The organism is Trichococcus palustris (genome assembly GCF_900114465.1).
Lineage (GTDB): Bacteria > Bacillota > Bacilli > Lactobacillales > Aerococcaceae > Trichococcus > Trichococcus palustris.
Window position 1 is genome coordinate 57,672 of the sequence record NZ_FOTD01000001.1, and the last position, 57,671, is coordinate 115,342.

Below are 57,671 nucleotides of genomic sequence, written 5' to 3' on the forward strand. Positions count from 1 at the left end.
CAATGTTGAATAAAGAATCGACCATCTTTGAAGCTGTCTATGAAGGCGAAGCGCCCATCGTGAAGACGGTCCGCGAATATGAAGAAGCTGTGGAACTGTTGGCAGTGGATAGCATGAATCCCATAACACAGAATAGATATAGCCAAGCGGAGGCGAACATGAACGCTCAGGATGCTTGGCAGACAGAAGTGCAGATCAAGTCTATCCTTAACAAACTCGGCTTGGATGACATTACAAAAAAAGTGGGCGAACTATCAGGGGGGCAAAGAAAACGCGTGGGACTGGCACAAGTGCTTATCCAAGCACCGGATTTGCTGTTGCTGGATGAACCGACCAACCACTTGGACATGGACTCGATCACTTGGCTGGAAAAATATATAGCCTCATACAAAGGCTCGGTATTATTGGTGACGCATGACCGTTACTTCCTGGAAAACGCAGTGACGAAAATAATCGAATTGAAAAATGGCGGGCTGGAAGTCTACACCGGCAATTACGAAGATTATTTGATGCAAAAGAGTGAACGCGAAGCCATCCAGCAAAAAATGGATGACAAGCAAGTGAAGCTTTATAAGAGCGAACTGGCATGGATGCGCAAAGGCGCCAAAGCTAGAACGACGAAACAGCAGGCGCGGATAAATCGCTTTGAAGATCTCGAAAAAGCTACCCAGCAAAGCAGTTCCGATACGAAGCTGGAAATCCAATTGGATGGTTCACGCTTAGGGAAACGCGTTTTCAATCTGGAACATATTTCCTTGGTTGTGGGTGAAAAGAAAATACTCGATGACTTCTCCTACATTTTCCAATCGACGGACAGGATCGGAATCGTCGGGAAAAACGGAGCCGGCAAAACAACTTTCCTGAATATGCTGGCAGGCGAAAAAGAAATTGCGAGCGGTGACTTGGTCATCGGCGAAACGGTCAAAATTGCCTACTACAAACAATTGTCGGAAGTGTTGCCTGATGATAAACGGGTAATCAATTACTTGCAGGAAATCGCCGAAGAGGTGAAAAGAAGCGACGGCATCATCGTGAGCGTCAAAGAGATGTTGGAAACATTCCTTTTCCCGCGCGAAACACATGGCAGTCTGATCAGTTCGCTGTCCGGCGGTGAAAAACGCCGCCTCTATTTATTGAAGCTCTTGATGACGAAACCGAACGTCCTCTTGATGGATGAACCGACAAACGACTTGGATATCGATACCTTGACGGTGTTGGAAGATTATTTGAACACATTTGGGGGAGCCGTCATCACCGTTTCCCATGACCGTTATTTCTTGGATAAGGTGGCGAATAAGTTGCTGATCTTGAACGATGACGGGAAGCCGGATGTATTCTTCGGTGACATGAGTGAGTATCTGCTTGTTTCGGACCAGAAGGAAAGCAACTCGGCAAAACAGAACAGCAAAGCCGTGGCGGCCAAAGAACCGGAAATACAAGCCGAAGCCGTCAAAGAAAAGGTCAAATTGACCTACATGGAACAGAAAGAATGGTCAGAGATTGAGGATATCATTGCCGGCCTGGAAGAAAAGAGTCAAACTTTGCAGAAAGACATGGCCGAAAATGGATCGGATTTTGAAAAGCTGTCTAAACTGCAGCTGGAATTGGATGCAACGGAAGAAACCATTGCTGAAAAATGGGAACGTTGGGAATACCTCAGCCAATTCGCGACAGATTAACTTTTAGGAGAATAAGGATGAAACAATATTTAGATTTAGCAAGGACCGTATTAGAGACAGGAAACACCAAACACGATCGAACCGGGACAGGAACGAAAAGCATTTTCGGGCATCAGATGCGTTTCGACCTATCTGAAGGATTCCCGATTCTGACGACCAAGAAAGTAGCGTTCGGCTTGGTCAAAAGCGAACTGTTGTGGTTCCTGAAGGGCGATACGAACATCAAGTATCTGCTGAAAAACAATAATCATATTTGGGACGAATGGGCGTTTGAACGGTATGTGAAATCCGAGGACTATCTGGGACCGGATATGGCTGATTTTGGCCGCCGTGTCCTGAATGAAGAAGGCTTCAAGGAAATATACGACGTTGAAATGAAGAAGTTCAGGGATGCCGTCTTGACCGATGAGAGCTTCGCTGCTAAACACGGGGAATTGGGCAACATCTATGGGTCGCAATGGCGCCATTGGCGGACGACAAAAGGGGACTTCATCGATCAAATTTCGGATGTCATCGAAATGATCAAGAAAAATCCCGATTCGAGAAGGCTGATTGTTTCGGCTTGGAATCCCGAAGATGTCCCATCCATGGCCTTGCCGCCTTGCCACACCTTGTTCCAGTTTTATGTGAGCGAAGGGAAATTAAGCTGCCAACTGTATCAACGCAGCGCGGATATCTTTTTGGGCGTCCCCTTCAACATCGCCAGCTATGCCTTGCTGACGCATCTGATTGCGAACGAAACCGGGCTGGAAGTCGGCGAATTCGTCCATACACTGGGCGATGCCCACTTGTACCTGAACCATATAGACCAGATCGAGCTGCAGCTTTCACGGGAAACCTATGATCTGCCGAAATTGGTACTGAAACATCCGGAAAAATCCATCTTCGAGATGGATAAAGAGGATATCGTTTTGGAAGGCTACAAGAGTCATGCGGGAATTAAAGCGCCGATTGCAGTATAAATGAATCTAAGAAAATGAAAAAGGAGGATGCCGCACCGACAAAGCCTCTATGCGTTTATCGGAATGATTGCAGGTCCATGCATCGCGATTATGCGGCAAAACAACAGTATGATAGCATTATTATGGGCAGAAGATGAAAATGGCATCATCGGCAGAGACAACACTTTGCCGTGGCATCTTCCCAGCGACCTGAAGTATTTCAAAGCAGAAACATTGAACCACAAGATTGTGATGGGCCGAAAAACATTTGAGGGGATGGGGAAAAGACTCCTTCCCAAGCGGGAGACAGTCATCCTTACCCACCAAAAAGACTACGCCATCGAAGGCGCGACCGTCCTGAACAATGTGCAGGATGTCTTGGCGTTGGATAAAGAAGATGAGATGCTCTTCGTCATCGGCGGAAGCGAAATTTTCAGCCTGTTCATCCCTTATGCCGATTATTTATACCAGACCAAAATCCATGCCGATTTTGAAGGGGACACCTATTTCCCGACAATCGACTGGACCGATTGGGAACTCGTTGAATCGAAAATGGGCCCCGTCGATGAACACAACCTTTATGAACATGAATTCAAGATATTCAAACGCGCAAAATAGGAAAAGGCGTGCCAAAACGGCGTTTCCCTTTGAACATGTTTTTGGATAACAATACCGCAAGAGTCATGACAAAACAAAGAAGGGAACGAATTCGCTGCCGAATCCGTTCCCTTCTTTGTTATTCAATTAAACATAAAGCAGAATGGCGAAATACATGAAGCTTGCACCGGCCAATACAAATAGGTGCCAAATCACATGCATAAACCCGTATTTTTTATTGGAATAGAAGATGGTGCCCAAACTGTAAGCCAAACCGCCCAAAGCAATCAGGCTAATGCCGTTAAATCCGACTGTTGCGTACATAGGCTGAACGATGAACAACGCCATCCATCCCATTCCCAGATAAAGAAGGGTAGAGATGCGGTTGAATTTACCGACGAAAAATATTTTCAGGATGATGCCGACTAAGGCAATCGCCCACACTGTGATGAATAAAACTCTGCTTCGTCCGTTCTGCACAGCAATCAAGCAGAAGGGCGTATAGGTTCCGGCTATCAAAAGATAGATCGCCGCATGATCGATGTAGCGGAAAATCCTTTGGAACCGGGTCATGCTGAAGCTGTGGTATAATGTTGAGGATAAAAACAGCAGAATCATCGATGCGCCGTAGATGGTATAGGCTACCATAGCGACGATAGAATCGGATTGATATCCCTTCATGATCAATAGCATCAGACCTGCTATGCTCAGCAGCGTCCCGATGCCGTGTGTTACAGCGTTCCAAACCTCGTTAACAATCACTTTGTGTCTGTCTCTTTGCGGAAATGTTGTCAAACGTATTCCCCCTTTTTCCATGTGTGCATGTGTAATCAGCCAAAAAAACAAAATCTCTTAGGTATCCTTCTGAATGCATTATAGCATATTAAATGATAAAATTTAGGAAATACTGAACCTTCTTTTTTTCACGGTTTCCTTTTTTGTTTTTTGTTCAGTGCTGAGAAAGGATGATTGTGCATGGTGGAAAATAATACACGGAAAAACAGAGGGAGGCATTACAATGTTTGGAAGGTAGCCTTCTTCGTACTGGTTGGGCTGATCGTCTTAGCGGGAGGGTGGTTGATCTGGGAAATTTCTGCGCCTACTGCGGACGGCAACACGAAAGAGAGCGCCGTTAGCCAGCCGGCGGAAGGGATAACGCTTTACGTGTCTTTGGATAATAAGGAGATTTCGTCCATCGTCAACGAATATCTGAGCAATTCCAAGGACTATTCTGGGTACACGCTTGAAATAACCGACAGGGTTGCCTTACAGGGGAAGACGGGGATTTTGGGGCTATCGGTTCCGTTTGCCCTGGTCGGAGATCCGTTCGTCACTACAGAAGGCAATCTGCAGCTGAAGGTTGACAGCATATCGCTGGGTGGGCTACCGTTGCCGAAGAAGGAATCCTTGCGCATTTTGGCTGGGGCAATAGCTTTTCCCGATGCATTCAGTATTCAACCGGAAGAGGGGACGGTCGTCATTTTGCTCAATAAAATCCCGTTGCCGCGGGAAATGTCCGTTCGCCTGATAAATATTGATGAACAAACGAAAGAATATTCACTGGAAGTCACAATACCAGTAGAAAATTTGATAGAATAAGTAGAGGTGATGGATATGAGACAATCATTTTATCTTTTTATATTGACGTACAAGGACCCATATAAGAAAGATGCGCAAACGAAGTTCGCCAATCGAGTGGCGGAAGACTTAAGTTTTCCTAAGCAATCCACCGATTACCATGAATTGGCGGACTATTTGGAATTGAGCGGAGAATATGTTTCCTATATGGCTGTCTTTGATGAATTGTTTGAAGTATACAAAGATAGAAACACAATTTAATGTGAAGAGGGGTAATGAGAAATGAGCACACACATCGCAGCAAAACCCGGACAAATAGCAGAAACGGTCTTATTGCCGGGAGATCCATTGAGAGCAAAATATATTGCGCAAACCTATCTTGAGGATGTCGAGCAATATAATGAGGTCCGGAATATGTTCGGCTACACCGGTACGTATAAAGGGAAAAGGGTTTCTGTTCAAGGGACCGGGATGGGTCTGCCATCGATCATGATCTACGCGAACGAATTGATCACGGAATACAATGTGCAGAACCTGATTCGTGTCGGCTCTGCAGGAGCCATCCAAAAAGATATCCATGTCCGTGACATCGTGATTGCGCAGGGAGCGACGACCGATTCCAGCGTAGTGAGAAACACGTTCAACGGCCAAGTGAACTTTGCCCCGATAGCTGATTTCGGCTTGTTGTACAATGCTTACAACGTTGCCAAAGAACGGAAGCTGTCCGTGCATGTAGGGAACGTACTCTCTTCCGACCGTTTCTACAATGAAGAATTGGATAAACAAAAGCTTGCCGACTACGGTGTATTGGCCGTCGAAATGGAAGCAGCCGGGTTGTATCTGCTTGCGGCAAAATATAACCGGAAGGCATTGGCGTTGCTGACCATCAGCGATCATATCCTGACCGGCGAAGAAACAACAGCCGAAGAAAGAGAAACAACATTCGACGATATGATGTTGGTCGCTTTAGAATCTATCCTATAATAATCGAGGTGTAATCCTGAATGGAAAATAATCAACCTGACAACAAGCATAAAACCGCAAAGAAGCGGGGTGTAAAATTTTCAGTCTATATCTTGTCCTTACTCATCGTTGCGGGAGCAGCGGCTGGAGGGACGTACGCTTGGATCGGGAGGAGCGTTGCCTTACCGCCCACTGAAGAAATCATTCAAGGGACCAATACTTCAACGCTGGATTCGGCTGCCTCGGAACAGATCGGCGCAGTCTATCAAACCTTGTTGAATAACTATGTCGAAGGCGTCGACAAAAAAGTGCTGATCGCAGGAGCTTTAAAAGGTATGGTCGAATCTGTCGGCGACCCTTACAGCCAATACCTGAACACGGAAGCAAGCCAAAATTTGGATGAAAAAATCTCCGCCTCTTTCGAAGGCATCGGAGCAGAGATCATGTCGCTGGATGAAAAAATCGTCATCGTATCACCAATCAAAGGATCGCCTGCCGAAAAAGCGGGACTGTTGCCGAATGATGTGATCGTCAGTGCGGATGGACAAGCCCTCCAAGGGATGACGGCCCAGGAAGCGGTAAATGTGATCCGGGGAGAAAAAGGAACCGAAGTAGCCTTGGAGATATTGAGAGGCGATCAAACCATAAAGGTCACTATCGTAAGGGATACGATACCGATCGAAACAGTGACCTATGAAATGGATAAAGCGCATCCGGAGATAGGCGTCGTCCACGTATCAAGTTTTTCAACACCGACATACGATGATATTGTCAGCGCGGTAAAAGATTTGCGTACACAAGGCGCAACCTCATTCGTCTTTGATTTCCGACAAAATCCAGGCGGTTTGCTGGATCAGGCATTGAAGATCAGCAACATGTTCCTTAAAGACGGGGATGTCATCATGCAGACCCAGGAAAAGGATGCGGAACCGAATAAAATCCTAGCAAGCAGTAAAGATTTCGGCGACTTTAAGATTACCGAACCGACCATCGTTCTCGTGGATGAGGGAAGCGCCAGCGCATCTGAAATCGTGGCGGGTGCTCTGCAGGAATCCGCTAAAATACCACTGGTCGGAACGACCACTTTCGGTAAAGGGACCGTCCAAACCGTGTATCCATTGAGTGAAAACAGCGAGTTAAAATTAACTGTCGCAAAATGGTTGACGCCGCAAGGGAATTGGATCCATAAGAAAGGGATCAAAGTAGACTACGAAGTAGCTCTGCCGGATTATGCCACTTTGACCATCATCGATTCTACCGCCACCTACCAACAGGGCGACGTTTCGGAAAATGTGAAAAATGTCGAGAAAATGTTGACTGCTGTAGGTTATCCTGTCAATGCTGATGGGTATTACGATGAAACGACTACCAGCCAAGTATCCGCCTTCCAACAAGACAACAACCTTGAGGTAAGCGGGACAGTGACGGGCGACACTGCCGTGGCACTCGTAGAAAAATTGCGCACAATCATAGCCGAAAATGATACACAATATGAAAAAGCGATAGAATTACTGACCGGAAAGTAATAAGAAAGGAGGCTTGGGTCCCGTCAGGGTTCCAGGCCTGTTTTTCTGTGCAAAACCCGTTCAAGCGGGCAGAATCTGTTCGGCTTGTAATGGGATCTAGCTCTCTTGAGTTACTTTAGATTTTTTTTATTTGTCTTTTGTGCTAAACTATGGGTATTATTTCCTTCTGTACATTACGATTGAAAAGGCAGGTACCGATGAGAATCAATAAGAAAATGCAAGACAGCATCTGGGATTGGGTTAAAGCGATCATGCTCACTCTTTTGCTGGCAGTGATTATCCGTTTTTTTATTTTTATTCCGTTAAGAGTCGACGGCAGCTCAATGAGCCCGACGCTGCAGCAGAATAATTACATTATCTATGAGAAGCTGACGCCGATCCGTCGCTTTGACATCATCATTTTCAATAATGATGCAGGAGAAACACTGATTAAACGGGTCATTGGTTTGCCCGGCGACAGATTGGAATATAAAGACGATCAATTGATCCTGAATGGTAAGCCTGTGGAGGAACCCTATCTGAAACAAGGGAACAATGAGCAACTGGAGACCTTTACTTCCGATTTCAACTTGCTGGACTTGACCGGGATGGATAGCGTGCCAGAAAACAGTTACTTCGTGATGGGCGACAACAGAAACCGCAGCAACGACAGCCGTATGTTCGGGTTTGTTTCCCAAGAGGATATTGTAGGGAAAGCAAGTATGGTATACTATCCGTTAGACGAACTCCGGTTTATAGGCGAATAACGAAGTGCTATTTTACAAATGAAAGGGTGTCATTATGTCAATTGACAAAACTGATTTGAATAACCACGATGCGGATTATTTCTCGCGCAATGAACGTTTTGGCGTGAAGTCCAATAAAAAAACAAAAAAAGGGTCCGGCAAGAATCCCGGATCTCCAGATGGATTTTGGAAAGAATTTGCGAATATCGCTATTTCGGTTGCGGTAGCATTCGTGCTATTCATCGTCATCAGAACGTACCTTTTTTACCCTTTTCAAGTAGTCGGAGAATCCATGGTTCCGACCTTGGAAACCGGTGACCGGCTTATCCTCAATAGACTGGCGAAAGTCGACCGCTTTGATATCGTTGTCTTTCCCGCTCCGGATGGATCCGGGGAAGAATATGTAAAGAGAATCATTGGGTTGCCAGGCGATGAAATCACCTATTTCCAGGACACGCTTTATATAAACGGTAAAAAAGTCGACGAACACTATTTGGAACCGTTGAAGGCGGCGGCGAATGGAAAAGTATTGACGCCGGACTTCACCTTATTCAGCTTAGATTCCACAAAGGTTTCTACCGTTCCGAAAGATACTTATTTTGTTTTAGGCGATAACCGATCGGTCTCTAAAGACAGCCGTGTCTTCGGCTTTATCCCAGCCGCGCAGGTCGAGGGGACTGCCGATTTAAGGATATGGCCTATTGCTAAAATCGGGCTGATGGATGGCAACAAATAAAAAAACAACGGAAACACAAGTGTTTTTGCACTTGTGTTTTATCATGAATATGGACCAATCATATTAAAAGAAGAGAGAGTGGTATTATGCTGATACAATGGTTTCCAGGCCACATGGCAAAAGCAAGACGTGAAGCGATAGAAAAATTGAAATTGGTGGACTTGGTGATCGAGTTGTTGGATGCCCGTTTACCTGAATCGAGCCGCAATCCATTGATCGATCAAATCATCGGCAACAAACCAAGATTGATCGTACTGAACAAAGCGGATTTAGCCGACAAAGACAAAACGGAAGAATGGTTGGAGTACTATAATCAAGATGAAAAAGAACAGCGCGCCATCGCGATTTCAACATTGAATCCCAAAGATATGCAAACGTTGAAGAAAGAAGTGAAGGCAATCATGGCGCCTAAAATGAAAAAACTGACGGATAAAGGCGTGAAGCCGCGTGCCATCCGCTTGATGATTTTAGGGATACCGAACGTAGGCAAATCAACCCTGATCAACAAACTTTTGACTAAAAATCGGGCTGTAACCGGAAATCGGCCGGGTGTCACAAAAGGCCAACAATGGCTTAAAATCGGCAATGACTTTGAATTATTGGATACTCCCGGCATTTTATGGCCGAAATTCGAAGATCAGGTGATCGGCAAAAAACTTGCTCTGACAGGGGCCATCAAAGACACGCTTTTCCATAAAGATGAAGTCGCCCTGTTTGCATTGGCTTATTTCCTTAAGTACTACCCCGGGAAGTTGCAAGAATATTATAAAATTGATGAAAAAACATTTGCGGAAAACACTCCGGAATTCCTGATGGGGCTGACTACCAAATTCGGTTTTGGTGAAGACTACGGAAGAGCAAGCGAAAAAATCATGTTCGATATTCGGAACGGCAAACTCGGCCCGTATACATTGGATTCGGTGGAGAAGAGCGAGGATGACGCTGAGAAAACGGAGTCTGCGCAATGAGCAAGCTTCCGACCATCGCAGAAATGAAGGAACTGCTGAAGCATATCCAAACGTTGGACGATCCGCGTTGGCCGGACATTCAGGCGGATGCAAGGAAAGGTGTCCAAAGCGCCATTCAATCCTGGCATAAAAACTACCAAAAAGAGCTTGCATTGAGAGAACATCAAGAAAAAATGCTCGTTTTCGAGAATGCCTTGCGGGCGAAAGGGAGACGGTTCATCGCCGGCATCGATGAAGTGGGCAGGGGCCCGCTTGCGGGCCCGGTTGTGGCTGCAGCAGTCATTCTGCCGGATGAAATGCCCTATTTGCCGATCAACGATTCGAAACAATTGTCCGCCAAAAAAAGAGAACATCTTTTTCAGGAAATCATGGCCATCGCTGATGTGGGCATCGGCGTCATTTCGCAGGAAGTGGTCGACCAAGTGAACATCTATGAAGCCACCAAGTTGGCGATGATGCAAGCCATTGCCAATTTATCGATAGAACCGGACAGCCTCTTGATTGATGCCATGAAGCTGCCGCTGCCGGTAGAGCAGCAAGCAATCATAAAAGGGGATGCCCTCTCCTATTCAATCGCTGCGGCAAGCATCATTGCCAAAGTGTACCGGGACAGACTGATGACGGAGTATGCAAATGAATATCCCGGATATGGCTTTGAGAATAATGCGGGCTACGGTACAAAAGAGCATCTTCTGGGCTTGGAAAAATACGGCGTCACTGCGATCCACAGAAAGACATTCGAACCAATAAAAAGCATGGTGCGGAATGAAAAAGATAAGAAATGCTGAACGGGTTCGTTCAGCCCTGAAAGAAATTTAGGAAATCTGGCCCTGAATGAGCATCGCAGAGCGCAATGGGTCAGATTTATCTAATTTCCGAAGGGCTAACCCGTGAAGCTGGACAACTCGTTAGCACATGGAACATTTTACTAACCTGTGAAACACCTACGGTGATGCATTTCTGCACTCGAAAAAATTTATTGTTTCCTACAAGATTAAAAAAAGCAAAAATATATAAACGCAAATCGCTCCTTTCGGACTATCTATAACAATAGATGAATCGAAGGGAGTTTTTTTATGCATGACGAAATGATCGAAACACAAATCAGGGATAAAATAGTCTACTATGCCATGCTGGGTGTCTGTCCGCCCATGTTGTTAGGCCATATGTATACGTCGTGGAGACAAAATATAAATATGCCGCTTGCAGCAATCATTTGGAGCTATCCCCCGACAGCATCCTTCAAAAATAAGAATGTCTTATTGGATAAAATAAAGGATGCTGCGATGAAAAATCCATGGGACCAAACGTTTCAGCGTTATGATGAAAAGGGTATCCAAGCCCTTATGGTGATGGATGAGGAATACCCGATCGGCTGGCTGAATAGTTATATGCCGCCGATTGTGCTTTTTTATAAGGGGGATATCAAGCTGCTCGCTAAAAACAGCATCAGTGTCGTAGGCAGCCGATATCCGTCCCTTTATGGCGAAGAAGCCATCAGACGCCTCCTGCCGCCGATTGTAGCAGAAGACGTCGTGACGGTCAGCGGTTTGGCGAAAGGCATCGATCGGGCGGTGCACATGCAGACGATCGCCAATAGAGGGAAGACAATCGGCATCATCGGAACCGGACTGGACATTTATTACCCGAACGAAAATGTCCTGTTGCAGCAGGAGATGATGCGGGAGCATTTGGTCATGACGGAGTATCCGCTGGGGTCACGGCCGGAGAAATACCACTTCCCGATGAGGAATCGCTTGATTGCCAGCCTTTCCCAAGCGACTTTGGTCATAGAAGCAAAAGAAAAGAGCGGCAGCTTGATTACCGCAAATGTGGCCCTTCAAGAGAACAGGGAAGTTTTTGCCGTTCCCGGCAACATCACTAACCCTTTGAGCGTCGGCACAAATCAATTGATCAAGGCCGGGGCCGGCTGTGTTTTGGAGGCGGCGGATATCCTTTCAGACATGCGGCATCTTTGGAAATAGCGCGATAGGTAATCAGGTTCCATTTGACAAACCCATAGTTTATGGCATAAGATGATTAACGAATTTGAAACATAGTATATACATACAAAAACATTTCGTTGAGAGGGGCATTTCTTTGGCTTATAAATATCTGGTCATTGTGGAATCACCTACAAAAGCCAAAACTATTGAAAAGTATCTCGGAAGAAACTACAAAGTGGTAGCAAGCAAAGGCCACTTGCGAGATTTACCGAAAAGTCGAATGGGTGTCGATTTTGAAAATGATTACCATCCGGACTATATTTCAATCCGAGGCAAAGGTGACCTAATAAAAGAACTAAAAAAATATGCGCGCAAAGCAGAAAAAATATTCTTGGCATCCGACCCGGATAGAGAAGGGGAAGCCATTGCCTGGCATCTTGCCCATCTGTTGGGATTGAACCCTGAAGATGATATTCGCGTGGTATATAACGAAGTAACCAAAGAAGCGGTAAAAGAGGCCATCAAAAAACCACGTCCAATCAATATGGATTTGGTATCTTCCCAACAAGCGCGCAGAATCCTGGATCGTTTAGTGGGGTATTCCATATCGCCAATACTATGGAAGAAAGTGAAAAAGGGGCTCAGTGCTGGCCGGGTGCAATCCGTCGCATTGAAGCTGATCATCAACCGCGAAGAGGACATTGCCAATTTTGAACCAGTGGAATCTTGGACGATTGATGGAACTTTTTTAAAGGATAAGCATACTTTCAATGCCGCATTCTATGGCTTGGATGGCAAAAAAATGAAATTGAAAAACAAAGAAGAAGCTGATGCTGTCTTTGAAAAAATAAAATCGAATGCTTTCCAGATTACCGATGTTACGAAGAAACAACAAAAAAGAAATCCAGCCCAACCCTTCACGACATCTTCGCTGCAACAAGAGGCCGCAAACAAATTGAATTTCAGAACACGGAAAACGATGATGATTGCGCAAGAGCTTTATGAAGGTATCCCCCTAGGAAAAGAAGGGTCTGTCGGCCTGATCACATACATGAGAACGGACTCCACGCGAGTGTCAGCGGGTTCGATCGAAGAGGCTCATACCTATATCACGGAAACGTTTGGCGCCGACTACGCTATCGAAAAGCAAAGAAAAGTGAAGAATGCCGAGTCGGCCCAAGATGCGCATGAAGCGATCCGTCCATCCAGTGTCCTGCGCGTTCCCAGTGAAATCGAAAGCTTCTTGACGAAAGACCAATATAAATTATATCAATTGATTTGGTCGCGATTTTTGGCGAGCCAAATGACTCCGGCAATTTTCGATACGATGAAAGTAGATTTGGTCCATGAAGATGTTTGGTTCCGCGCGACGGGATCGAAAGAAAACTTCCCGGGTTACCGAAAAGTGTATATTGAAGGCAATACGAAGGAAAAGGATAACCTGTTGCCGGAAATGATCATCGGCGACACCGTCTATTCAAAAGATATCGAACCGAATCAACACTTCTCGCAACCGCCTGCCCGCTATTCCGAGGCAACCTTGATCAAAGCTTTGGAAGAGAACGGGGTCGGAAGGCCGTCCACCTATGCGCCGACCATCGACACGATCCAAAAACGGTATTATGTCAAAGTCACCGCAAAACGCTTCGAACCGACCGAATTAGGAACGATCGTCAATAGCTTGATTTCCGTTTATTTCCCTGACATCGTAAATATTTCCTTTACTGCAGGGATGGAAAAAGACTTGGACAGCATCGAGGAAGGCACAATGGAATGGGTGAAGGTCATCGACCATTTCTATCGACCGTTTGCAGAAGAATTAGCAAAAGCTGAAGTCGAAATCGAAAAGATTGAGATCAAGGATGAACCAGCAGGGTTCGATTGCGACCTGTGCGGCCATCCGATGGTCATCAAAATAGGCAGATTCGGCAAATTTTATGCTTGCAGCAATTTCCCGGAATGCCGTAATACAAAAGCGATCGTGAAAAAAATCAATGTTACCTGCCCGCTTTGCCACAAAGGCGAGGTCATCGAAAGAAAATCCAAGAAAAATCGTATTTTTTACGGTTGCGACCGGTATCCGGAATGCGAATTTGTTTCTTGGGATAAACCGATCGGACGCGATTGTCCGAAGTGTCAACATTATCTTGTTGAGAAGAAAGTAAAAGGCGGTATGCAAGTGAAATGCAGCCAGTGTGATTATGAAGAAGACTTACAGAAATAATGTAATGGAGCGTGAGCATTATATGAGTACGAACAGTGTAAATGTCATTGGGGCTGGCCTTGCCGGAAGCGAGGCTGCTTTTCAAATAGCGGAGCAAGGTGTCCAGGTAAACCTCTACGAAATGAGACCTAAAAAAATGACCCCGGCTCATCACACGAGTGGATTTGCCGAGTTGGTCTGCACCAATTCATTGCGTGCAAATCAAGTTACAAATGCTGCGGGATTGCTGAAAGAAGAGATGCGTCACTTGCATTCCTTGATCATGCAAGCGGCAGATGCCACTTCTATCCCTGCCGGGGGAGCCTTAGCGGTTGATCGCGATACGTTTTCAGCCTACGTGACGAAAGCGTTGGAGGAGCATCCAAACATTACCATCCACCTGGATGAGCTGAATGAACTGCCTGAAGGGATCACGGTCGTCGCGACCGGCCCCTTGACGTCAGAGCCGTTAAGCAAAGCCATCCAAGCCTTCATCGAGTCGGAAGGGCTCTACTTCTACGATGCAGCTGCGCCTGTCATCGAAAGAGAAAGCATCGACATGAACAAGGTGTATCTGAAATCGCGTTACGATAAGGGCGAAGCCGCCTACCTGAACTGTCCGATGTCAAAAGAGGAATTTTCAGCCTTCTATCAAGAATTGATCCATGCGGAAGTTGCGCCGGTCAATGAATTTGAAAAAGAAAAATATTTTGATGGCTGCATGCCGTTTGAAGTGATGGCTTCACGCGGCGAAAAAACCTTGCTGTTCGGACCGATGAAACCGGTCGGACTGGAAGACCCCAGAACTGGAGAAATCCCTTATGCCGTTGTCCAATTACGCCAAGACAATGCAGCCGGTTCTTTGTATAATATCGTCGGTTTCCAGACACACCTGAAGTGGGGAGAACAAAAACGCATTCTGCAGATGATACCTGGACTTGAACACGCTGAAATTGTCCGATACGGCGTCATGCACCGGAATACCTTTTTGAATTCACCAAGCGTCTTGAGGGCAACCTACCAAAGCTTGAAGCGGGATAACCTCTTCTTCGCGGGACAAATGACCGGCGTCGAAGGGTATGTCGAAAGTGCCGCCAGCGGACTGCTGGCTGGATTGAATGCCGCAAGGATGGCGAAAGGGTCTGGATGCGTCGTGTTTCCAAAAAACACGATGATCGGTGCGATGTCGCATTACATCACGAATACCGACAGCAAACACTTCCAACCGATGAATGCAAACTTTGGCATCATCGAGCCGCTGGAAAAACGAATAAAAGATAAAGTACTAAAAAATCAAACACTGGCGGATCGAGCCCTGAAATCTTTGGAGGAATTTGTCCAAACAATTTAAGAAAGGCCCGCTGACATTGAAATCTCCCCAACATTGTGATAAATTTAATCATAAGATGTTGGAGGGATTTTTTTGCGCAATCAGGAATTAATTGACCGCTTTATGAACTACTTAGCTATCGAAAGGCGCTATTCGGTGGAAACCGTAAAGGCTTACTTGTTGGATTTGCAGAAATTTGAACAATTTTTGGCGGAAAGCGGGAACGCGTCCTTGCTTGCGGTAACCATTTACGACATTCGCCTCTATTTAAGTTTTTTGGATGAACAGAAGTTAAGCCGCAACACGATTTCGCGCGCGCTGTCCAGCTTACGGGGATTTTATAATTTTCTTATCCGGAATGACATCATGACAGAGAATCCGCTAGCCTACATTTCGTTCAAAAAGAAGAATTTAAGGCTTCCGCAATATCTATATGAAGAAGAATTGGAAAAGCTATTGGCTGCAGCCAGAGGGAATAAACCGCTGGATTACCGCAATGCAGCATTGATAGAACTGCTGTACGCTACCGGCATCCGGGTAAGCGAGTGCAAGAACATCCGCTTGGATGACATCGCTTTCGATTTGGGCGTCGTGCTGGTGCTCGGCAAGGGGAACAAGGAAAGGTATGTCCCGTTCGGCCATTATGCAGCCGACGCCATCCAAGAATATCTGGAAAAAGGCCGGAAGGTTCTGATGACGGAAAATCAGCGCGAACATGATAAGCTGTTCGTCAACCGGCTCGGAGATCCGATCACGTCTGGTGGTGTGGAATATGTGTTGAAGCAGGTGATGAAGAAGACGGGTTTGACCGGCGATCTCCATCCGCATATGCTCCGCCATACCTTTGCGACTGATATGCTTAATAACGGGGCGGATATGCGCACGGTCCAAGAGCTTTTGGGGCATGCCAGTCTCTCCTCTACGCAGATCTATACGCACGTGACGAAAGATGCTCTGCAAAGGAACTATAACCTGTATCATCCCCGCGCTAAGCGGGGATCTCATGAATTGGAGGAATGAAGGATGACAACAATCTGCGCAGTACAGTACAACGGGAAATCGGCGATGGCCGGTGACGGACAAGTAACGATGGGCGAATCCGTTATCATGAAAGGCACAGCAAAAAAAATCCGGCGCATCTACAACGATGAAGTCATCGTCGGATTTGCGGGTGGTGTTGCCGACGCCTTCACGCTGGAAGATAAATTTGAAGAAAAACTGAATCAATACAAAGGTAACCTGCTGCGCGCCTCCATAGAAGTCGCCAAAGAGTGGCGTGGAGACCGTGCCTTGCAAAAATTGGAAGCCCTCCTGATCGTGATGAACAGAGACCAGATGCTGCTCGTTTCGGGGAGCGGCGAAGTCATTGAACCAGATGACGGCATTCTCACCATCGGTTCCGGCGGTAATTTCGCTTTGGCGGCGGCCCGCGCCTTGAAACGAAAAGGGACAGGGCTATCGGCTAAGGAAATAGCCTATGAGAGTCTGAAGATTGCTTCCGAGATTTGCGTATTTACCAATGATAATATTATCGTTGAAGAATTTTAGGGGGTGAATGAGAAATGGACGGAAAATATAACCAAACACCTAGAGAGATTGTAAAGGAATTGGATAAATATATCATCGGCCAAGACGCGGCTAAAAAAGCCATCGCCGTAGCATTGCGGAACAGATACCGCAGGCTGAAGCTGGATGCCGTTATGCAGCAGGAAGTGACGCCTAAGAACATCCTCATGATCGGTCCTACCGGTGTGGGTAAAACGGAATTGGCAAGAAGATTGGCGTTGCTGGTGGAAGCCCCTTTTGTAAAGGTTGAAGCGACAAAATTTACGGAAGTAGGCTATGTAGGGCGTGACGTTGAATCAATGGTCCGGGATTTGGTGGAGAACGCCATCCAGATCGTTGAAAAGCAAAAACGCAGTGAGGTCTACAGCAAAGCCTACGAACAGGCTTTGCAACGATTGGCGAAAGCATTAAAGCCGGGTATCAAGAAAGCTAAACCGCAAAGCAAAGAGGCGGACAGTTGGCAAACCATGTTCAAAAATATGGGGATGCCGCTTCCCGGCGAAATGGAAGAGGAAGTTTCCGAGGAGGTGACGACCGAGATCGCCAAGGAACGCATCGAAATCATCGAGCAATTGCGCAAAGGCTTGCTCGACAATCGCGAAGTGACCATCCAAGTTGAGGAAAAACAAGGCAGTCCGTTGGGTGCAGGTGGGAACAACGAGCAAATGATGATGTTGCAGTCAGCTTTTGAATCCTTTACCCCTAAAAAGAAAATCAAACGGACGCTGAAAGTGGCCGACGCTATCGGCATTCTCGTGCAGGAAGAGACGGATAAGTTGGTCAACAAAGATGATATTTCTCTGGAAGCATTGAAGATAGCGGAGATGAACGGCATTATTTTCATTGATGAAATCGATAAAATCACTTCAAAATCACAACATACTGGGGAAGTATCGCGCGAAGGCGTCCAGCGGGATATCTTGCCTATCGTGGAAGGTTCGCAAGTTTCGACAAAATATGGATCGATTCAAACGGATCACATTCTGTTCATTGCTTCGGGTGCGTTCCACGTTTCCAAGCCGAGCGACTTGATTCCTGAGTTGCAGGGCCGATTCCCGATCAGGGTGGAATTGAATGATTTAACGGAGGATGACTTCGTCAAGATCCTTACGGAACCGAATAACGCCTTGTTGAAACAATACATCGCATTGCTGGGGACGGAGGATGTCCACATCACCTTCACGCAGGAGGCCATCCGGAGAATGGCGAAAATCGCAACCCAGGTGAACGAAGAGACGGACAATATCGGAGCAAGAAGATTGCATACCATCATGGAAAAATTATTGGAAGATTTGCTTTTTGAAGCATCCGAGATACCCGGAAATCAAATCACCATCACCGAAAATTATGTGGATGAAAAATTGGCGCACATCGTCGAAAATAAGGATTTACGAAGATATATCCTATAAAGAATCAGCAGAAATTGGCCTGTGCATGATGAATGACCATTTCTGACAGATGGGTACAAGCTGCAACTATTTTCTAATAGGGAGACATGTGGGGGAAACTATGGATGAATTATTAGAAAAGTTAAGAAGAATCAATAAGATGCTCCAAAAAGAAGGCGGCTTCGTTACCGCGGCTCATAAAAAAGGCTCATTGCCTTTTACCGAAATGGCCACCGTGTTAGGGGACATTTTGGGGGCCAATACGTATCTGATCGATTTATATGGGAATCTGTTGGGCTACAGTGAAGCGACCGATATAAACAACTATCGCATCAAGCAGATGCTGACAGACACAAAATTTCCTGAACAATACGCCCAAAATTTATCCGCGCTGTACCAGACGACCGCTAATATCGGCATCGAATCGGATATGACGGCTTTTCCGATCGAGAGCCGGGATCTGTTCATTACCGGGATGACGACCATCATCCCGATTTTTGCGGCCGGGAAGCGGTTGGGAAGCTTGATTTTAGCAAGGATGGCTCCGGTGTTCGACAGCGGCGATTTGATCCTTGCGGAGCATGGCGCGACCGTTATCGGGATGGAGATGCTCCATTCCATCAATTTGGTGACGGAAGAGGCGACGCGCGTCACAACCATGATCCAGATTGCAGTCAAGTCATTGTCGTTCAGTGAGTTGGAGGCCGTAAAAGCGATTTTTCGGCATTTCTCATCGCTGGAGGAACGGATCACCGCGTCCAAGATAGCGGAAGAAAACAACATCACCCGCTCGGTCATTGTCAATGGCTTGCGTAAGTTGGAATCTGCAGGGATCATCGAAACCAGATCGCTGGGGATGAAGGGGACATTCATCAAGGTTGCCTCTACGCAATTATTGGATGCATTGCAGAAAGCCTTGTTTTCTAAATAAAAGAGAAAACAGCGGGAACGAGAAGTATAATAATGGGGGACTCAGTAATGGAATTTGTAATAGAAAATCAACACCTTACCGTAAAAGTGAAAGACGTGGGGGCAGAAATAATCAGTGTCACCGCTAAGGAGACAGGGATCGAATACATCTGGCAAGGTGATGAGAAGGTTTGGAACAGGCATGCACCCATCTTATTCCCGATAGTCGGCCGATTAAAGGAAGATACCTACCACTATAAAGGTACTCCTTATCATTTAACGCAGCATGGATTCGCAAGGGACAGCAAGTTTCATGTCCATGAACGCCTATCCGACAGCATCACGTTTATTTTGCAGCCGAACGAGCGTTTCCTGTCTGTTTATCCGTTCCTATTCGGGCTTCAGATAACGTACCGACTCTTCAAAAATGAACTGGTGGTCACCTACAAAGTGAAGAATATGGATGAAAAAACCATGTTCTTCTCCATCGGTGGGCATCCGGGGTTCAACGTCCCATTGGCTGGGGAAACGGTGTTTACGGATTATGCCATCACCATCGAGCCTGCCATCGAGCGGGAACGCATTTTCCTGCGGGGGCCATTTGTCGCGGCAGAAGACAGCAGACGGGTGAACCAAAATCATATTCCGCTGGAACATGGGCTGTTTGCCGATGATGCCATCATCTTCAAAGCCGGACAACCAATGACCCTGACGCTCACTTCAACGAAGGATAGCCATGGCGTGAAAATGACGGTCAAGGACTTCGATTATGTAGGCATCTGGACCAAGAATCAAAGCGATGCAACGTATATCTGCATTGAACCGTGGTGTGGGCTTGCCGACTTTACAAATTCAGATGGGGACATCGAACATAAACAAGCCATCCATTCGCTGAATGCAGGGGAAAAATTCACGGCAGAACATAAAATCGAATTCTTTTAAATCCCGGCAGATCCGCTCAGGGCTGCTGATCCAGGACCAAAAAAGGGCGCCCCTAAATCATGCTTGATGATTTAGGGGTGCCCTTTTTCTTTGCGTTGTTTATTTGCTTTCCTTGGCTCTATACCCGAAAGGAACCTTGCTTTCGGTTCCGTTTTTGATCCGTTCGATATTCGAACGATGACGGTAGGTGATGAATATCGTCAAGAAAACGGTCACGGTGGTCAGAGCCCAATCGTGGAAGGAAAAGGAAACGACAATGGCCGTCAGACAGGCTAAGATGCTGGAGAGACTGACCATCCGGGAAAAATAAAGATAGACCAAAAAGAAGACGATAGCGATCATGAAAAAAGGCGGATTGTACGCCAGTATGATACCCGCGCTGGTGGCAACGGCCTTTCCTCCTTTAAAACCGGCAAAAATAGGATACGTATGTCCGATTGCCGCAATGACACCGATGAGCAAAGGGTGTATACTCAAGCCAAACCACAGGGGCAATAGCGTTGCGATGGAGCCTTTTAAAATATCCATGATCAATACGACTGTGCCGGCTTTTTTGCCTAATACGCGGTAGGTATTCGTTGTTCCCGAATTGCCGCTGCCGAGTTTACGGATATCTGTGTGGTAAAAATATTTGCCTATCCAAATACCTGAAGGGATGGAACCCAACAAGTATGCAAGGATGATGACGATTGCTGTCATTCTTTCTTCACTCCTATTGTTGAAACTAAATATCAGATTTTCAATTCCCTATCATTCTAACATTTTATGTGTTTTTTTCCTATAGGGGGTGTGATACTAGTTGCATTTAGCGTAAAACCGTTTTATTCTTTTCAAATTCGATATTTTAAAGTATGATAGAATAGATGTTCGTATAAGGACAGATATGAAGGAGTTTTTTCATGGCACAAGATAAAGTATTTAATTATGATGACGACTCCATTCAAGTCCTCGAAGGACTTGAAGCAGTCAGAAAAAGACCAGGAATGTATATCGGGTCGACCGATGCACGCGGCTTGCATCATTTAGTATATGAAATTGTCGACAATGCGGTAGATGAGGCGTTGTCAGGCTATGCCGATAAAATAGACGTCACCATCCATAAGGATCAAAGTGTCAGCGTGAAAGACAACGGACGCGGCATGCCAACCGGTTTGCATGCATCCGGAGTTCCGACCATCCAAGTCATTTTCACTGTACTGCACGCCGGCGGAAAGTTTGGACAAGGCGGCTATAAGACTTCAGGAGGTCTTCACGGGGTAGGCGCGAGTGTTGTGAACGCTCTGTCGGAATGGCTGGAAGTTTCCGTAATCAGGGAACATGAAGTCTATAAGATGTCTTTCAAAAACGGCGGCAAGCCGGCAAACAAGCTGACCAAAGAAAAAAATGTGCAGAAGGACAATGGATCGCTGATCCATTTTTTGCCCGACAAAGAAATATTCGGCACAGCGCAATTATCCTATGAAGTATTGGCAGAGCGGTTCCGTGAATCAGCGTTTCTGCTGAAAGGCTTGAAAATCACGCTCACGGACGAACGCTCCGACAAAAGCGAGACCTTTTGCTACGAAGAAGGCATCAAGGAATTTGTCGCTTACCTGAACGAGGAAAAGGATACGTTGCATGAAATCGTCTATTTCAGCGGCGAATCGGATGGCATTGAGGTCGAGTTCTCTTTCCAATACAATGACGGCTATTCAGAGACCATCTTGTCATTCGTAAACAATGTCCGGACCAAGGACGGCGGCACGCATGAAGTCGGTGCGAAAACGGCTATAACGAAAGCATTCAACGAATATGCCCGGAAAATCGGCATGCTGAAGGAAAAAGATAAGAACCTGGAAGGCAGTGACGTCCGCGAAGGGTTGTCGGCCGTATTGTCTTTACGTGTCCCTGAAAATCTCTTGCAGTTTGAAGGACAAACAAAGGAAAAATTGGGGACCCCGCAAGCAAGAGCAGCCGTCGACAGTCTGATCAGCGAGCAATTAAGCTATTATCTGATTGAGAACGGCGAAACGGCACAAATGCTTGCCCGGAAATCTTTGAAAGCAAGAGAGGCAAGAAACGCTGCCCGTAAGGCAAGGGAAGATACACGGAACGGTAAGAAACGCCAAAAGAACGAATCCCTGCTTTCCGGCAAACTGACACCTGCGCAGAGCAAGAATCCAAAGAAAAATGAATTGTTCCTGGTCGAAGGAGATTCCGCCGGCGGATCCGCAAAACAGGGAAGGGACCGCAAATTCCAGGCGATCCTTCCGTTGCGAGGGAAAGTCGTCAATACGGAACGCGCCAGTATCCAGGATATTATGAAGAACGAAGAAATCAACACCATTATCCATACCGTAGGGGCCGGGGTCGGCGCCGATTTTGACGTCAAGGACAGCAACTACGATAAAATCATCATCATGACCGATGCGGACACGGATGGTGCGCATATCCAGATTCTGCTGTTGACCTTCTTCTATCGCTATATGAAGCCGCTGTTGGACGCCGGAAAGATTTATTTGGCGCAGCCGCCACTTTATAAGGTTTCAAAAGGGATCGGGAAATCCGAAAAGATCGAGTATGCCTGGACCGAAAAAGAGCTAGCCGCAAAAATCGCTATCATCGGCAAAGGCTACATCCTGCAACGCTACAAAGGGTTGGGTGAAATGAATGCGGACCAGCTTTGGGAAACCACAATGGATCCGGATACGAGAACGCTGATCCGTGTCCTCATCGATGACAAAGCGCAAGCGGAACGCAGGGTGACCACTCTGATGGGCGATAAAGTAGAACCGCGCCGCAAATGGATAGAGGAGCATGTCGAATTTTCCATGGAAGACAAAAAGAGCATCCTGGAGGAAGGGTTATCCGAAAATGCAACGGAAGATGGCCAAGCACATATGCAGGAGCAAGTAAAGAAAGAGGCTATCGAGAAGCAAGACTCCTCGGAACATGAGATTGAGCAGATAGCATTAGATTTTGAAAGTGGTGAAGAGTAAGATGACGGATAATCAAGAAATCAAAGAAATAATGCTTGAAGATGTGATGGGAGACCGTTTTGGCCGTTATTCCAAATACATCATCCAGGATCGTGCTTTGCCGGATATCCGCGATGGGCTAAAACCCGTTCAAAGACGGATATTGTATGCGATGTTTGTGGCGGGCAATACTTCCGAAAAGGGCTTCCGTAAATCGGCCAAGACAGTCGGTAATGTTATCGGTAACTATCACCCGCATGGAGACTCCAGCGTGTACGAAGCGATGGTGCGGTTGAGCCAAGATTGGAAAATGCGTGAAGAGCTGATAGAGATGCACGGGAATAACGGGAGCATGGACGGCGACTCGGCTGCCGCCATGCGTTATACTGAAGCGCGACTATCCAAAATATCGGCGGAGTTGCTGCGTGATATCGACAAGGAAACGGTCGATTTCGTCCTGAACTTCGATGACACCGATGAAGAGCCTACCGTTCTGCCGGCAAAATATCCCAATCTGCTCGTTAACGGCGCAACCGGGATTTCTGCAGGTTATGCGACGGATATCCCGCCGCATAATTTGGGGGAAGTCATCGATGCGACGTTGCACTTGATATCCCATCCGGATGCTACCCTGGCCGATTTGATGAAGTACGTGAAAGGACCCGATTTCCCGACCGGAGCGATGATTCAAGGCTTGGAAGGCCTGAAGGATGCTTACACAACGGGCAAAGGAAAAGTGATTGTCCGCTCCAAAACCAGGATCGAAGAAATCCGCGGCGGAAAGCAACAGATCATCATCTCGGAAATCCCTTATGAAATAAATAAAGCGACACTAGTCAAAAAGATGGATGACATCCGCATCAACCGAAAAATCGAGGGGATATCGGAAGTCCGTGATGAATCTGACCGGACCGGCCTGCAGATCGTCGTTGAATTGAAGAAGGAAGCAAATGCGGAAGGTATCCTGAATTACCTTTTGAAAAACACCGACCTGCAAGTGAACTATAATTTCAATATGGTCGCAATCGACGAACGCCGTCCGAAACAAGTAGGGCTGCACCAAATCCTGAAAGCCTACGTCAAATATCAAAAAGAGGTCATCACACGACGGACGAAATACAACCTGAAAAAAGCGGAAGCAAGACTGCACATTGTGGATGCGTTGATAAAAGTCATCTCCATTCTGGATGAAGTCATTCAAATTATCCGCAACAGTAAAGATAAAAAAGATTCAAAACAGAATTTGATCAAAAGCTATGCCTTCACAGAAATACAAGCGGAAGCAATCGTTTCCTTGCAATTGTACCGTTTGAGCAATACGGACATCACCGCTCTGCAAAATGAGAAAATGGATTTGAACGAGCAAGTGGCCATGTATCAAAGCATACTGAAAGATGATAAGACGTTGTATTCAGTCATGAAAAACGAATTGACGGCCGTCAAAAAACAATATGCAAACCCACGCCGTTCCAGCGTACAGGCTGAAATCGACGAAATTAAGATCGATACCGAAGTACTGGTGCCGGACGAAGAAGTCATCGTTGTCGTGACGAAAGAAGGCTATTACAAACGCACGAGCGTCCGTTCGTTCTCTGCCTCGGCAATCGAAGAGGTGGCGTTGCGCGAAGGGGATAAACCACTATTCATCGGGAAAGCTTCCACACTGGACGCGGTTGTCCTGTTCACTAACAAAGGGGATTATCTGCATTTCCCGATACATGAATTGCCTGAATTGAAATGGAAGGACATCGGGCATCACCTATCCCAAAATATTCCTTTCGCCGCGGATGAACGAATCATCAGTGTCACTATAATGAAGCATCATACCGAAGCGACCGGAACGGTGTTGTTTGTATCGCAGGATGGGTTGATCAAGCAAACCAATCTCAATGAGTTTACGACATTCAGAGGGTACCGGAACAAAAAGAGCGTCGCAATGAAAATGAAAAACGAAACGGACGCAATCGTCTCCCTGCATTACCTTGATGAAAAAACGAACTATGAAATCTTGTTGGCTACCCATTTCGGATTCGCATTGCGCTATCCCGTCAGCGAAGTCCCTACAATCGGTACGCGGGCAAGCGGCGTAAAATCGATCAACTTGAAAACGGGCGATTTCGTCGTCGGTGGAGCGGTCTTCACGGAACAAAATGAAGACTATCCTATCCTTATCATCACCCAAAGAGGGAACATCAAGAGATTCAAGTCCGGAGAAGTCCCACCATTAGGAAGGGCCAAACGAGGACTTATGCTCTTGAAGGAATTAAAGGCAAAACCGCATCGCATCATCTACATGGATAGTTCGCTGGAACAGCCGAACACATACATCATCCATACCACCAATGGCGCTGACATACAGGCTGAGAGCAAAGAAGTGCCGTTCAGCCCTAGATATGCCAACGGCAGCTTCGCCATCAATGAGAAGACAGACGGCGAAGTTACGAGCGTCGAAAAAGCGTATAATTTTTCACAAATTAGAATACTCTAATATTCTGTTATAAACAATTTCAAAAAGCGGAGGCTGTGTAATAACACAGTTTCCGCTTTTTGAATGTAACAGTTTCGGTCGAATAGTAAAACATTCACTAACTATTAGATAGTTATATAAACAGTCCAACCAGCAAAAAAGCTATATGTATTACGTTTTCATAGAACCTCCCAAAAAAACATTTAAAAAATACCAAAAATAGTTTGATAGTTGTTGCACTTTTGTAGGGACGTGTTATAATATTCATGTAGAAACCTGTTACACATATCACAATGTGCAAGCACTTTGAGGAGGAACAAATATAATGGAACAATGGCAAGGGTTTAAAGGCAAAACTTGGAAAGAAGAAGTCGATGTAAGAGATTTCATTTTAAAGAACTACTCTGAATATAAAGGCGACGAAAGTTTCTTAGAAGGCCCAACTGAAACAACTACTCAATTATGGGATCAAGTAATGGATTTGACGAAACAAGAAAGAGAAGCTGGCGGCGTTTTGGATATGGATACAAAAGTTGTATCTACTATCACATCACATGAAGCAGGCTACTTGAACAAAGATAAAGAGCAAATCGTTGGTTTCCAAACTGAAAAACCATTGAAACGCAGCTTGATGCCATTCGGTGGTATCCGCATGAGCGAACAAGCATGTGAAGAAGCTGGTTACAAAGTTGACCCAGAAATTTCATTTGCATTCCGTGAATACAGAAAAACACATAACCAAGGCGTATTCGATGCCTACACACCAGAAATGCGCGCAGCAAGAACTACCGGCGTCATCACTGGTTTGCCAGATGCATACGGACGTGGACGCATCATCGGTGACTACCGTCGTGTAGCATTATATGGTGTTGATTATTTGATGAAAGAAAAATTAAAAGAATTCGCTAACATCGGCGACGGCACAATGACAGATGACGTTATCCGTTTAAGAGAAGAGTACAGCGAACAATATAGAGCTTTGAAACAATTGAAAGATTTAGGCGCTATCTATGGCTTCGATATTTCAAAACCTGCTACAAACGCTAAAGAAGCTTTCCAATGGTTATACTTCGGATACTTAGCGGCTGTTAAACAACAAAATGGTGCAGCAATGTCATTAGGACGTACATCTACATTCTTAGACATCTACATCCAACGCGATTTGGAAAACGGAACATTGACAGAAGCAGAAGCACAAGAAATCGTTGACCACTTCGTTATGAAGTTACGTATGGTTAAATTTGCACGTACGCCAGAATACCAAGAATTATACTCAGGAGATCCACAATGGGTTACTGAATCAATCGCAGGTATGGCTTTAGACGGCCGTTCAATGGTAACAAAGAGCAGCTTCCGTTTCTTGAATACATTGACTAACTTGGGCGCAGCTCCAGAACCAAACTTGACAGTTCTATGGTCAACTAGATTACCTGAAGGATTCAAAAAATACTGTGCTAAAGTTTCTATCGAAACAAGCGCTATCCAATACGAAAATGATGACATCATGATCGCTGAATGGGGCGATGACTACGGTATCGCTTGCTGTGTATCCGCAATGAGAATCGGGAAACAAATGCAATTCTTCGGAGCTCGTGCTAACTTAGCTAAAACATTGCTTTACGCAATCAACGGCGGGGTTGATGAGAAGAAGAAAAAACAAGTCGGACCTAAATTGCAACCAATCACTTCAGAATATCTTGATTACGATGAAGTAGCGGAAAAATTCGATGTTATGATGGACTGGATTGTGGCGTTGTATGTGAACACGTTGAACGTTATCCACTACATGCATGACAAATATTCATACGAATCTTTGGAAATGGCATTACATGATACAAATGTTATCCGTACATTGGCAACGGGTGTTGCTGGCTTCTCAGTGACAATCGACTCACTTTCAGCTATCAAATACGCTAAAGTTAAACCAATCCGCGACGAAGACGGCATCGCAGTTGACTTCGAAATCGAAGGCGACTTCCCTAAATATGGTAACAACGATGACCGCGCTGACCAAATCGGTATCGACTTGTTGAAACAATACATGACTAAAGTTAAGAAACACCATACTTACCGTAATTCTATCCCTACAACTTCAATCCTTACAATCACTTCTAACGTGGTTTATGGTAAGAAAACAGGTAGCACTCCTGACGGACGTAAAGCCGGCGAACCATTCGCACCAGGTGCTAACCCAATGCACGGCAGAGATACACACGGCGCATTAGCAAGCTTATCTTCAGTTGCTAAAATTCCTTACAAATATTCATTAGATGGTATTTCTAATACATTCTCAATCATCCCTAAAGCTTTAGGCCGTGAAGAAGATGTACAAAAAGAAAATCTTTCAACGATGCTGGACGGCTATGTAGCTAAAGGCGGACATCACTTGAACGTTAACGTGTTCAACCGTGAAACATTGCTTGACGCTATGGATCACCCAGAAAACTACCCACAATTAACAATCCGTGTTTCTGGATATGCTGTTAACTTCATCAAGTTGACTCGTGAACAACAAATGGACGTTATCAACCGTACGATGCACGACATGATGTAATCACTCTTTAAAAAAAACTTTATCATATAAAATTAAACGGATGAATCATCGGATTCATCCGTTTTCTATCAAAGGAAATGAACATTTCGTTTCTTTTGATAGGAAATATTCCTTAGACAATATACAATGAATATAAGAAATAACAGATAAAGGAGTTTTTGAAATGACTGAACCTTTAAAAGGATTTGTGCATTCGACGGAAAGCTTCGGATCGGTTGATGGTCCAGGAATCCGCTTTATTATATTTATGCAAGGTTGCCGGATGCGTTGCCAGTTCTGCCATAATCCGGATACATGGAATATCGGCGGCGGCAATGAGATGACGACGGATGAACTGTTGGAACTCGCTTTACAATATAAGCCATTCTGGGGCGCGAAAGGTGGCATCACCGTCAGCGGCGGGGAACCCTTGTTGCAAATCGATTTTTTGATCGAATTGTTCACGAAAGCAAAAGCGCTCGGTGTCCATACGACATTGGATACATGCGGCTTGCCGTTCACTTATGATGAACCGTTTTTCGGCCAATTCGAAAAATTGATGGCGGTCACCGATTTGTTGTTGTTGGACATCAAACACATCGACAGCCAAAAACATAAAGAACTGACTATGTGGCCGAACGAAAGCATCATCGCATTGGCTAAGTATCTTTCGGACATCAACAAGCCGGTTTGGATCCGCCATGTCCTGATACCAGAACGTACCGACTACGATGAATTTTTGATCCGTTTGGACGCGTTCCTTAAGACGTTGAAAAACATCGTCAAAGTGGAAATACTCCCATACCATAAAATGGGCGTATATAAATGGAAAACGCTTGGCATTCCTTACCAATTGGAAGGCATCGACCCACCGACTGCTGAACGGGTGGAAAATGCCAAGAAATTGTTGCATACAGAAGATTACAAAGGGTATTTGACCCTATAATAGATGAGTTTTTCTGAAAGAAAAGAGAATTGTCATTGCTCTTTTCTTTCTTTTTTATTATGATTATTGAAGATACTGGAAGAGAGAGGGAATAAAATGAGTAAATTATTAGTCTTCGGGCACCAAAATCCTGATACAGATGCGATTACATCTGCTATCGCCTATGCCTATCTTTTGAATCAAACCGGAATGGAAGCAGAAGCGGTTGCGTTAGGTCTTCCTAATGAAGAAACGGCTTATGCACTTGAAAAATTTAATGTGAATGCTCCCCGTGTTATTGAAACTGCAGCGAACGAAACCGATACTGTCGTATTGGTCGATCACAACGAAGCGCAACAAAGCGTATCGGATATCAAAGACGTTGAAGTGTACGCAGTAGTCGATCATCATCGCATCGCTAATTTTGAAACGGCAAATCCGCTTTACTACAGAGCGGAACCAGTCGGCTGCACAAACACCATCCTTTATAAGATGTTCAAAGAAAAAAATATCGCCATTCCCGCTGACTTGGCTGGCTTGATGGCATCTGCCATCATTTCGGATAGCCTGTTGTTCAAATCCCCGACTTGCACGGAGGAAGACAAGGAGGCCGCCACTGCTTTAGCTGCAATCGCAGGCATTTCCTTGGAAGAATATGGCTTGACCATGCTGAAGGCAGGTACCAACTTGGGAACGAAAACGGTAGCTGAGCTATTGACGCTGGATGCCAAATCATTCCCGATGGGCGACAAAAACGTGCGCATCGCACAAGTCAATACGGTTGACGTACAAGATGTCCTATCGAGACAAGCAGAGCTTTCTGCAGCAATGGAAGCAGCCAATCAAACGGAAAACTATGATTTGTTCTTGATGGTCATCACAAACATCATCGAAAGCGATTCTGCATTGTTAGCTATCGGCTCACCATTGGATGCGGTTGAAGAAGCATTCGGTGTTAAACTTGTAAACAATACGGCAAACTTACCGGGCGTCGTTTCCCGTAAAAAGCAAGTTGTCCCTCCATTGACAGACGTTTTCACAAAATAATTTATATGACAAATAGGCGGATGGCGTAAAAGCTATCCGCTTTTTTTCGTGCTATACTGATAGTAAATCAGACCGTTCAGAGAGATGGCGTTCATTTGGGGCCATCGTTAAAAAGGAGGAGCCGAAATGAAGATAGGTGTCATTTCTGATCTGCATATTGATTCAAACCGAAAAAAATTAGCCCCCGGCCAGACCTACGACCGTCTGTTGGCTGAACTGCTCTATAACCAGGAAATTGATTTGTTGCTGTTGGCGGGGGATGTTTCTTCCGACTATCATGATACGTTCAAGTTTTTGGATAACATGAAGAACCATGCCGTCTCCAAAATCCTTTTTGTGCCAGGCAACCATGACTTTTGGTCGATCCGCAATCATGAAGAAGACACCGACAGAATTTATCGCTTGTTTAAAGAACGGGATGAGAACCCTGTCGGCCGTCCGTTATTGCTCAATGAGGATTGGGCAGTGGTCGGGAATCCGGGTTGGTACGATTACGGATTCGGCAGCAGCAAATACACAAAAGATGAATTTTCCAAAAAAAAGCTGAAGGTCGGCGGTTGGAATGACCGCGAATACGTCCATTGGCAAAAGGATGATGTATCCGTAGCGGAAGACATGTACCAGGAAATCAAACAAGATCTGCACCATGCCGCAGGCAGAAAAATCATCTTCATGACGCATGTCGTGACGCACCCGCAGTTTGTCATCCCCCTGCCGCATAAAGTATATGATTACTATAACGCCTTCCTCGGTAATACCAGTTACATGCAACTCTACAAAGACTATCCCATCAAGCACAGCGTCATGGGTCATGTCCATTTCCGGAAACTATACAGAGAAAAGGGCATTTCCTATTATTGTGCCTGCCTAGGGAGCAGCCGGCATTGGTATACAGATGATCCGTATGTCGAATTGGCCTATACGTTGGAAGAATTTCTGATCGAAGGGTAGGTGCTTCTTTCGGAATTCTCTTTGGTGAATGTCTCGAAATGAATATATCTGAATAATATATATTTGACATTGAGGGGAAAGCGGAATATAATCATCTTATGAATCACTTACAAAATGTTCGTTATGGTTGAGATACATTTTCTTTTCTTTTTGGGTAAATAGGTTATGTTGATAGGTATATTTTGAGTAACAGACTTTTGACTCAGACGCAAAAGGAATACATGCAGAGACAGTGATTGGTGGTGTAATGCAAATTGGCTTCATATCACCATTAAAGCCGTCCTTAAAAGTATACGGAATGCCATACATTTCCGCTTGCGATCATTCCGACAGGGGAAAATATCATTTGTTTAAAAAAGTAAAATCAATTTTGAAAAGGTGAGGGTAATTATGGATAAAACAAACAATTGGGAACTAGGGAAAGTTGTATTGAAAGTGAATGATTTGGAGAAGATGACAGCCTTCTATCAAGAAGCCATCGGATTAGATATATTGGAAAAACAAGCGCATGCTACCGTTTTGGGCGTGAAAACGGATAATGTACCTTTGGTTGAACTGATTGAAATACCCAAAGCAAGCAGCCGCACAGTGACTGCCGGACTCTATCACTTGGCAATCCTGTTGCCGACAAGAGGCGATTTAGGGGCGATGCTGTATCATTTGGTGACAAAAAAATATGATCTGGTCGGCGCCAGCGACCACGGTTACAGCGAAGCGCTCTATCTGAATGACCCAGAAGGAAACGGCATCGAAATCTATCGCGACAAACCGATGGCAGAATGGGATATCCGTCCTGACGGCAGAATTGAAGGCATTACTGCCGCAATGGATACGGAAGCTGTGGTTCAATCGATGGAAAAATTATTTGCTGGCATCCCTTCAGGAACAAAAATGGGCCATGTCCATTTAACCGTCCATGATCTGGAGGACACGGAAGAATTTTACGTGAATGTGCTGGGCATCGCATTGAAGTCCAATTACTTCGGACAGGCTAAGTTCTTCGCTTCCGGTAATTACCATCACCATATCGGTTCCAATGTTTGGTCCGGCAGAAACCTTCCTGCGCCATTGGAAACACAGACCGGAATGGCCTATTACACTTGGCTGTTGCCGAGCAAGTCCGAATTGGATGCCTTGAAAGACAGATTGGAAAAAAACAATGTAACGTATGAAACAGCTGCTGACACGCTCATCTTCAAAGATAACAGCGGCATTACCATACATGCAACCGTCGGGAAATAACGGTTTGAGGAGACAAGGAAACTTGTCTCTTTTTTTGGCCTTTTTGGTACCTCTAAACCGGCCCGTGTTGGTATACTATGAATGAGAGGAGGTGGCGAGCAATGTTGGAAGATTTCCAAAACTGGGTTCAGATAAATGAACTGCAGGAACTTTTTTCCGATTCACGTGATGGTGAAACAATCGATAAAGAGATGTTTCGATTTGTGAGATCGGATTATTTTGATGATACCTTTGCCTATGACGGGGAGTTGGGGGCAATCTACAGTCCAAAAGGGACGCTGTTGCGTATATGGGCACCAACCGCTCAGAATGTTGAAGTGCTTATTTTTTCGGATACCCTGACTGCTGTCGCATCTCAAACGTTTAAAATGACAGCGAAGCCCAAGGGTGTATTCGAGCTGTTTTTGCCTGGGGATCAACATGGAACCATTTATAACTATAAAGTCACGTTCTTCAATAACCATGAGTCAGTCACTGTCGATCCTTATGCACGCGCAGTCACTGTAAACGGGACAAAAACGGTCATCGCTGATCTATCCAGGACAAATCCGGCTGAATGGGGAGAGCGTATGCCCCCATTCGGCATTCCGGAAGAAGCCATCATCTATGAACTGCATATTCGTGATTTCTCCATCTCGCCTTCAAGCGGAATAAAGAATAAGGGAAAGTTTCTGGGCCTGACCGAAAAAAACACAAAAACAGCCGAAGGATATACCACAGGGCTGGATTATTTGATTGATTTAGGCATCACGCACGTTCAAATTTTGCCGATGTTTGATTATGCATCCGTAGACGAAACGGATTTGGAGAAGCCGCAATATAATTGGGGGTATGATCCATTGAACTATAATGTTCCGGAAGGTTCCTATTCCACGGATCCGTTTCATCCGTTCACGAGAATTGCCGAAATGAAGCAGATGATCAAGGCGCTGCATGATAGTGGCATCCGCATCATCATGGATGTCGTCTACAACCATGTCTACGATCCGCAAGAACAAGCGTTGGAACGGACGGTGCCCGGGTATTATTACCGTTATAATCAGGATGGCACGTTGGCGAACGGTACGGGAGTAGGTAACGATACGGCTTCCGAAAGGCATATGATGCGGAGATACATCATCGACAGCATCACGTATTGGACCAAAGAATACCACATCGATGGTTTTCGCTTCGACTTGATGGGCATCCATGACATCGCCACGATGAATGCCATAAGGGACGCTTTAGATGACATCGATCCCTCGATTATCCTGATAGGGGAGGGCTGGGAGATGCAGACGCCTTTAGCGGAGAATCTAATGGCCATACAATTGAATGCCGAAAACATGCCAAGAATCGCCCATTTCAACGACTCCATCCGTGTCGTCCTCAAAGGTAGCGACTTCGGGGACGAAAAAGATAAAGGATTCATCAGCGGCAAAAATTACCAGGAAGATCTGTTGTTGCGAAATATAAAAGGCGCCATGCATTTGCCGAGTCATGGGACCTACATCGAACCCGAACAGGTCATCCAGTATGTGGAGGCGCATGATAATCTGACTCTGTATGATAAATTATTGCGTTCCAATCCGGACGACGCTGAAGAAATACGCATCAAGCGTCATACCTTGGCTACCAGCATCATCCTTTTGGCTCAAGGCGTTCCTTTCATACACGGAGGGCAGGAGTTTCTGAGGACCAAGGAGGGCGACGCAAACAGCTTCCAGTCTTCCGATGAAATCAATCAATTTGAATGGGACAGAGTAGTGACGCATCAGCAGTCCGTTAAGTATATCCAAGGGTTGATTGCCTTAAGGAAAAGGGAATACCTATTCCGCTTGCACACACCCACCGAAATAGAAGAGCACTTTACAACGCTCAGCCAAAACTTTAATATCGTTGCGTTTTCGCTGAAGGACAGATCAAAGGAATTTATCGTCATCATCAACGGAAACGAGAATGACACTACTTTCCGTTTTGAAAAGCAAAGTTATTCAGTCTTGGTAGACGATAACAGGGTATATCTTGAAGGAAAAGACATTCCCATGGAAATGGAGTCTTATTTTGTTGGAGCGCATACTGTAGCCGTATTGTTGCGAAAAATAAAATCAAAACCAACTGTTTGATGAAGTAATGTGATAAAAAAGTTCATTATTTCCTCATGAAAATGCAATATCGAATTATTCTGAGGTTGATATAAACTTATTGAGATATAAAATTATGTTTTATTACCAAACAAATGTTTATTTTTGTTAAAGGCTTAAAATCAATATTCGGTAACGCTTACGGTAAATTTTTTTTGTACTGCGCGGAATATACCTTTTGTCAATAAATGCATAAATATGCTATATTGACTTTTTATACTTATAAATATGAATAAATTTAGCGAATTTTAATCAATTTCTTAAAAACCCAAACTTGATTTTAATTTCACACACAATTATAATTAACCTTACTATAGAAATTATAGCAAATTGTAAGGATGGGGGAAATATTAATGGGCAATAAGAAATTATCAGCTTTAGTATTATTATCTTTAAGTTCTGCTTTGGTATTGGCTGCTTGCGGCGGAAACAATACCGCTGATTCATCCGATTCTTCAGCAACGGGGACAGCAGGCAGCGGTCAAGTTCTTAACTTGGTCGAGAGCGCGGAAATCCCTACAATGGATTCTGTACAGGCTACAGATACTGTTGCATTCACTGCGTTAAGCAACGTAAATGAAGGGTTATATCGTCAAGGGTTAAATGGTACTGTCGAATTAGGCATGGCAGCAGAAGATCCAACCGTAAGTGCAGATGGCCTGACTTACACCTTCAAGATCCGCGATAATGCAAAGTGGTCTAACGGAGAACCTGTTACAGCCGCTGACTTCGTCTATTCATGGCGTAAACTTGTCGACCCAGCTTCTGCGGCTTCATACTCTTACATGATGGACGGTGTCGTTGCCAACGCTACTGAAATCATGGCAGGCGATAAGAAACCGGAAGAATTGGGAATTAAAGCAGTCGATGAAAAAACGTTGGAAATTACATTGGCAAGTCCAGTACCTTATTTCAAGGATTTATTGACATTAGCCATGTTCTTCCCGCAAAACCAAGCTTTTGTTGAAAAACAGGGCGATAAATACGCTTTGAGCAGCGGCGCATTGCTATACAACGGACCATTTGTTTTGGCTAAATGGGATGCAGCAAGCCTTTCATGGACGTACGAAAGAAACAAAGACTACTGGGATGCAGATAAAGTCAATTTAGATGCTATCAACGTCGAAGTTATCAAAGAAACGTCTACCGCCTTGAATTTATATGATACAGGCGCAATCGATCGCATGATTTTAACGGGTGAATATGTTACCCAAAAAACTGGCGATCCTGACTTGCACACAATGCCTACATCATCAGTATTCTACTTGAAATTCAACCAACAAAGAGATAACCCGGCATTAAAGAATGCGAACATCCGCAAAGCTTTGGCAATGGCCTTCGACAAACAAGCTTATGCTGACGTTGTTCTACAAAACGGGTCGATTCCTGCTAACGGTTTAGTTCCGAAAGGATTGGCTTTAGATCCTTCTACAGGCGAAGATTACCGTGCAGAAAATGGCGATTTATTGAGTTTTAACGCTGCAGAAGCTAAAACCTATTGGGAAAAAGGATTGGCTGAATTAGGTCAAGACTCTGTCACACTAGAACTTTTGAGTGATGATACAGAAAACGCAAAACGCTCTTCTGAATTCCTGCAAAGCCAATTGCAAACAAACTTGCCTGGTTTGACTGTTACTTTACGTAACGTACCATTCAAAGTTCGTTTAGAAGCTGATACAAAAGGTACATACGATATCGAATTAGCTGGCTGGGGCGCTGACTATGCTGACCCAATCAACTTCCTGGAACTATTCCAAACAACAAACGGCAACAACAAATCAGGTTATTCTAATGCACAATACGATGCATTGATTGATGCAGCACGCACAAATGTTTCCGACCTTGATGCAAGATGGGCTAACTTATTGCAAGCTGAGAAAATCTTGATGGAAGATGCAGGAATCGCACCTCTTTATCAACGTTCTTACGCAGTATTGCAAAAACCATATGTTACAGATTTAGCTGAACACTTAGTTGGAGCTGAATACTCATACAAATGGGCTTCTAATGCCGGCGCTCAAAACGCGCAATAATTAAGAAAATAAAAAAATCCATCTGGCAAATGAAATATGTGCCAGATGGATGTTTTATTTAAAGTATGTAGTCCCAGAGACAAAGGATGCTGATGATCAACAGTATTACACCAATTGTCAGAACGTTACGATAACTTTTCCCGACCGAAGCTGATAAGGCATTAGGGTTCAATGATGCCTCGTGTTCACTACCTTTTTTTGTTTTTCTGAAGGCTTTTCGCATACTATAATGAAAAAAATCAAACGATCCAGAGGCAAAAATCAGTCCGAAAAGACCGATTATCAATAATATTCCTGCCAACGTGAACGTAATATTCGATGCCTCAACCCATCCAATGGATCCGGATTTTATCGATTGAACGAACAATGCAATGATGAAAATGACTATTGAAATGAGCACATTTTTTTTTGTGAAGTTCATATAGCTACGGCTCCTTTTGAATTTCTTACATTTAAATGTACAAAAAAAAGAAAGAAAACTCAATTAAAATATTCATTAGTTTTGCGTTCATTTTCTTTTTTGTATATTTAAATATGATATACTATCAAGTGCTATTTACAAAACTATTTTTAATGGAGGATGACAAACGATGAAAAGTTATGCAAAGTACATCGGTAAACGTATCATATATATGTTGGTTACCTTGTTTTTGATTGCATCGATAACTTTTTTTCTGATGAAGGCTTTACCTGGTACACCTTATAGTAACCAAGACAAGTTATCAGCAGATCAGATTCTTATCATGAACGAAAAATATGGGTTGAACAAACCTATTTTGGTGCAATACGGCGTTTATATTTTCGGATTATTACGTGGTGATATGGGAGTATCCTTCCAATTCAACAATACGCCGGTAACAGAGTTATTGAGCAGCAGAATTGGGCCATCCATGCAGCTTGGACTTCAGGCTGTTATCATCGGAACAATCTTGGGGATTGTCTTAGGTGTTATTGCCGCTATGAGACAAGGAACTTGGGTTGATACGGTTGCGACATTGACTGCTATTATAGGACGATCCATTCCAAACTTCGTTTTTGCTGTATTATTACAATTGATTTTTGGTGTTTGGTTGAAAGTTCTTCCAATCGCTTTGTGGAACGACGGGATTCGTTCATCCATCTTGCCGACCATAGCCTTATGTATTTCGCCATTGGCCGACTCGGCCCGGTTCATGCGTACCGAAATGGTCGATGTACTGAGCAGTGATTACATTGAATTAGCGAGAGCGAAAGGTCTGAGCCGTTGGGAAGTAGCGTTTAAACACGGTATCCGCAATGCTTTGATTCCTTTGGTTACGATTATCGGACCGATGACGGTCGGATTGATGACCGGTTCAATGGTAGTGGAAAATATTTATGCAATCCCAGGTATCGGGGAACAATTCGTAAAATCTATTTTGACTAACGATTTCCCGACTATCATGGGTGTAACGATGATGTATTCTACCATGTTAGTTGTCGTTATTTTATTAGTGGATATCTTGTACGGAATCATTGATCCTCGTATCAGAGTTACCTCAGAAGGAGGAAAAGCTTAATGAGCGAAGTGGAATTACAAAATAACCAGAATATGCCTGAAATCGCAAAAGATTTATTCGCCCCTGCAACCGAAGCGTCGATGCAAGATAACGAAAAAATATCTGCACCTTCGTTAAGCTTCATGGCCGATTCATGGCGTCGTCTTAAAAAGAATAAAGTAGCGATGGTCAGCTTGGTCATCTTGTTGATCATCAGCATATCCAGTTTCATGGCGCCGCTCATCGCGCCGCATAATCCGAATGAACAGACTGTCCAATATGCCAATTTGCCGCCCAAGCTTCCGGGCGTGGGGATCAACGGCTTTAATGGTACAGTCAATCAAAACGGTACGCGCATCGATAAATATGATGTTGCCGGCGTCCCTGCAGATGTCTATTACTATTTAGGAACGGATAGCTTAGGCCGCGATCTCATGTCACGTGTTCTATATGGTACACGTGTATCCTTATTCATCGCCTTTATGGCAGCTTTGTTCAATCTGACTATCGGAGTTGTTTATGGCCTGATTTCAGGTTGGCTAGGCGGAAAAGTGGATAACATCATGCAACGGATTTTAGAAATCCTATCGGGTGTGCCTAACCTGGTTGTCGTTATCTTGATGCTTTTGGTTCTGAAACCGGGCATTACCTCTATCATCGTTGCATTGGCGTTGACGGAATGGTTATCCATGGCCCGCGTTGTCCGTGCCCAGACATTGAAACTGAAGAACCAAGAATATGTTTTGGCTGCCCGCACCTTGGGGCAATCGCCGATGAATATCGCATTCAGACATATTTTACCTAACTTAGCCGGTGTCATCATCATTCAGGTTATGTTCTCCATCCCATCCGCAATCTTCTTCGAAGCGTTCTTGAGCTTCATCGGGATTGGGATACCGGCTCCAAATGCTTCACTTGGTACATTGATCAATGACGGATACAAAACATTCCGTTTCTTACCGCATTTGATGTGGTATCCAGCAGGCATCATGAGCGTCATCATGATCAGCTTCAACCTATTGGCTGATGGCCTGCGCGATGCATTCGATCCGAAAATGAGAGATTAGGAGGTAACCAGATGGAAAAGATTTTAGAAGTAAAAGATTTACAAATCAGTTTTGATACGTATGCCGGTAAAGTCAAGGCAATCCGTGGCGTCAGCTTTGATCTGAAGCCCGGCGAAACATTAGCCATCGTTGGTGAATCCGGATCCGGAAAATCGGTCACAAGCCGAAGCATTATGCGTCTGCTTGCCAACAATGCAAACATTGAACACGGTGAGATTTTGTTCAAAGGTCAAGATATCGTCCATAAGACGGAAAAAGAAATGCAAAAAATCCGCGGCTCCGAAATCGCAATGATTTTCCAAGACCCGATGACATCATTGAACCCGACTCAAAAAATCGGGAAACAAATCGCCGAACCAATCCTGAAACACCAAAATGTCAGCAAAGAGGAAGCGTATAGTAAGGCCGAAGAGTTATTGAAATTGGTTGGGATTCCGGAACCTGCAAAAAGAATGAAGCAATATCCGCATCAATTCTCTGGTGGTCAACGTCAACGTATCGTCATCGCTATTGCATTGGGATGTAACCCGGATATTCTGATCGCAGATGAACCAACAACGGCTCTTGACGTAACCATCCAAGCGCAAATTTTGGAATTGATGAAGGATTTGCAACAAAAAATCAAAACATCCATCATTTTCATCACGCATGACCTTGGGGTTGTCGCCAATGTTGCAGACCGTGTTGCGGTTATGTACGCGGGCAAGATTGTTGAAGTCGGTACTGTAGATGAAATTTTCTACAACCCACAACACCCCTATACTTGGGGCTTATTGAGTTCCATGCCGACGTTGGACACAGCCGGCACGCTGTATGCTATTCCCGGAACGCCTCCAGATTTATTGGAACCGCCAAAGGGGGATGCATTTGCACCCCGCAGCGAATATGCGATGAAAGTCGACACCATGTATGATCCGCCTTTCTTTAAGGTATCTGAAACACATCAAGCCGCTACTTGGCTGTTGCACCCTGATGCACCTAAAGTAACGCCTCCAATCGGCATCCAAAATCGCCAAGCGAATTTTGCAAGCATCCATTTGGAACCTTCAGAGGAATTGGCAGAGATGGGCACGATGGATAAAGAGAAAGTCGCAAAACCTAAAACAGATGAGCCAGAAATAGATCCGAAACTCACAGAGAAGGGAGGTTTGATGTAATGCAAGATTTATCGAACAGAAAGAAAATGTTGGAAGTGAAAAATCTAAAACAATATTTCAATGTCGGAACCAAAAATGAAGTCCGCGCCGTCGATGATGTGTCTTTCGATATTTATGAAGGCGAAACGTTAGGTTTGGTAGGCGAATCAGGTTGTGGCAAAACGACAACGGGCCGCGCCATCATCCGATTGTATGATCCTACTTCAGGGGAAATTTTCTTTGATGGTACCGAAATCCATACGTTGCATGATCGGAAAGAACAATTGGCATTCCGAAAAGATATGCAAATGATCTTCCAAGATCCTTACGCATCATTGAATCCCCGCATGAAGGTCCGCGACATCATCGCGGAAGGATTAAAAATCCATAACCTTGTCTCCAATGAAAAAGAAGTTGACGAACGCGTAGCGGAACTATTGGATTTGGTAGGGTTGAACAAAGATCATTCCTCCCGTTATCCGCATGAATTTTCCGGTGGCCAACGTCAACGTATCGGAATCGCACGCGCATTGGCTGTTAAACCTAAATTGATCATCGCCGATGAACCTATTTCCGCCTTGGACGTTTCCATTCAAGCGCAAGTAGTAAACTTATTGATGGAATTACAACAAAAACAAAAATTGACTTTCTTGTTCATTGCCCATGACTTATCCATGGTAAAATACATCAGCAACCGCATCGGCGTTATGTATTTTGGTAAATTGGTAGAATTGGCTCCTGCCGAGGATGTTTACAACAAACCGTTGCATCCTTACACAGAAAGCCTGTTGTCCGCCATCCCGTTACCGGATCCAGAGTATGAGCGCAACCGTACAAGATTTACCTACGTACCGCGCGAAGAAAATGGCGAAGAAGAAAAAATGAGAGAAATCGTTCCTGGACACTTCGTGTACTGCAGAGAGTCAGATATCCCTAAACTTCAAGCTAAATTCGCAAAATACTAATATACCCAAAGAATCCAGAAATCATTTTCTGGATTCTTTTTTTTTCGATTTGCCCGGCAGGGGTGATAACTTGGTGATGAAAGTCCACTACAGATCATTGCTGAAGTCACGAGTGAATCAGCGCAAATTTTTGCGCCAAAATAGGATGTTCGTTATAATGAATAAAAGAAGGTGCCAACAAGGCTAATTGCTGCCTTCAATTTTACTTCTGAATATGTAAACGTTATCACAGTGGCCGTCTTTGAGGGTGAAAACTTGATTGGATTAGGTGGCTGAAGGTTGTCTCCATTTTTTTAACCGCAATCGTTGGGTGAGTAAAAAGAGAGGAGGAATGCAGTAATGCATATTCCCGACAATTATTTAAGTCCGTCGACCAGTATCATGATGGGAGCAACTATGATTCCTATATGGACGATAGCAATTAAAAAGGTCAAAGCGGAAGTTCCAAAAACAAAGTTGCCTTTACTCGGGGTTGGGGCGGCTTTTACATTTTTGTTGATGATGTTCAACGTACCGTTGCCTGGAGGAACAACCGGACATGCGGTTGGAGGGACCTTAATAGCACTCCTGCTGGGACCATATGCCGCGTGCCTCTCGATTACGATCGCACTTCTGATTCAAGCCTTACTATTTGGCGATGGAGGGATTTTGGCTTTTGGTGCCAATTGTTTTAATATGGCCTTCCTGTTGCCTTTTGCTGGCTATTTTATTTTTCAATTTATAAAATCTAAAGCGAAAACAGAAAAAGGCGAATATTTTGGTATTGCCGCGGGCTCCTATTTAGGGCTAAATCTTGCAGCTCTATGTGTAGCCGTCGAATTCGGCATTCAGCCGCTGCTTTTCACGGATGCTAGGGGCCAACCGCTGTATAGCCCGTATCCGCTGTCGGTCGCCATACCGGCCATCACCATTCCGCATCTGCTGGTGGTGGGTATCGTAGAAGCCCTGGTTTCGGTGGAAATTTACAAATTTATCAAAAGAGTCTCCCCAGACATGATCCATAAAGAGACAATAAAACAAAGCAGAGCCATCTATGCTTTGATTGTAGCGCTTATTTGTTTGACACCGCTCGGACTTTTAGCAACAGGTACCGCTTGGGGAGAATGGGATAAAGAGGAAATCCAAAATACGGTAGCCAATGGGAAAGCGCTGGGGTACATACCTGCCGGTTTGAAAAATGGCTTCAGCTTTGAAGCCATTATGCCGGATTATAAAATCGCTGGTTTATCCGATGCAACCGGATATCTTTTATCAGCGGTGGCTGGTGTCGCCATTTCAATCATTGCATTTAAAATCATCGGCAGTTTAAAAAAGAGAAGGTCGGCAAAAGATGAAAGAGATACCTGAGTGGTTGTTAACAGAAGAAACGTACGTGCTGCAATCAGACAAGAATACGTTCATCGATAAAAGCATCCAGTCAATACTGAAGGTCATTTCAAGAATAAAAGATCAAACTTCAAGCCGAGCGCTGAAATATCCGGTAAGTGCAACCTTGAAAGTGTTCAGTACGTTGTTGTTGGTAGTTTTGCTTTCTGTCTCAAGAAGCCCTTTATTCGTAATGGCTGTAATCGTATGCTTGCTCGTCATTTTAAGTCTGATGGAAGTCAGGATGATTGTAGGAATCCTAAAGGTAAGCTGTGCGGCAACTTTGTTTTCTGCGTTTGTTCTCTTGCCGGCAGCTATTTGGGGGGATTTCTTCAATAGTCTGTTATTGGTCAGTAAAGTATTTGCGAATATCTTAGCAGTGAATATCCTGTCCCATTCGACAAATTGGAACGCCATTGTCAGTGTTTTAAAAAGCTTCTTTGTTCCGGATATGTTTATTTTCGTCTTGGATATCACGCTGAAATACCTGGTGCTGTTGGGTGATTTTGCTTTGAATATGCTGCAAGCATTAAATTTAAGGTCAGTCGGCAGAGACAACAGCAAGTATACTTCCCTTTCCGGTATTGTCGGAACGACCTTCATCAAATCGAAGGAAATGGCTGAAGACATGCAAAGTGCGATGGAATGCCGCGGCTTCACCGGTGAATATTATGGGGGTCATAAATTAAAAATGGGCATCGGTGATTTGTTGGGTACCATGCTCGACGCAGGTATAATCTTTCTATTTTTTGTCATTTGAGGGGATCTATCATGATTGAATTAAACAGTGTGTCCTATGCTTATGCGGGCAGCCCGGCATTAGAAAATATAAATCTGCAGATAAAAAAAGGTGAGGCAATCGCCTTATTGGGACCAAACGGTTGTGGCAAGTCGACTTTGTTGAAGCTGATAAACGGGCTTGTATCACCTGATAGCGGCGTATATACATTCAACAATCAAGAAATAACCGCAAAAAAAATGCAAGACCCCGCTTTTGCCAAGAGGTTTCACCAAAAAATCGGTTTCGTTTTCCAGAATTCGGATACGCAACTATTCTGTCCTGATGTTTATGATGAGGTTGCTTTTGGCCCTCGGCAGATGGGGATGACCGAAGAAGCAATCGAGAGACGGGTGAATGATTGCCTCACTTTGTTGGACATCCACGCGCTTCGGCAGAAATCGCCTTACCATTTAAGCGGTGGGGAGCAAAAAAAAGTAGCGATTGCATGCGTTCTGGCTTTGAATCCGGACGTGCTGGTTCTTGATGAACCCATGAATGGTCTGGATCCAAGAACGCAACGATGGTTGGTAAATTTTCTGATTCAATTAAATAAGGCCGGGAAAACGTTGATTACCTCAACCCATAATTTAGATTTGGTGCAAGAAATTTCCCGAAGAGCGGTTTTGTTTGGGGAAGAACATAGTATTGTAGCCGATTTAGCGACAGAAAAATTGCTTGCAGAAATCGAACTTTTGAAAAGAGTGAATCTGGTAGATGAACAGTACCAAAGATAAGAAAGCAGAAGTGAACGTTGGTTGCGTTGCGATAGACGATTATGACTGGTTAAGAGGTGTTGAGATGAAAAAAACGAAGAAACCCACATTAGCTTTCGGTTGTTCGGTTTTAGGGGGATTGCTCCTTTATTATGCCATGATGTGGCTACAACCTACATTGCCTAGCATCTTATTTGATTATCACTATTGGTTGGATCACATGATGACATCCCCGTTAATGAAGTTCTATTGGATGATCGGCGACATGACCGAGCCATTTTTCTTTAAATCGTTGTTAGGCGGTATCGGTTTGCTGATTGGTTCGATTCTTGCCTATCAATTGGATAAAAGAAAATCCAGATATCGTTTGACGCCGATTACATACGGTTACGGCAAATTGTGGCCATGGCTTTTTGCTGCATCATTTTTAAGCTTGCTGATCGTTACGCTCCTTTTCGGAAATATCAGGAGCGAAGAGCCTGGCTGGGTAGCCACTTTTATCCCGTATGTAAGTATTGCCGGTGCTGTGATCCTGAAGTACGGCGGCAATATGAAATCCGTATTGACAGGCAGTATTCTGGGGGCATTGTTCTCAACGCCAATTACGATGTTCATCCGATATATTTGTTTAGCCAACGGGTTGCCGGGAGTAATCGGCAGTGTCTCCGGGATGTGGATTGGAGGAATCATCGTTTTGCAAACGTGTTACTATCTTCCTTGGATGACATTAGTCGAAACGGCGCCGAATAGTTCGGTTATTCCGGGTGAGATGACGATCGCTCAATTGAAAAAGGCTTCTCCAAACCGATTCTTTATCAGACGTTTATTGGCGGATTATTCTGAGCCGATGTTTGTCGGGAATGAGTATGCCGGCTTCTTTCTGATTATCGGCAGTCTACTTTCCTGGTTATTAAATCCGTATCATGTTTCCTATGGCACGGGTTTATTTCCGGGTATTCTGTTGGCCGGCTGGCTTTCAGGCGCTGTAGCCATTTACCTTTATTGGGACAAATGGATGGAGCAAGATTTTTTCCCGAGCTTTGTCGGAATCGTTTCGGTGGCGCCGCAAACCGTTTTGAAGTTCGGTTCCTCCATCTGGATCATTGTATTTACAGCAGTGCTGGCGGCGATTATTTGTCCGCCGATTGCTGAATATGTGAACAGCAAATTGCCGAAGCATTGGCACAGTATGATTGGCTTCACTTTTTCAATGGCGCTGGGGACAGTTGTCATTACGCTGATTTTGCGGTACTTGCAAATGAGCTTTCCATTTTTATTTTAAGGAGTGTGAATCGAATTGATTATTGAAAACGTAATAGGAAACATGAAAAACAGGGACGCCGATTCTTTTAAAAAGGACTACGTTGAGATCCACTGGTATGAATCACGGAAAAAAATCAATCGTTTGCTGTCAAAAAATGGTGCAGAGATAGGCATTAAATTAGACGACCATACGGCAGACCATGGGCTGCAAGAAGGCGATATTCTGTTTTTGAACGAAAATACGAAAGAACTCATTTATGTATCGATCTTACCTGAAAAATGCATCGTGGTCGAAGGTGCCAATACAAAAATGATGGCAAAACTTGCTTATGAAATCGGCAATCGTCATGCTCCCCTGTTTTACGGGTCACATGAGTTCCAACTGGTTGTCCCATTTGATGAACCCATGCAGGAATTGCTGAAAAAATATAGTTCATCGATTGAAGTAGCGGAAATTAAGCTGCTGGAGTCAAATGCCATTTCTTCAGTGAGCAACAAAGGAGATCACCATCATTAGAAAGGGTGTCCAAATGAAAAATGATCAGCACTATCTGTTGCACCAAATAAATGACTCCCAGTTTCCGGTGGGGAGTTACGCGCATTCGTTCGGTCTGGAAACGTATATTCAGGCCGAACTCATCCAGGATGATGAAGCTGTTTTTCAGTACATCAAAAGCAATTTGATGAATAGCGTTCTTTATAATGAAGTGCTCGCCATCTCTCAAGCCTATGATGCAGCGGAGCAAGAAAAAATTGAGGATTGTCTGCGTTTGGAGAAAAAAATAAGAGCGTTGCGCCCCCAAAAAGAGATCCGTGAGGCATATGAAAAAATAGGCTCGCGCTTTGTCAAAACGATAGATAAGATGCAAATCACCGCCGATTTATCCGGATTCCATTCGTATGTGGATGAATGCGGCATGCAGGGTTTGGCATCGACTTATAGTGTCGCATACGGTGTGCTGTGCGCAAACCTGCAGATTGAAAAAGAAGAGGCTTTGCAGGGATTCCTGTTTTCCAATACGCTGAACAGCGTCATCAATTGTGTGAAGGCTGTACCGATTAGTCAACTTTCTGGCCAAAAGATAATGGTCCAATGTTATCCTGTTTTCGATGAAATGATTGAGAAGTGCTTGTCTTTGAGTGAAGACGATCTAGGGAAAGCATCGCCCGGGTTTGAAATCAGATCGATGCAACATGAAAACCTGTATTCAAGGTTATATATGTCTTAGGAGGAAAAAATGATGCCATATGTAAAAATCGGAGTTGCCGGACCGGTAGGGTGCGGAAAGACGCGTTTAATCCAAAATGTAGTCGGCATTTTAAAGCAAGATTATAGCATCTGCGTCGTAACGAATGATATCTACACAAACGAGGATGCACAATATCTGATTGCGAGCGGTATTTTGGACCCGGAAAGAATCCGCGGAGTTGAAACCGGAGGATGTCCGCATACAGCCATCAGGGAAGACGTTTCCATGAATATGGAAGCCGTGGAAGAATTGGCGGCTACCTTTCCGGATACAGAGATCGTCTTCATTGAGAGTGGCGGAGATAACCTTGCGGCTACCTTCAGTCCGGATTTAGCCGATGCTACTATTTTTTGCATCGATGTAGCCGAGGGAGGAGATATTCCCAGAAAAGGTGGTCCCGGTATTACACGTTCAGACCTGCTGGTAGTGAACAAATGCGATTTAGCGCCCTATGTAGACGTTGATTTGGAACAATTAGATGTAGATTGTGCGCGCATGCGCAAAGACAAGCCTTACTACATTACAAACATGAAAGGTAACGAAGGTCCTCTGTTGATAGCTGACTGGATCCGCAAGAATATCTTATTAGAAGGTCTGTGATGAGGGATGAAAAGTAAATTTGCCCAACAATCAAAACTATATTTACGGGTAGAAGAAAAGAATAACCGGACCTGCTTAGTCGACAATTTTTCAACGCCACCGTTGAAAGTGATGCGTCCTTTCTACCGCTCCGATCAAGGAATGGAGCTAATGATCATGAGCGCTTCAGCCGGCATTTTAGCCGGCGATGACCAACTGATCGATATCGGGATTGGTGCGAATACGAACGTTGAGATTTCATCGCAATCATTTGAAAAAATATTTACGATGAAACCTGATGAACTAGCCGTCAGAAACACGACTATTCAGGTTGGACCAAATGCATCGCTCATCTATAATCCGCTTACGACCATTCCATTCCGTGGTTCTTCCTACCGGGCGAAAACCAGCATCCAATTAGAAGACGAGACATCCCGATTTATCATGATGGATATCATCAATTCCGGCAGGGTGGACAGTGGGGAATCCTTCCAGTTCCGTAAATTCCAATCTGTCACCGAAATCATTTCGCAAGGGGAATATCTATACTTGGACAACTGCCATTTCGAACCTGAGCAAAGTCAGATGGCTGATTTTGGGATGTTTGAAGGATTCACGCATTTGCTTACCGTCCTGATTTTCCATCATCAACTAGCAGAAGAAAAAAAGGCTGAAATAAGAAAGATAATCGATAGTCACCCTTCCGTTCAAGGCGGCATTTCTACCACTTGGTCGGGAAATTATGTGGTGAGGGTTTTAGGCGGAAATTCCCAGGAATTGGAAAAGATAGCAAAGAAAGTGACTGAACAATGCCAATAAACAAGAAAAGGAGCCGGTTTTATGCATTTAGTGGATAAAGATATTGAAAGATTGATGATATTTACTGCAGGTGAGGTTGCACGGAAAAGAAAAGAGCGAGGGTTGAAGCTGAATTATCCCGAGGCAATAGCACTGATCAGTTCAGAAATGTACGAACTTGCCAGAGATGGAAAAACTGTTGCAGAAATCATGTATTTGGGGACCAAAATCTTATCCAGCGAAGATGTGATGGATGGTGTGCCAGTGATGATCCATGACATCCAAATCGAAGCAACATTCCCAGATGGCACAAAATTAGTTACCGTTCATAATCCAATTATTTAGGGGGTAAAAATTGATGATTCCGGGAGAGTATATTTTAAAAAAGGAAAATATTGAGTTGAATGCAGGTAAAGCAGTCATCCGGTTACCGGTTAAGAATGTCGGTGACCGTGCCGTTCAGGTGGGTTCTCATTATCACTTTTTTGAAGTGAACCGTCATTTGAAATTTGACCGTGAAGCTGCCTATGGATTCTGTCTGGACATTGCTTCAGGAACTGCCGTCCGTTTTGAACCTGGAGAAGAAAAAGAGGTTCAATTAGTAGAACTGGGTGGGGTTAAGAGAGTCATCGGTTTAAATGGATTGACCAACGGCCAAACGAATGAGTTGAACAAAAAGCAAGCAATTGAAAACGCCAAATTAAAAGGTTTCATCGACTAGGAGGGACATTATGAGCATCAAAATTTCAAGAGAAAAATATGCCTCGATGTATGGGCCAACAGTAGGGGATAAGATTCGTTTGGCTGATACAAATATCTTGATCGAAGTGGAAAAAGATCATACGGTGTACGGAGAAGAAACAAAATTCGGCGGCGGTAAAACCGTTCGCGATGGCATGGCCCAAGCTTCTGAAATCACTTCCAAAGCCGGTGCTCCGGATCTCGTTTTAACGAATGCCTTAGTGTTGGACTTTACCGGAATATATAAAGCTGACATCGGCGTCAAGGATGGTAAAATTTGCGGAATCGGCAAAGCCGGAAATCCGGGCATCAACGACAATGTGACACCCAGTCTAGTGATTGGGGCGTCCACAGAAATCCTTTCTGCTGAAGGCAAGATAGTAACGGCCGGAGGAATCGATACCCATATCCATTTCATCAGCCCGCAGCAAGTCCGGACTGCCTTGAACAGCGGCATCACAACAATGATCGGCGGCGGGACGGGACCGGTTGATGGCACCAATGCCACTACCTGTACGCCTGGACCCTGGTATCTGAAAGAAATGTATCGGGCTGCGGATGGTTTATTGATGAATATCGGCATTTTAGGCAAAGGCAATTCTTCCTCCTTTGAACCATTGGCAGAACAGATCGAAGCTGGCGCATGCGGGCTGAAAATACATGAAGACTGGGGTTCAACGCCAGCCGTCATCGATACCTGTTTACAAGTAGCTGACAAGTATGATGTGCAGGTGTCGATCCATACCGACACTTTGAATGAAGCCGGCAATATCGAGGATACGCTGGCAGCCATTAACGGACGCACAATCCATACCTATCACACAGAAGGTGCGGGTGGTGGCCATGCTCCGGATATTATTGTTGCAGCAGGAGAAGAAAATATTTTACCTGCATCCACCAATCCAACGATGCCATTCACAATCAATACGATCGATGAACATTTGGATATGATGATGGTTTGTCATCATTTGGATAAGAGTTTGAAAGAGGATGTGGCTTTTGCCGATTCCCGTATTCGCCCGGAAACCATCTCAGCTGAAGATGTCCTGCAAGACTTAGGCGTATTTTCTATCATGAGTTCAGATTCTCAAGCTATGGGTCGAGTAGGAGAAACCATTACCCGCACCTGGCAATCAGCCTCTAAATCGAAGGATCAACGTGGCGCATTGCCTGAAGACAAAGCTACTGACAATGACAATTTCCGCGCAAAACGTTATGTTGCGAAATACACAATCAATCCTGCAATCGCTCATGGCATTGCCGATTACGTAGGTTCCATTGAAATTGGGAAATATGCTGATTTGGTTGTCTGGGAACCGAAATTTTTTGGTGTGAGACCGGAGCAAATCTTAAAATCAGGCATGGTCATCAGTTCAAAAATGGGTGATCCGAATGCTTCTATCCCAACACCACAACCAATCATTTATCGCGACATGTTTGGCGCTTTTGGTGGGGCATTACATGATACGTGCTTCAGCTTTGTTTCACAAGTTTCCATTGATAATGGAACCATCGCCAGCTATGATCTTAAAAAGAAGGTATTGCCTGTCCATAATTGCAGAACAGTAGGGAAAAAAGATATGAAGTTCAATAGCGAAACACCTACTCTTCATGTTGATCCTGATACTTATCGTGTTGCAGTGAATGGCAAAGAGGTCAGTTGTGAACCTGTGAGTGTGCTTCCGATGGCACAACTGTATAATCTATTCTAAAAGTAAACAAGGAGGGCCTGTCCAAAAACTTGAATGCAGGATCAAGTTTTTGGACAGGCCCTCCTTGTTAATATGTTCAGTTAGACGTTGCTCCTAACCGGGACCACACTGCAGCTGAAGCTGGTAGGATGGCAAATAAAGGAAGATATTAGAATAAGCTATAGCATTCCACAGCTTATTTTTCTACAATAGAAGAAAGCGTTTTGAGAATAGGAATGGTGAGGGAATGGATGAGGATTTTTTCCGGGAGGAAGTCTACTATAAGGATCTGTATTATGTGACAAAAGGCAAAGAACAATGTGAACCCAACCACAGTTTTGGTCCGTACATGCGAGAATATTACCTGATACACATCATCATGAAGGGGAAAGGTTATTTTGAAATCGGCAACAGCCGCTTCAACCTGAAGCAAGGGCAGTTCTTTATCATCTACCCCAATGTGATAACTTTTTATCAAGCCGACGAGGAAGATCCATGGGAATATTATTGGATCGGTTTAAAAGGTGAACAGCTGGAAGCTTTGCTGGGTGCCATCGGCTTTCGACTATCGAATCCGGTTGGGAATGTCAAGCGATTTGATGAGACAAAACAGATGATGGAAGACATCATGCAGGCGAATCCTTTTGATGTTTTGTCGCGTGTGCGTCTGCAAGGTCAGCTCTATCTCCTTTTGAGCATGTTGGGGAGCGACTTGGACGGTACGGAAATCAGGCAAATAGAGAAGGTCAACAGGGGTGTCGAGTACACGAAGCAAGCCATTGAAATCATCAAAGAGCGGTATCACGATGTAGACTTTCAGATCGGGGACATCAGTCAGGAATTGTCCTTGAACGAATCCTACTTGACTGCGGTGTTCCGAAAAACGACCAATCGGACACCGCATGAATACCTGATCGACTTCCGCGTCTATACGGGTCGGATATATTTGGAGACGACCGATTTGAGCATCGCCGATGTCGCAGAGAAGGTCGGATATAAAAACCCATTGAGCTTCACCCGCATCTTCAAAAGTAAAATGCAGATGTCGCCGCGGGAGTATGCAAAAAAAGCGAAGAATAAATGATTGGAGAACTTGATTTAGGAATCAGGTTCTTTTTTGGGGTGCGTTTGAATCAGTTTGATAAAGGGCTGCTACAAGGAAGGACCCAACACCATTAATGGCGATAAGCAGCAGATACTTAAAAGCGACAGGATTACGGTAGGAATTGGAAGGTTACGCCCCGTCCCGCAGAGGAGGAGACAGAATAAATAGAAAATCAACAAAAAAGTATGTTTTAGATTGCGTAGATATCTGTCGTAGCAGACGATGATTTGGTATTATAAGTACATCGAAAGGAAGCAAGCGTTTACAATTAGCGTGGTTTGGCCAATCATAACGCAACAAGGAAATAGAAAGAGAATACCGAAGTTTTTCAGAATATGCAATTTTATTGATTTTTATCGAAAAAACAAGAAAAGGTGGAGTAAAATATGTTGAAGAAATGGCAGAAATTATCTTTAGCGACAGTTGTAGCATCGGCATTTGTATTAGGAGCATGCGGTAATGGGGGTTCAAGCAACACTGCATCCGGCGACGTGACGATTACATACGAAATTTGGGATAAAATTCAACAACCTGGTATGGAAGCGATCGCAAGCGCATTCGAAGAAAAAAACCCTGGTATAGACGTGAAAGTTGAAGTAACACCGTGGGATCAATATTGGACGAAATTGGAAGCGGGAGCAAAAGGAGGCAGTATGCCGGATGTATTCTGGATGCACTCCAATGAAATTGCGAAGTATTCAACCGGTGGTGTCTTGATGGATTTGACCGACACATACGCAAACAGCAAAATAGCATCATTGGATAATTTCCCGACTGAGCTAGTTAATCTGTATTCAACAAAAGATGCGCTTTATGGTATTCCAAAGGACTATGACACCATCGGCATGTGGTACAACAAAACCCTGTTTGATAAAGCTGGACTTGCCTATCCAGATGGTACATGGACTTGGGACACTCTATTAGAAAATGCACAAAAATTGAATGATCCTGCTAATGGTGTCTATGGAGTTCTGGCACCGCTTAATAGCCAAGAAGGATATTACAACTTCATTTTCCAAAACGGTGGATATGTCCTATCAGATGATAAGACTAAATCCGGTTTCCGTTTGGATGAAACAATCGATGCTGTGCAATGGTATGCGGATTTGAGCTTGAAATATGGCGTATCCCCTACACAAAGTCAATTCGCGGAAAATACAAATCTTTCATTCTTCCAATCCGGCCGGGGTGCTATAGGATTCTTCGGTTCATGGATGACAGGTGAAATGGCAAATAATGAATATACAGCAGCTAATGTTGATGTTGCTCCATTACCAAAAGGTAAGCAAGCAGCTACTATCTTCAATGGATTAGCAAATTCGGTTTCGGCATCAACAAAAAATAAAGAAGCGTCTTTAAAATTTGTGGAATTCTTGGGTTCAGAAGAAGCGATGCGTCTGCAAGGTGAAAATGGCGCGGCCATACCAGCATACAAAGGAACAGAAGAAACATTTATAAAAGCATACAGCCAATTCAATATGCAAGTCTTCGTAGACCAAATGAAAAATGCTTACATCAAACCTTATTCAAATGAAACTGCTCGTTGGGAAGATGTGGAAAAAAATGCCTTGATGCCAGTTTTTGATGGGCAAAAATCAGTTAAAGAAGTAGCGCCTGAAATCGTAGCCGGCGTTGAAGGAATCTTAGCGAACGAAAAATAAAAATAGGAAAGCCGCTTATGAGTTATTCCTTATAAGTGGCTTTCCAATATATATGAGGTGAACAGGATGACATCGATTGTAGAAAATACTAAGGGAAAAACCGTCCGTACTGTGACGGCGAAAGAACGCAAAAGAAAAACAGCGTTATGGGGATGGTTCTTCATTGCTCCAACCTTGATCGGGTTAATGATTTTGAACGTCATTCCGCTTTTTCAATCGTTATTCATGAGTTTCCAAAATGTGAGTACCTTCGGGACATCAACATTTGTCGGACTGGATAACTATTTGAAGATGCTGAACGATGCGGATTTTTGGCAATCGTTAAGGAATACTTTTTTCTATGCTATCGTTCAGGTTCCTGTGACCATCGTACTTTCCTTATTCTTTGCTGTTTTAATGAATACAAAAGTGAAAGCGCTCGGATTGTACCGCACTATCTTCTTTCTGCCGATGATTGCGGCTCCTGCTGCAATCGCAATGGTTTGGCGTTGGTTGTTCAATTCCGAATATGGCTTGATCAATGTTGTATTGGATAAAGTTGGCTATACCGGATCGATCCAATGGATTACTGATCCCCAAGTGGCTATTTGGTCCATCATCATTGTAGGGATCTGGACAAACGTTGGCTATAACATGATTCTCTTGTTGGCAGGCTTAAAAGAAATACCAAAAGAGTATTATGAAGCTGCCGTCGTCGATGGCGCTGGTCCAATGAAGCAATTCTTTTCCATCACTTTACCGCTTCTGTCGCCACAATTGTTCTTCGTCTCCGTGACGAGTGTCATCAGTGCGTTGCAAGTATTCGACATCATCTTCATGATGTTCGACCGGACCAATTTGGCATTGAAGAGCACGCAATCGTTAGTTTACATGTTCTTTAATGAATCTTTCGTACTGAATGAAAAAGGATATGGTTCGGCTGTCGCGATTTCATTGGTGTTGATCATCATGATGATTACCGGAATCCAATTGTTGGCACAAAAAAAATGGGTTACATACGATTAGGAGTGAATGAGAATGCATACAAAAAATACAAAAATGGTGACGTTGATTCATATCGTCCTGATCATCGGTTCTTTCCTGATGGTTGTCCCGTTCTTATGGATGTTGTTGACATCCGGAAAAACCATCAGTGAATCGACGCAGATTCCACCGCAAATATTCCCGAAAATATTCCAAATCGAAAATTACAAAACCGTTTGGAATTCCTTGCCGTTCGTTAGTTTTTACATCAATACCGGCCTCATGATTGCCTTCCGGGTGTTGACGTCAACCTTATTCAGTGCCATGGCTGCCTTTGCCGTAGCGAAATTGGACTTTCCAGGAAAGAAACTTTTCTTTGGAATTGTTTTGACGCAAATGATGATTCCGTCACAAATCTATTTGACGCCACAGTACTTATTGGTGCAGAAATTGGGTTTGCTGAACACCGTTTCCGCGCTTGTCATCCCAGGAATTGTATCTGCTTTTGGTACATTCCTCTTACGACAATTCTTCATTAAATTGCCGAATGAATTGATGGAAGCGGCCACCATTGATGGCGCGACGGTTTGGCAAGTTTTTTACCGCATCTATATGCCGCTGGCGCGTTCCGGTTTGGTTGCATTAGGGATTTTCACTTCACTGTTCGCCTTCAAGGATTTGATGTGGCCATTGGTTGTGAACATGTCCCAGGACAAGATGACCTTGTCTGCCGGTTTGGCCAGCCTACAAGGCCAATTCACGACGAATTATCCACAATTGATGGCTGGCTCCGTGATTGCCATCATCCCAATGATCATCCTCTATGTCATTTTCCAAAAACAATTTATCGAGGGAATCGCCACGACAGGCGGGAAATAGGGATCATAACGGAATAAATATCTCAAAACAGGAGTGACAAGATGGAAATAAAAAACGAAGCCATGCTGATTACCTATCCGGACAGCCTGGGCAAGAACTTAAAAGATTTGGAATACGTATTGGACCACCATTTAAAAGGCGTTGTGGGCGGGGTACACATCTTGCCGTTCTTTCCTTCCTCAGGTGACCGAGGTTTTTCTCCGATGGATTACACGAAAGTGGACGAGTCTTTCGGCGGCTGGGAGGACATCAAACGAATCAGCGAGAAGTACTATATGATGTATGAATTCATGCTCAACCACATTTCGGCGAAATCGCCCTATTACCTCGACTTCCTCGAAAAAAAGGAAGATTCGCCTTATAAGGACTACTTCATCCGCTACAATGAGTATTGGCCGGAGAACCGACCAACCGAAGCCGACATCGATCTGATCTACAAACGAAAACCGAAAGCGCCATTCGAGGACGCGCACTTCAAGGATGGCACGGTGGAAAAAGTCTGGTGTACCTTCTCCGAGGAACAAATCGACTTGAACGTCGCAACGGAAGCAACCCGTGCGTTCATCAAGGATACCCTGACTTTCTTGGCAGATAAAGGAGCTTCCGTCATCCGTCTGGACGCATTTGCTTATGCCGTTAAAAGATTGGATACAAATTGCTTCTTCGTCGAACCGGATATCTGGGAAATGCTGGAATATGCAGCAGATATCCTCAGACCGTATCAGGTGACGGTATTGCCGGAGATCCATGAACACTACACGATCCAGCAAAAAATTGCCGAAAAAGGCTATCCGGTTTATGACTTTGCCTTGCCGATGCTGGTGCTACATGCCCTGTATAGCGGCAAAGCGGAAAAACTGCTGCATTGGCTGGACATCTGCCCGCGTAATCAGTTCACGACCTTGGATACGCATGATGGCATCGGCGTTGTCGATGTAAAGGATCTTTTGACCCAAGAAGAAGTGGATTTTGCGGTCCAATCCTTGTATGAAAAGGGCGCGAATTTGAAACGCATCTACAGTTCTGAAGCATACAACAATTTAGACATCTACCAAATCAATTGCACATACTATTCGGCTTTGGGCAACAACGATGATGCCTATTTATTGGCCCGAGCCATCCAATGCTTTACGCCGGGAATTCCACAAATTTACTACGTGGGCTTGTTTGCTGGAGAAAATGATCTGGAATTGTTGGAGAACAGCAAAGAAGGCCGGAACATCAATCGACATTACTACAGTTTGGACGAAATCAAACAAGAGACTGAACGAGCGGTCGTGAAGGATCTGTTCCGCCTGTTGGCTTTCCGTAACACCGCAAAAGCCTTCGATGGCGAACTGGAGACGACAGATACCGGTGAAGGCACGTTCACCTTGACGTGGAAAACGGCAGAAGAAACAGCCCTGCTGACGGTCGATTTACCGAAGAAAACCTTCGCTATCGTGCACAGCACGGCGGACGGCGAAAAACTGATTTTCTGAAAGACAGGCACGGAAGACGGATGATGAAGGAGCGAAAAATGTGACGATACAGTATAACGAAGATAAAAAATATTTCCATTTGCAAAACGAGTCGGTCAGCTATGTGATCGCACTTGAAGAAGAAACCTATGTTTCCCATCAATACTGGGGAAAGAGGATCAATGCCTTTTCGCAAGTGGCTGATTATCCACGGCAGGACAATGCTTTTGCGCCAAACCCATACGATGTGACGGGCCGCGAGTTTTCGCTTGCGACCTTGCCGCAGGAGTTCCCTGGTAATGGAAGCGGTGATTTCCGTGAATCGGCATTTGAATGTCTGTATGCTGACAATACGACTGTGAGCCTGCTGACTTACAAAGGGCACGAAATTTTGTCCGGCAAACAGCCTTTGACGGGTTTGCCGCAGACTTATGAGACGAAAGAGGAAGCCGCTGAAACCTTGCTTCTGACGATGGAAGATGTGATCACGAAAGCGCAAGTCACCTTGGTGTATACCTTGTTTGCGGACTACCCGATTGTGACGCGTTCTGCACGCTTCACGAACAGCGGCACAGAAACCGTTCATCTGAATAAAGCCTTGAGCATGTCCATCGATTTTCCGGACAGTGCTTTCGACATGATCCAGTTGCCGGGCGCTTGGGGAAGGGAACGTCAAATCGTACGCTCGCCATTGGTCCGTGGTATCCATCGCCTCGATAGCAAACGCGGCACCACGAGTCATGCCTATCAGCCATTCGTGGCCTTGGCCGGCAAGGATGCAAACGAAGACCAAGGGGAAGTATACGGATTCCACTTCGTCTACAGTGGGGAATTCGTCGCCAATGTTGAGGTCGATACCTACGCACAAACCCGGGTTCAGATGGGAATCAGCCCGGAACATTTCCAATGGAAGCTGGCTGCCGGTGAAACTTTCCAGACGCCGGAAGTCGTGTTGGTATACAGCGACGAAGGCATGAACGGTCTGTCGCAGACGCTGCATCCGTTCTATCAAAAACATCTGGTGCGCGGCGCCCATCAATTCGCCGAACGGCCTGTCCTCATCAACAATTGGGAAGGGACCTACTTTGATTTCACGCCTGAAAAAATCGAAGCGATGGCTGAAGAATCCGCTGCATTGGGCGTAGAACTATTTGTGCTGGATGATGGTTGGTTCGGCAAACGCGACGATGATTACTCCTCTTTAGGGGATTGGTTCGTTCATGACAAGAAATTGCCGAACGGCTTAAAGGCCTTGTCAGAAGCAATCAAAGCAAAAGGCATGCTGTTCGGTTTGTGGTTTGAGCCAGAGATGATTTCCGGGGACAGCGAACTGTACCGTGCGCATCCGGATTGGTGCGTCCATACACCTGGAAGGGAAAAATCGCTGGGACGTAGCCAGTATGTCCTCGATTTCAGTCGTAAGGAAGTGCGGGACGATATCCTAGCGCAGATGATGAAGATT

52 protein-coding genes (2 of these 52 cut by a window edge) are annotated in these 57,671 nt (G+C 44.6%); 49 read left to right on the forward strand and 3 right to left on the reverse strand.

Annotated features, from left to right (window positions below; genetic code table 11):
* From BM101_RS00250 to BM101_RS00260, 3 genes are all read left to right on the forward strand, one after another.
* Positions 1–1,679: the 3' portion of an ABC-F family ATP-binding cassette domain-containing protein gene (locus BM101_RS00250; protein ID WP_087031127.1), read on the forward strand. Its footprint begins 223 nt before the window's first position; the window shows 1,679 of its 1,902 coding nt (coding positions 224–1,902); its start codon lies off the left edge, out of view; the stop codon is at positions 1,677–1,679.
* 17 nt (positions 1,680–1,696) lie between these two features.
* Positions 1,697–2,641, forward strand: a complete 945-nt coding sequence (locus BM101_RS00255; RefSeq protein ID WP_087031130.1) for a thymidylate synthase — start codon at positions 1,697–1,699, stop codon at positions 2,639–2,641.
* A 108-nt stretch (positions 2,642–2,749) separates the two neighbouring features.
* On the forward strand, positions 2,750–3,238 hold the full coding sequence (locus BM101_RS00260) for a dihydrofolate reductase (protein WP_087032085.1): 489 nt from the start codon (positions 2,750–2,752) through the stop codon (positions 3,236–3,238).
* A gap of 126 nt (positions 3,239–3,364) precedes the next feature.
* Here the strand turns inward: BM101_RS00260 and trhA are convergent, their stop codons facing one another.
* Positions 3,365–4,012 (reverse strand): PAQR family membrane homeostasis protein TrhA, encoded by a 648-nt coding sequence (gene trhA, locus BM101_RS00265; protein ID WP_245825611.1) that lies wholly within the window; start codon positions 4,010–4,012, stop codon positions 3,365–3,367.
* Between the two features lie 180 nt (positions 4,013–4,192).
* Between trhA and BM101_RS00270 the strand changes: the two genes are divergently transcribed.
* The 16 genes from BM101_RS00270 (at position 4,193) to BM101_RS00345 (ending at position 19,997) form a co-directional block, all read left to right on the forward strand.
* Positions 4,193–4,816: a YpmS family protein gene (locus BM101_RS00270; RefSeq protein ID WP_087031137.1), complete on the forward strand. Its 624-nt coding sequence runs from the start codon at positions 4,193–4,195 to the stop codon at positions 4,814–4,816.
* 15 nt (positions 4,817–4,831) lie between these two features.
* Positions 4,832–5,056 carry a YozE family protein gene (locus BM101_RS00275; RefSeq protein ID WP_087031140.1) on the forward strand — a complete coding sequence of 75 codons (225 nt, stop codon included), beginning with the start codon at positions 4,832–4,834 and terminating at the stop codon, positions 5,054–5,056.
* A gap of 21 nt (positions 5,057–5,077) precedes the next feature.
* Complete coding sequence (deoD, locus tag BM101_RS00280) at positions 5,078–5,779, forward strand: purine-nucleoside phosphorylase (RefSeq protein WP_087031144.1); 702 nt, start codon at positions 5,078–5,080, stop codon at positions 5,777–5,779.
* Between the two features lie 20 nt (positions 5,780–5,799).
* Positions 5,800–7,284 (forward strand): S41 family peptidase, encoded by a 1,485-nt coding sequence (locus tag BM101_RS00285; protein WP_087031147.1) that lies wholly within the window; start codon positions 5,800–5,802, stop codon positions 7,282–7,284.
* A 197-nt stretch (positions 7,285–7,481) separates the two neighbouring features.
* A complete protein-coding gene (gene lepB, locus BM101_RS00290) occupies positions 7,482–8,030 on the forward strand; it encodes a signal peptidase I (protein ID WP_087031150.1) in 549 nt (182 codons plus the stop codon).
* A gap of 34 nt (positions 8,031–8,064) precedes the next feature.
* Positions 8,065–8,745 carry a signal peptidase I gene (gene lepB, locus BM101_RS00295; RefSeq protein ID WP_087031154.1) on the forward strand — a complete coding sequence of 227 codons (681 nt, stop codon included), beginning with the start codon at positions 8,065–8,067 and terminating at the stop codon, positions 8,743–8,745.
* Positions 8,746–8,831: 86 nt separating this feature from the next.
* Positions 8,832–9,713 carry a ribosome biogenesis GTPase YlqF gene (ylqF, locus tag BM101_RS00300; protein ID WP_087031157.1) on the forward strand — a complete coding sequence of 294 codons (882 nt, stop codon included), beginning with the start codon at positions 8,832–8,834 and terminating at the stop codon, positions 9,711–9,713.
* Entirely contained in the window at positions 9,710–10,501 is a 792-nt protein-coding gene (locus tag BM101_RS00305) for a ribonuclease HII (RefSeq protein WP_087031159.1), read from the forward strand. Before ylqF ends, BM101_RS00305 begins: the two co-directional genes overlap by 4 nt.
* A 288-nt stretch (positions 10,502–10,789) precedes the next feature.
* Positions 10,790–11,698, forward strand: coding sequence for a DNA-processing protein DprA (gene dprA / locus BM101_RS00310; RefSeq protein ID WP_245825612.1), 909 nt, complete (start codon positions 10,790–10,792; stop codon positions 11,696–11,698).
* Positions 11,699–11,813: 115 nt separating this feature from the next.
* Positions 11,814–13,883 (forward strand): type I DNA topoisomerase, encoded by a 2,070-nt coding sequence (gene topA, locus BM101_RS00315; protein ID WP_087031162.1) that lies wholly within the window; start codon positions 11,814–11,816, stop codon positions 13,881–13,883.
* Positions 13,884–13,905: 22 nt separating this feature from the next.
* Positions 13,906–15,213: a methylenetetrahydrofolate--tRNA-(uracil(54)-C(5))-methyltransferase (FADH(2)-oxidizing) TrmFO gene (gene trmFO, locus BM101_RS00320; protein ID WP_087031165.1), complete on the forward strand. Its 1,308-nt coding sequence runs from the start codon at positions 13,906–13,908 to the stop codon at positions 15,211–15,213.
* Positions 15,214–15,285: 72 nt separating this feature from the next.
* Positions 15,286–16,212: a tyrosine recombinase XerC gene (xerC, locus tag BM101_RS00325; protein ID WP_256212083.1), complete on the forward strand. Its 927-nt coding sequence runs from the start codon at positions 15,286–15,288 to the stop codon at positions 16,210–16,212.
* Between the two features lie 3 nt (positions 16,213–16,215).
* Positions 16,216–16,740 carry an HslVU peptidase proteolytic subunit gene (hslV, locus tag BM101_RS00330; protein ID WP_087031168.1) on the forward strand — a complete coding sequence of 175 codons (525 nt, stop codon included), beginning with the start codon at positions 16,216–16,218 and terminating at the stop codon, positions 16,738–16,740.
* A 14-nt stretch (positions 16,741–16,754) separates the two neighbouring features.
* On the forward strand, positions 16,755–18,167 hold the full coding sequence (gene hslU / locus BM101_RS00335; protein ID WP_087031170.1) for an ATP-dependent protease ATPase subunit HslU: 1,413 nt from the start codon (positions 16,755–16,757) through the stop codon (positions 18,165–18,167).
* Positions 18,168–18,267: 100 nt separating this feature from the next.
* Positions 18,268–19,077, forward strand: a complete 810-nt coding sequence (codY, locus tag BM101_RS00340) for a GTP-sensing pleiotropic transcriptional regulator CodY (RefSeq protein WP_087031173.1) — start codon at positions 18,268–18,270, stop codon at positions 19,075–19,077.
* Between the two features lie 47 nt (positions 19,078–19,124).
* Positions 19,125–19,997, forward strand: coding sequence for an aldose 1-epimerase family protein (locus tag BM101_RS00345; protein WP_177194297.1), 873 nt, complete (start codon positions 19,125–19,127; stop codon positions 19,995–19,997).
* 99 nt (positions 19,998–20,096) lie between these two features.
* Here BM101_RS00345 and plsY read toward each other — a convergent pair whose 3' ends face one another.
* The gene (gene plsY, locus BM101_RS00350; protein WP_087031180.1) at positions 20,097–20,696 is read right to left on the reverse strand and encodes a glycerol-3-phosphate 1-O-acyltransferase PlsY; all 600 of its coding nucleotides are present in this window, start codon (positions 20,694–20,696) and stop codon (positions 20,097–20,099) included.
* Positions 20,697–20,896: 200 nt separating this feature from the next.
* On the opposite strand from plsY, the gene parE reads away from it, so the two are divergent.
* The 9 genes from parE (at position 20,897) to BM101_RS00395 (ending at position 36,275) form a co-directional block, all read left to right on the forward strand.
* A complete protein-coding gene (parE, locus tag BM101_RS00355; protein WP_087031183.1) occupies positions 20,897–22,975 on the forward strand; it encodes a DNA topoisomerase IV subunit B in 2,079 nt (692 codons plus the stop codon).
* A 1-nt stretch (position 22,976) separates the two neighbouring features.
* A complete protein-coding gene (gene parC, locus BM101_RS00360) occupies positions 22,977–25,442 on the forward strand; it encodes a DNA topoisomerase IV subunit A (RefSeq protein WP_087031185.1) in 2,466 nt (821 codons plus the stop codon).
* A 304-nt stretch (positions 25,443–25,746) separates the two neighbouring features.
* Positions 25,747–27,975: a formate C-acetyltransferase gene (gene pflB, locus BM101_RS00365; RefSeq protein WP_087031188.1), complete on the forward strand. Its 2,229-nt coding sequence runs from the start codon at positions 25,747–25,749 to the stop codon at positions 27,973–27,975.
* A 163-nt stretch (positions 27,976–28,138) separates the two neighbouring features.
* The gene (gene pflA, locus BM101_RS00370) at positions 28,139–28,900 is read left to right on the forward strand and encodes a pyruvate formate-lyase-activating protein (protein WP_087031191.1); all 762 of its coding nucleotides are present in this window, start codon (positions 28,139–28,141) and stop codon (positions 28,898–28,900) included.
* Between the two features lie 96 nt (positions 28,901–28,996).
* Positions 28,997–29,926 (forward strand): manganese-dependent inorganic pyrophosphatase, encoded by a 930-nt coding sequence (locus tag BM101_RS00375; protein ID WP_087031193.1) that lies wholly within the window; start codon positions 28,997–28,999, stop codon positions 29,924–29,926.
* A 126-nt stretch (positions 29,927–30,052) separates the two neighbouring features.
* Positions 30,053–30,877 (forward strand): metallophosphoesterase, encoded by an 825-nt coding sequence (locus BM101_RS00380; protein ID WP_087031196.1) that lies wholly within the window; start codon positions 30,053–30,055, stop codon positions 30,875–30,877.
* 390 nt (positions 30,878–31,267) lie between these two features.
* The gene (locus BM101_RS00385; RefSeq protein WP_087031198.1) at positions 31,268–32,119 is read left to right on the forward strand and encodes a VOC family protein; all 852 of its coding nucleotides are present in this window, start codon (positions 31,268–31,270) and stop codon (positions 32,117–32,119) included.
* 101 nt (positions 32,120–32,220) lie between these two features.
* Complete coding sequence (gene pulA, locus BM101_RS00390; protein ID WP_177194298.1) at positions 32,221–34,224, forward strand: type I pullulanase; 2,004 nt, start codon at positions 32,221–32,223, stop codon at positions 34,222–34,224.
* A 371-nt stretch (positions 34,225–34,595) separates the two neighbouring features.
* Positions 34,596–36,275: a peptide ABC transporter substrate-binding protein gene (locus tag BM101_RS00395; RefSeq protein ID WP_087031203.1), complete on the forward strand. Its 1,680-nt coding sequence runs from the start codon at positions 34,596–34,598 to the stop codon at positions 36,273–36,275.
* A gap of 58 nt (positions 36,276–36,333) precedes the next feature.
* On the opposite strand, the gene BM101_RS14505 is transcribed toward BM101_RS00395, so the two are convergent.
* The gene (locus BM101_RS14505) at positions 36,334–36,696 is read right to left on the reverse strand and encodes a DUF3899 domain-containing protein (RefSeq protein ID WP_087031205.1); all 363 of its coding nucleotides are present in this window, start codon (positions 36,694–36,696) and stop codon (positions 36,334–36,336) included.
* 169 nt (positions 36,697–36,865) lie between these two features.
* Here BM101_RS14505 and opp3b point away from each other — a divergent pair, with 169 nt between their 5' ends.
* The 21 genes from opp3b to BM101_RS00505 all read left to right on the forward strand — a co-directional run.
* Positions 36,866–37,813, forward strand: coding sequence for an oligopeptide ABC transporter permease (gene opp3b / locus BM101_RS00405; RefSeq protein WP_087031208.1), 948 nt, complete (start codon positions 36,866–36,868; stop codon positions 37,811–37,813).
* Positions 37,813–38,859, forward strand: a complete 1,047-nt coding sequence (gene opp3C, locus BM101_RS00410; protein ID WP_087031212.1) for an oligopeptide ABC transporter permease — start codon at positions 37,813–37,815, stop codon at positions 38,857–38,859. The genes opp3b and opp3C overlap by 1 nt, the downstream gene beginning before the upstream one ends.
* An 11-nt stretch (positions 38,860–38,870) precedes the next feature.
* Complete coding sequence (locus tag BM101_RS00415) at positions 38,871–40,016, forward strand: ABC transporter ATP-binding protein (RefSeq protein WP_087031215.1); 1,146 nt, start codon at positions 38,871–38,873, stop codon at positions 40,014–40,016.
* Positions 40,016–40,960: an ABC transporter ATP-binding protein gene (locus tag BM101_RS00420; protein WP_087031218.1), complete on the forward strand. Its 945-nt coding sequence runs from the start codon at positions 40,016–40,018 to the stop codon at positions 40,958–40,960. Before BM101_RS00415 ends, BM101_RS00420 begins: the two co-directional genes overlap by 1 nt.
* A gap of 339 nt (positions 40,961–41,299) precedes the next feature.
* Positions 41,300–42,307, forward strand: coding sequence for a cobalt transporter CbiM (gene cbiM / locus BM101_RS00425; RefSeq protein ID WP_087031222.1), 1,008 nt, complete (start codon positions 41,300–41,302; stop codon positions 42,305–42,307).
* Complete coding sequence (locus BM101_RS00430) at positions 42,291–43,085, forward strand: energy-coupling factor transporter transmembrane component T family protein (RefSeq protein WP_087031225.1); 795 nt, start codon at positions 42,291–42,293, stop codon at positions 43,083–43,085. Before cbiM ends, BM101_RS00430 begins: the two co-directional genes overlap by 17 nt.
* Before the next feature lie 11 nt (positions 43,086–43,096).
* Positions 43,097–43,840, forward strand: a complete 744-nt coding sequence (locus BM101_RS00435; protein WP_087031227.1) for an energy-coupling factor ABC transporter ATP-binding protein — start codon at positions 43,097–43,099, stop codon at positions 43,838–43,840.
* Positions 43,821–45,101: a hypothetical protein gene (locus BM101_RS00440; protein WP_087031230.1), complete on the forward strand. Its 1,281-nt coding sequence runs from the start codon at positions 43,821–43,823 to the stop codon at positions 45,099–45,101. The genes BM101_RS00435 and BM101_RS00440 overlap by 20 nt, the downstream gene beginning before the upstream one ends.
* 15 nt (positions 45,102–45,116) lie before the next feature.
* Positions 45,117–45,599 carry an urease accessory protein UreE gene (locus BM101_RS00445; RefSeq protein WP_087031233.1) on the forward strand — a complete coding sequence of 161 codons (483 nt, stop codon included), beginning with the start codon at positions 45,117–45,119 and terminating at the stop codon, positions 45,597–45,599.
* 13 nt (positions 45,600–45,612) lie between these two features.
* Positions 45,613–46,311 (forward strand): urease accessory protein UreF, encoded by a 699-nt coding sequence (locus BM101_RS00450; RefSeq protein ID WP_087031236.1) that lies wholly within the window; start codon positions 45,613–45,615, stop codon positions 46,309–46,311.
* Between the two features lie 12 nt (positions 46,312–46,323).
* Positions 46,324–46,932: an urease accessory protein UreG gene (gene ureG, locus BM101_RS00455; RefSeq protein ID WP_087031238.1), complete on the forward strand. Its 609-nt coding sequence runs from the start codon at positions 46,324–46,326 to the stop codon at positions 46,930–46,932.
* Positions 46,933–46,938: 6 nt separating this feature from the next.
* Positions 46,939–47,730: an urease accessory protein UreD gene (locus BM101_RS00460; protein ID WP_087031241.1), complete on the forward strand. Its 792-nt coding sequence runs from the start codon at positions 46,939–46,941 to the stop codon at positions 47,728–47,730.
* Positions 47,731–47,751: 21 nt separating this feature from the next.
* A complete protein-coding gene (gene ureA, locus BM101_RS00465) occupies positions 47,752–48,054 on the forward strand; it encodes an urease subunit gamma (RefSeq protein WP_087031244.1) in 303 nt (100 codons plus the stop codon).
* Between the two features lie 13 nt (positions 48,055–48,067).
* Entirely contained in the window at positions 48,068–48,430 is a 363-nt protein-coding gene (locus tag BM101_RS00470; RefSeq protein WP_087031247.1) for an urease subunit beta, read from the forward strand.
* A 10-nt stretch (positions 48,431–48,440) separates the two neighbouring features.
* Positions 48,441–50,162, forward strand: a complete 1,722-nt coding sequence (gene ureC / locus BM101_RS00475; RefSeq protein WP_087031250.1) for an urease subunit alpha — start codon at positions 48,441–48,443, stop codon at positions 50,160–50,162.
* Positions 50,163–50,388: 226 nt separating this feature from the next.
* Positions 50,389–51,225, forward strand: coding sequence for an AraC family transcriptional regulator (locus tag BM101_RS00480; RefSeq protein WP_087031252.1), 837 nt, complete (start codon positions 50,389–50,391; stop codon positions 51,223–51,225).
* Positions 51,226–51,632: 407 nt separating this feature from the next.
* Positions 51,633–52,907, forward strand: a complete 1,275-nt coding sequence (locus tag BM101_RS00485; protein ID WP_087031254.1) for an ABC transporter substrate-binding protein — start codon at positions 51,633–51,635, stop codon at positions 52,905–52,907.
* A 66-nt stretch (positions 52,908–52,973) separates the two neighbouring features.
* Positions 52,974–53,912: a carbohydrate ABC transporter permease gene (locus BM101_RS00490; protein WP_087031258.1), complete on the forward strand. Its 939-nt coding sequence runs from the start codon at positions 52,974–52,976 to the stop codon at positions 53,910–53,912.
* Positions 53,913–53,918: 6 nt separating this feature from the next.
* Positions 53,919–54,749 (forward strand): carbohydrate ABC transporter permease, encoded by an 831-nt coding sequence (locus BM101_RS00495; RefSeq protein ID WP_087031261.1) that lies wholly within the window; start codon positions 53,919–53,921, stop codon positions 54,747–54,749.
* 41 nt (positions 54,750–54,790) lie between these two features.
* Complete coding sequence (gtfA, locus tag BM101_RS00500) at positions 54,791–56,230, forward strand: sucrose phosphorylase (RefSeq protein ID WP_087031264.1); 1,440 nt, start codon at positions 54,791–54,793, stop codon at positions 56,228–56,230.
* Positions 56,231–56,270: 40 nt separating this feature from the next.
* Positions 56,271–57,671: the 5' portion of an alpha-galactosidase gene (locus BM101_RS00505; RefSeq protein WP_087031267.1), read on the forward strand. The gene runs 795 nt beyond the window's last position; 1,401 of the gene's 2,196 nt are visible here — the first part of the coding sequence; its start codon is at positions 56,271–56,273; its stop codon lies off the right edge, out of view.

Bases quoted from the DNA above. Each gene is read 5' to 3' on its own strand.
- BM101_RS00255 (WP_087031130.1), top strand. From the start codon at position 1,697: ATGAAACAATATTTAGATTTAGCAAGGACCGTATTAGAGACAGGAAAC.
- BM101_RS00260 (WP_087032085.1), top strand. From the start codon at position 2,750: ATGATAGCATTATTATGGGCAGAAGATGAAAATGGCATCATCGGCAGA.
- BM101_RS00270 (WP_087031137.1), top strand. From the start codon at position 4,193: ATGGTGGAAAATAATACACGGAAAAACAGAGGGAGGCATTACAATGTT.
- BM101_RS00275 (WP_087031140.1), top strand. From the start codon at position 4,832: ATGAGACAATCATTTTATCTTTTTATATTGACGTACAAGGACCCATAT.
- deoD (WP_087031144.1), top strand. From the start codon at position 5,078: ATGAGCACACACATCGCAGCAAAACCCGGACAAATAGCAGAAACGGTC.
- BM101_RS00285 (WP_087031147.1), top strand. From the start codon at position 5,800: ATGGAAAATAATCAACCTGACAACAAGCATAAAACCGCAAAGAAGCGG.
- lepB (WP_087031150.1), top strand. From the start codon at position 7,482: ATGAGAATCAATAAGAAAATGCAAGACAGCATCTGGGATTGGGTTAAA.
- lepB (WP_087031154.1), top strand. From the start codon at position 8,065: ATGTCAATTGACAAAACTGATTTGAATAACCACGATGCGGATTATTTC.
- ylqF (WP_087031157.1), top strand. From the start codon at position 8,832: ATGCTGATACAATGGTTTCCAGGCCACATGGCAAAAGCAAGACGTGAA.
- BM101_RS00305 (WP_087031159.1), top strand. From the start codon at position 9,710: ATGAGCAAGCTTCCGACCATCGCAGAAATGAAGGAACTGCTGAAGCAT.
- dprA (WP_245825612.1), top strand. From the start codon at position 10,790: ATGCATGACGAAATGATCGAAACACAAATCAGGGATAAAATAGTCTAC.
- trmFO (WP_087031165.1), top strand. From the start codon at position 13,906: ATGAGTACGAACAGTGTAAATGTCATTGGGGCTGGCCTTGCCGGAAGC.
- hslV (WP_087031168.1), top strand. From the start codon at position 16,216: ATGACAACAATCTGCGCAGTACAGTACAACGGGAAATCGGCGATGGCC.
- hslU (WP_087031170.1), top strand. From the start codon at position 16,755: ATGGACGGAAAATATAACCAAACACCTAGAGAGATTGTAAAGGAATTG.
- codY (WP_087031173.1), top strand. From the start codon at position 18,268: ATGGATGAATTATTAGAAAAGTTAAGAAGAATCAATAAGATGCTCCAA.
- BM101_RS00345 (WP_177194297.1), top strand. From the start codon at position 19,125: ATGGAATTTGTAATAGAAAATCAACACCTTACCGTAAAAGTGAAAGAC.
- plsY (WP_087031180.1), bottom strand. From the start codon at position 20,696: ATGACAGCAATCGTCATCATCCTTGCATACTTGTTGGGTTCCATCCCT.
- parE (WP_087031183.1), top strand. From the start codon at position 20,897: ATGGCACAAGATAAAGTATTTAATTATGATGACGACTCCATTCAAGTC.
- parC (WP_087031185.1), top strand. From the start codon at position 22,977: ATGACGGATAATCAAGAAATCAAAGAAATAATGCTTGAAGATGTGATG.
- pflB (WP_087031188.1), top strand. From the start codon at position 25,747: ATGGAACAATGGCAAGGGTTTAAAGGCAAAACTTGGAAAGAAGAAGTC.
- pflA (WP_087031191.1), top strand. From the start codon at position 28,139: ATGACTGAACCTTTAAAAGGATTTGTGCATTCGACGGAAAGCTTCGGA.
- BM101_RS00375 (WP_087031193.1), top strand. From the start codon at position 28,997: ATGAGTAAATTATTAGTCTTCGGGCACCAAAATCCTGATACAGATGCG.
- BM101_RS00380 (WP_087031196.1), top strand. From the start codon at position 30,053: ATGAAGATAGGTGTCATTTCTGATCTGCATATTGATTCAAACCGAAAA.
- BM101_RS00385 (WP_087031198.1), top strand. From the start codon at position 31,268: ATGGATAAAACAAACAATTGGGAACTAGGGAAAGTTGTATTGAAAGTG.
- pulA (WP_177194298.1), top strand. From the start codon at position 32,221: ATGTTGGAAGATTTCCAAAACTGGGTTCAGATAAATGAACTGCAGGAA.
- BM101_RS00395 (WP_087031203.1), top strand. From the start codon at position 34,596: ATGGGCAATAAGAAATTATCAGCTTTAGTATTATTATCTTTAAGTTCT.
- BM101_RS14505 (WP_087031205.1), bottom strand. From the start codon at position 36,696: ATGAACTTCACAAAAAAAAATGTGCTCATTTCAATAGTCATTTTCATC.
- opp3b (WP_087031208.1), top strand. From the start codon at position 36,866: ATGAAAAGTTATGCAAAGTACATCGGTAAACGTATCATATATATGTTG.
- opp3C (WP_087031212.1), top strand. From the start codon at position 37,813: ATGAGCGAAGTGGAATTACAAAATAACCAGAATATGCCTGAAATCGCA.
- BM101_RS00415 (WP_087031215.1), top strand. From the start codon at position 38,871: ATGGAAAAGATTTTAGAAGTAAAAGATTTACAAATCAGTTTTGATACG.
- BM101_RS00420 (WP_087031218.1), top strand. From the start codon at position 40,016: ATGCAAGATTTATCGAACAGAAAGAAAATGTTGGAAGTGAAAAATCTA.
- cbiM (WP_087031222.1), top strand. From the start codon at position 41,300: ATGCATATTCCCGACAATTATTTAAGTCCGTCGACCAGTATCATGATG.
- BM101_RS00430 (WP_087031225.1), top strand. From the start codon at position 42,291: ATGAAAGAGATACCTGAGTGGTTGTTAACAGAAGAAACGTACGTGCTG.
- BM101_RS00435 (WP_087031227.1), top strand. From the start codon at position 43,097: ATGATTGAATTAAACAGTGTGTCCTATGCTTATGCGGGCAGCCCGGCA.
- BM101_RS00440 (WP_087031230.1), top strand. From the start codon at position 43,821: ATGAACAGTACCAAAGATAAGAAAGCAGAAGTGAACGTTGGTTGCGTT.
- BM101_RS00450 (WP_087031236.1), top strand. From the start codon at position 45,613: ATGAAAAATGATCAGCACTATCTGTTGCACCAAATAAATGACTCCCAG.
- ureG (WP_087031238.1), top strand. From the start codon at position 46,324: ATGCCATATGTAAAAATCGGAGTTGCCGGACCGGTAGGGTGCGGAAAG.
- BM101_RS00460 (WP_087031241.1), top strand. From the start codon at position 46,939: ATGAAAAGTAAATTTGCCCAACAATCAAAACTATATTTACGGGTAGAA.
- ureA (WP_087031244.1), top strand. From the start codon at position 47,752: ATGCATTTAGTGGATAAAGATATTGAAAGATTGATGATATTTACTGCA.
- BM101_RS00470 (WP_087031247.1), top strand. From the start codon at position 48,068: ATGATTCCGGGAGAGTATATTTTAAAAAAGGAAAATATTGAGTTGAAT.
- ureC (WP_087031250.1), top strand. From the start codon at position 48,441: ATGAGCATCAAAATTTCAAGAGAAAAATATGCCTCGATGTATGGGCCA.
- BM101_RS00480 (WP_087031252.1), top strand. From the start codon at position 50,389: ATGGATGAGGATTTTTTCCGGGAGGAAGTCTACTATAAGGATCTGTAT.
- BM101_RS00485 (WP_087031254.1), top strand. From the start codon at position 51,633: ATGTTGAAGAAATGGCAGAAATTATCTTTAGCGACAGTTGTAGCATCG.
- BM101_RS00490 (WP_087031258.1), top strand. From the start codon at position 52,974: ATGACATCGATTGTAGAAAATACTAAGGGAAAAACCGTCCGTACTGTG.
- BM101_RS00495 (WP_087031261.1), top strand. From the start codon at position 53,919: ATGAGAATGCATACAAAAAATACAAAAATGGTGACGTTGATTCATATC.
- gtfA (WP_087031264.1), top strand. From the start codon at position 54,791: ATGGAAATAAAAAACGAAGCCATGCTGATTACCTATCCGGACAGCCTG.